At 63.0% G+C, this 57,465-nt stretch carries 50 protein-coding genes and 1 tRNA gene (2 of these 51 cut by a window edge); 27 read left to right on the top strand and 24 right to left on the bottom strand.

Going from position 1 to position 57,465, the window contains the following annotated elements; translation table 11 throughout:
* From CD932_RS28670 to CD932_RS03195, 5 genes are all read left to right on the top strand, one after another.
* Positions 1-1,499, top strand: part of the annotated coding region (locus CD932_RS28670) for an S-layer family protein (protein WP_254926440.1) (this coding region is incomplete at its 5' end). The annotated region extends 626 nt beyond the left edge of the window; 1,499 of its 2,125 annotated nt are in view.
* 4 nt (positions 1,500-1,503) lie between these two features.
* Positions 1,504-2,253, top strand: coding sequence for a FecR domain-containing protein (locus tag CD932_RS03210; protein WP_094441369.1), 750 nt, complete (start codon positions 1,504-1,506; stop codon positions 2,251-2,253).
* 85 nt (positions 2,254-2,338) lie between these two features.
* Complete coding sequence (locus CD932_RS03205) at positions 2,339-4,540, top strand: cation-translocating P-type ATPase (protein ID WP_254926439.1); 2,202 nt, start codon at positions 2,339-2,341, stop codon at positions 4,538-4,540.
* A complete protein-coding gene (gene cueR, locus CD932_RS03200) occupies positions 4,537-4,962 on the top strand; it encodes a Cu(I)-responsive transcriptional regulator (RefSeq protein ID WP_094441368.1) in 426 nt (141 codons plus the stop codon). The genes CD932_RS03205 and cueR overlap by 4 nt, the downstream gene beginning before the upstream one ends.
* Positions 4,963-5,198: 236 nt before the next feature.
* Entirely contained in the window at positions 5,199-5,939 is a 741-nt protein-coding gene (locus CD932_RS03195) for a glutathione S-transferase (protein WP_094443424.1), read from the top strand.
* A gap of 6 nt (positions 5,940-5,945) precedes the next feature.
* On the opposite strand, the gene CD932_RS03190 is transcribed toward CD932_RS03195, so the two are convergent.
* Complete coding sequence (locus tag CD932_RS03190) at positions 5,946-6,146, bottom strand: heavy-metal-associated domain-containing protein (protein ID WP_094443423.1); 201 nt, start codon at positions 6,144-6,146, stop codon at positions 5,946-5,948.
* An 87-nt stretch (positions 6,147-6,233) separates the two neighbouring features.
* On the bottom strand, positions 6,234-7,175 hold the full coding sequence (locus tag CD932_RS03185; protein ID WP_094441367.1) for a bestrophin family protein: 942 nt from the start codon (positions 7,173-7,175) through the stop codon (positions 6,234-6,236).
* Positions 7,176-7,535: 360 nt separating this feature from the next.
* Between CD932_RS03185 and CD932_RS03180 the strand changes: the two genes are divergently transcribed.
* Complete coding sequence (locus CD932_RS03180) at positions 7,536-8,903, top strand: NAD-dependent succinate-semialdehyde dehydrogenase (RefSeq protein ID WP_094441366.1); 1,368 nt, start codon at positions 7,536-7,538, stop codon at positions 8,901-8,903.
* 58 nt (positions 8,904-8,961) lie between these two features.
* On the opposite strand, the gene CD932_RS03175 is transcribed toward CD932_RS03180, so the two are convergent.
* The 10 genes from CD932_RS03175 to CD932_RS03130 form a co-directional block, all read right to left on the bottom strand.
* A complete protein-coding gene (locus tag CD932_RS03175) occupies positions 8,962-9,636 on the bottom strand; it encodes a site-2 protease family protein (protein WP_094441365.1) in 675 nt (224 codons plus the stop codon).
* A gap of 221 nt (positions 9,637-9,857) precedes the next feature.
* The gene (locus tag CD932_RS03170) at positions 9,858-11,720 is read right to left on the bottom strand and encodes a PhoH family protein (protein WP_094441364.1); all 1,863 of its coding nucleotides are present in this window, start codon (positions 11,718-11,720) and stop codon (positions 9,858-9,860) included.
* Positions 11,721-11,989: 269 nt separating this feature from the next.
* Positions 11,990-12,460 carry a peroxiredoxin gene (locus tag CD932_RS03165; RefSeq protein ID WP_094441363.1) on the bottom strand — a complete coding sequence of 157 codons (471 nt, stop codon included), beginning with the start codon at positions 12,458-12,460 and terminating at the stop codon, positions 11,990-11,992.
* A 74-nt stretch (positions 12,461-12,534) separates the two neighbouring features.
* Positions 12,535-13,494 carry a polysaccharide deacetylase family protein gene (locus tag CD932_RS03160; protein ID WP_094441362.1) on the bottom strand — a complete coding sequence of 320 codons (960 nt, stop codon included), beginning with the start codon at positions 13,492-13,494 and terminating at the stop codon, positions 12,535-12,537.
* Positions 13,494-14,546: a bifunctional UDP-4-keto-pentose/UDP-xylose synthase gene (locus tag CD932_RS03155; protein ID WP_094441361.1), complete on the bottom strand. Its 1,053-nt coding sequence runs from the start codon at positions 14,544-14,546 to the stop codon at positions 13,494-13,496. Before CD932_RS03155 ends, CD932_RS03160 begins: the two co-directional genes overlap by 1 nt.
* Entirely contained in the window at positions 14,543-15,475 is a 933-nt protein-coding gene (locus tag CD932_RS03150; RefSeq protein ID WP_094441360.1) for a formyltransferase, read from the bottom strand. Before CD932_RS03150 ends, CD932_RS03155 begins: the two co-directional genes overlap by 4 nt.
* On the bottom strand, positions 15,475-16,470 hold the full coding sequence (locus CD932_RS03145; RefSeq protein ID WP_094441359.1) for a glycosyltransferase: 996 nt from the start codon (positions 16,468-16,470) through the stop codon (positions 15,475-15,477). Before CD932_RS03145 ends, CD932_RS03150 begins: the two co-directional genes overlap by 1 nt.
* 11 nt (positions 16,471-16,481) lie before the next feature.
* On the bottom strand, positions 16,482-17,630 hold the full coding sequence (locus CD932_RS03140; RefSeq protein ID WP_094441358.1) for a DegT/DnrJ/EryC1/StrS aminotransferase family protein: 1,149 nt from the start codon (positions 17,628-17,630) through the stop codon (positions 16,482-16,484).
* A 233-nt stretch (positions 17,631-17,863) separates the two neighbouring features.
* Positions 17,864-19,540 carry a glycosyltransferase family 39 protein gene (locus CD932_RS03135; RefSeq protein WP_094441357.1) on the bottom strand — a complete coding sequence of 559 codons (1,677 nt, stop codon included), beginning with the start codon at positions 19,538-19,540 and terminating at the stop codon, positions 17,864-17,866.
* A complete protein-coding gene (locus CD932_RS03130) occupies positions 19,537-19,941 on the bottom strand; it encodes an Mth938-like domain-containing protein (RefSeq protein ID WP_094441356.1) in 405 nt (134 codons plus the stop codon). Before CD932_RS03130 ends, CD932_RS03135 begins: the two co-directional genes overlap by 4 nt.
* Before the next feature lie 376 nt (positions 19,942-20,317).
* Here CD932_RS03130 and CD932_RS03125 point away from each other — a divergent pair, with 376 nt between their 5' ends.
* Together CD932_RS03125 and CD932_RS03120 are read left to right on the top strand one after the other, a co-directional pair.
* Positions 20,318-21,547 carry a pyridoxal phosphate-dependent aminotransferase gene (locus CD932_RS03125; RefSeq protein ID WP_094441355.1) on the top strand — a complete coding sequence of 410 codons (1,230 nt, stop codon included), beginning with the start codon at positions 20,318-20,320 and terminating at the stop codon, positions 21,545-21,547.
* A gap of 72 nt (positions 21,548-21,619) precedes the next feature.
* Positions 21,620-22,942 (top strand): homoserine dehydrogenase, encoded by a 1,323-nt coding sequence (locus CD932_RS03120; protein ID WP_094441354.1) that lies wholly within the window; start codon positions 21,620-21,622, stop codon positions 22,940-22,942.
* Positions 22,943-22,995: 53 nt separating this feature from the next.
* Here the strand turns inward: CD932_RS03120 and CD932_RS03115 are convergent, their stop codons facing one another.
* The 3 genes from CD932_RS03115 to CD932_RS03105 all read right to left on the bottom strand — a co-directional run bounded on the left by CD932_RS03115 (position 22,996) and on the right by CD932_RS03105 (position 25,635).
* Complete coding sequence (locus CD932_RS03115; protein ID WP_094441353.1) at positions 22,996-23,352, bottom strand: ribonuclease E inhibitor RraB; 357 nt, start codon at positions 23,350-23,352, stop codon at positions 22,996-22,998.
* A 64-nt stretch (positions 23,353-23,416) separates the two neighbouring features.
* Positions 23,417-24,880 (bottom strand): sensor histidine kinase, encoded by a 1,464-nt coding sequence (locus CD932_RS03110; protein ID WP_254926597.1) that lies wholly within the window; start codon positions 24,878-24,880, stop codon positions 23,417-23,419.
* A gap of 41 nt (positions 24,881-24,921) precedes the next feature.
* Positions 24,922-25,635, bottom strand: coding sequence for a response regulator (locus CD932_RS03105; protein ID WP_094443421.1), 714 nt, complete (start codon positions 25,633-25,635; stop codon positions 24,922-24,924).
* A 187-nt stretch (positions 25,636-25,822) separates the two neighbouring features.
* Here CD932_RS03105 and CD932_RS03100 point away from each other — a divergent pair, with 187 nt between their 5' ends.
* From CD932_RS03100 to CD932_RS03080, 5 genes are all read left to right on the top strand, one after another.
* Positions 25,823-26,884 (top strand): porin, encoded by a 1,062-nt coding sequence (locus CD932_RS03100; RefSeq protein ID WP_094441352.1) that lies wholly within the window; start codon positions 25,823-25,825, stop codon positions 26,882-26,884.
* Positions 26,885-26,887: 3 nt separating this feature from the next.
* Positions 26,888-27,889, top strand: a complete 1,002-nt coding sequence (locus tag CD932_RS03095) for a tripartite tricarboxylate transporter substrate binding protein (protein ID WP_176460861.1) — start codon at positions 26,888-26,890, stop codon at positions 27,887-27,889.
* Positions 27,890-27,931: 42 nt separating this feature from the next.
* Complete coding sequence (locus tag CD932_RS03090; protein ID WP_094441351.1) at positions 27,932-29,029, top strand: ABC transporter substrate-binding protein; 1,098 nt, start codon at positions 27,932-27,934, stop codon at positions 29,027-29,029.
* A gap of 72 nt (positions 29,030-29,101) precedes the next feature.
* Positions 29,102-30,892, top strand: coding sequence for an iron ABC transporter permease (locus CD932_RS03085; protein WP_094441350.1), 1,791 nt, complete (start codon positions 29,102-29,104; stop codon positions 30,890-30,892).
* A gap of 33 nt (positions 30,893-30,925) precedes the next feature.
* Positions 30,926-32,002 carry an ABC transporter ATP-binding protein gene (locus tag CD932_RS03080; protein ID WP_094441349.1) on the top strand — a complete coding sequence of 359 codons (1,077 nt, stop codon included), beginning with the start codon at positions 30,926-30,928 and terminating at the stop codon, positions 32,000-32,002.
* 18 nt (positions 32,003-32,020) lie between these two features.
* Here CD932_RS03080 and CD932_RS03075 read toward each other — a convergent pair whose 3' ends face one another.
* Positions 32,021-32,806 (bottom strand): DUF2145 domain-containing protein, encoded by a 786-nt coding sequence (locus CD932_RS03075; protein WP_094441348.1) that lies wholly within the window; start codon positions 32,804-32,806, stop codon positions 32,021-32,023.
* A 3-nt stretch (positions 32,807-32,809) separates the two neighbouring features.
* Positions 32,810-33,232 (bottom strand): hypothetical protein, encoded by a 423-nt coding sequence (locus tag CD932_RS03070; RefSeq protein ID WP_094441347.1) that lies wholly within the window; start codon positions 33,230-33,232, stop codon positions 32,810-32,812.
* A 148-nt stretch (positions 33,233-33,380) separates the two neighbouring features.
* Here CD932_RS03070 and CD932_RS03065 point away from each other — a divergent pair, with 148 nt between their 5' ends.
* Positions 33,381-34,124: a helix-turn-helix domain-containing protein gene (locus CD932_RS03065; protein ID WP_094443419.1), complete on the top strand. Its 744-nt coding sequence runs from the start codon at positions 33,381-33,383 to the stop codon at positions 34,122-34,124.
* Positions 34,125-34,128: 4 nt separating this feature from the next.
* Here the strand turns inward: CD932_RS03065 and CD932_RS03060 are convergent, their stop codons facing one another.
* Positions 34,129-35,568 carry a DUF3999 family protein gene (locus CD932_RS03060; protein WP_094441346.1) on the bottom strand — a complete coding sequence of 480 codons (1,440 nt, stop codon included), beginning with the start codon at positions 35,566-35,568 and terminating at the stop codon, positions 34,129-34,131.
* A complete protein-coding gene (locus tag CD932_RS03055) occupies positions 35,565-38,807 on the bottom strand; it encodes a DUF2339 domain-containing protein (protein ID WP_094441345.1) in 3,243 nt (1,080 codons plus the stop codon). The genes CD932_RS03060 and CD932_RS03055 overlap by 4 nt, the downstream gene beginning before the upstream one ends.
* 243 nt (positions 38,808-39,050) lie before the next feature.
* On the opposite strand from CD932_RS03055, the gene CD932_RS03050 reads away from it, so the two are divergent.
* The 6 genes from CD932_RS03050 (at position 39,051) to CD932_RS03025 (ending at position 48,160) form a co-directional block, all read left to right on the top strand.
* The gene (locus CD932_RS03050; RefSeq protein ID WP_094443418.1) at positions 39,051-40,937 is read left to right on the top strand and encodes an MFS transporter; all 1,887 of its coding nucleotides are present in this window, start codon (positions 39,051-39,053) and stop codon (positions 40,935-40,937) included.
* 530 nt (positions 40,938-41,467) lie between these two features.
* Complete coding sequence (locus CD932_RS03045; RefSeq protein WP_094441344.1) at positions 41,468-42,691, top strand: efflux RND transporter periplasmic adaptor subunit; 1,224 nt, start codon at positions 41,468-41,470, stop codon at positions 42,689-42,691.
* 15 nt (positions 42,692-42,706) lie between these two features.
* Entirely contained in the window at positions 42,707-45,871 is a 3,165-nt protein-coding gene (locus CD932_RS03040) for an efflux RND transporter permease subunit (protein ID WP_094441343.1), read from the top strand.
* Between the two features lies 1 nt (position 45,872).
* Positions 45,873-47,318, top strand: coding sequence for an AdeC/AdeK/OprM family multidrug efflux complex outer membrane factor (adeC, locus tag CD932_RS03035; protein ID WP_094441342.1), 1,446 nt, complete (start codon positions 45,873-45,875; stop codon positions 47,316-47,318).
* Positions 47,319-47,381: 63 nt separating this feature from the next.
* Entirely contained in the window at positions 47,382-47,993 is a 612-nt protein-coding gene (locus tag CD932_RS03030) for a TetR/AcrR family transcriptional regulator (protein ID WP_094441341.1), read from the top strand.
* A 90-nt stretch (positions 47,994-48,083) separates the two neighbouring features.
* A tRNA-Pro gene (locus CD932_RS03025) sits at positions 48,084-48,160 on the top strand.
* 110 nt (positions 48,161-48,270) lie between these two features.
* On the opposite strand, the gene CD932_RS03020 is transcribed toward CD932_RS03025, so the two are convergent.
* The gene (locus CD932_RS03020; protein ID WP_094443417.1) at positions 48,271-48,471 is read right to left on the bottom strand and encodes an AlpA family transcriptional regulator; all 201 of its coding nucleotides are present in this window, start codon (positions 48,469-48,471) and stop codon (positions 48,271-48,273) included.
* 500 nt (positions 48,472-48,971) lie between these two features.
* On the opposite strand from CD932_RS03020, the gene CD932_RS03015 reads away from it, so the two are divergent.
* On the top strand, positions 48,972-49,790 hold the full coding sequence (locus CD932_RS03015) for a DnaB-like helicase C-terminal domain-containing protein (protein ID WP_094441340.1): 819 nt from the start codon (positions 48,972-48,974) through the stop codon (positions 49,788-49,790).
* Here the strand turns inward: CD932_RS03015 and CD932_RS03010 are convergent.
* Together CD932_RS03010 and CD932_RS03005 are read right to left on the bottom strand one after the other, a co-directional pair.
* Positions 49,756-50,106, bottom strand: coding sequence for a BrnA antitoxin family protein (locus tag CD932_RS03010; protein ID WP_094441339.1), 351 nt, complete (start codon positions 50,104-50,106; stop codon positions 49,756-49,758). The two genes, CD932_RS03015 and CD932_RS03010, sit on opposite strands and share 35 nt — an antisense overlap.
* The gene (locus tag CD932_RS03005) at positions 50,090-50,359 is read right to left on the bottom strand and encodes a BrnT family toxin (RefSeq protein WP_094441338.1); all 270 of its coding nucleotides are present in this window, start codon (positions 50,357-50,359) and stop codon (positions 50,090-50,092) included. Before CD932_RS03005 ends, CD932_RS03010 begins: the two co-directional genes overlap by 17 nt.
* A gap of 170 nt (positions 50,360-50,529) precedes the next feature.
* Here CD932_RS03005 and CD932_RS03000 point away from each other — a divergent pair, with 170 nt between their 5' ends.
* The 5 genes from CD932_RS03000 (at position 50,530) to CD932_RS02975 (ending at position 52,585) form a co-directional block, all read left to right on the top strand.
* Positions 50,530-50,733: a hypothetical protein gene (locus CD932_RS03000; RefSeq protein WP_094441337.1), complete on the top strand. Its 204-nt coding sequence runs from the start codon at positions 50,530-50,532 to the stop codon at positions 50,731-50,733.
* Positions 50,730-50,942, top strand: a complete 213-nt coding sequence (locus CD932_RS02995; RefSeq protein ID WP_094441336.1) for a hypothetical protein — start codon at positions 50,730-50,732, stop codon at positions 50,940-50,942. The genes CD932_RS03000 and CD932_RS02995 overlap by 4 nt, the downstream gene beginning before the upstream one ends.
* 495 nt (positions 50,943-51,437) lie before the next feature.
* Complete coding sequence (locus tag CD932_RS02985) at positions 51,438-51,710, top strand: hypothetical protein (protein ID WP_094441335.1); 273 nt, start codon at positions 51,438-51,440, stop codon at positions 51,708-51,710.
* Positions 51,711-52,038: 328 nt separating this feature from the next.
* Positions 52,039-52,311, top strand: coding sequence for a type II toxin-antitoxin system Phd/YefM family antitoxin (locus CD932_RS02980; RefSeq protein WP_094441334.1), 273 nt, complete (start codon positions 52,039-52,041; stop codon positions 52,309-52,311).
* Positions 52,289-52,585: a Txe/YoeB family addiction module toxin gene (locus CD932_RS02975; RefSeq protein WP_094441333.1), complete on the top strand. Its 297-nt coding sequence runs from the start codon at positions 52,289-52,291 to the stop codon at positions 52,583-52,585. Before CD932_RS02980 ends, CD932_RS02975 begins: the two co-directional genes overlap by 23 nt.
* 272 nt (positions 52,586-52,857) lie before the next feature.
* Here the strand turns inward: CD932_RS02975 and CD932_RS02970 are convergent, their stop codons facing one another.
* The gene (locus CD932_RS02970; RefSeq protein ID WP_094440899.1) at positions 52,858-54,192 is read right to left on the bottom strand and encodes an IS4 family transposase; all 1,335 of its coding nucleotides are present in this window, start codon (positions 54,190-54,192) and stop codon (positions 52,858-52,860) included.
* Positions 54,193-54,238: 46 nt separating this feature from the next.
* Positions 54,239-55,162, bottom strand: a complete 924-nt coding sequence (locus CD932_RS02965) for a site-specific integrase (protein ID WP_176460859.1) — start codon at positions 55,160-55,162, stop codon at positions 54,239-54,241.
* A gap of 204 nt (positions 55,163-55,366) precedes the next feature.
* Between CD932_RS02965 and CD932_RS02960 the strand changes: the two genes are divergently transcribed.
* Positions 55,367-57,465: the 5' portion of an ATP-binding protein gene (locus CD932_RS02960; protein ID WP_254926438.1), read on the top strand. The gene runs 1,726 nt beyond the window's last position; only the first 2,099 of its 3,825 coding nucleotides appear in the window; the start codon lies at positions 55,367-55,369; the stop codon falls past the right edge of the window.

Raw genomic sequence — 57,465 nt, 5'->3', positions numbered from 1 at the left:
CATTGACGCTGGGCAGCGTCAGCGCCAGCGACAAGGTGTATGACGGCACGCAGGCGGCCAGTGTCAGTGGCACGGTGGCAGGCGTGATTGGGCAAGATACGGTCAGCCTGGCGGGCGGCAGCGGCACCTTTGCCGACCGCAACTTTGGCACGGGCAAGACAGTGACGGTCGGCGGCTTCCAGCTGGCAGGTAGCGATGCCGGTAACTACACCCTGACGTCGAGCAGCGGCGTGGCGCAGGCGAGCATTGCGCAACGCGCCTTGTCGACCTGGACAGGTGCCAGCGGCGGCTTGTGGAGCGATGCCGCCAACTGGGAAGGCGGCGTGGCGCCGAGCGGCAGCAATGTGCTGGCGGCCGATTTCGCGGCCAGCACCGGCAACGTGGTGTACACGGCGGCGGCCGGCGACACGGTATTGAACAGCTTTACTTCGCGCGGCGGCCTGAACCTGACCGGCGGCAGCCTGCTGGTCAATGGCGCCTTGAGCACCGCCAACTACGCGCAAAGCGGCGGCTTGCTCGGCGGCTCGGGCAATGTGACTGTCAGCAACAGCTTCAGCCAGAGCGGCGGCGCCATCAACGTGGGCGGCAACCTGGCCATCAGCCAGGCCCGCGGCGATCTGCGTTTTGCCGCCCTGACGGCCAACGCCATCAGCCTGAGCGCCAGCGCGGGGGCCATCAGCCAGAGCGGCGCCGTAGTGGCCCGCAGCCTGAGCACGCAATCGCAAAGCGGTACGGTACTGAACGACGCCGGCAATCGTCTGAAGAACTTTAGCGCCAGCAACAGCGGCGCCGGCGGCATTGCCTTGACCACCACCAGCGCGCCGGACGTGCTGGTGCTGGGCAGCCTGGCGACCGGCGCCGGCGACGTGCGCATCGAAAGCACGGGCGGCATCGAAAGCCACGCCATCGCCACTACCGGCGGCAACGTGACCCTGATCGCGCACAGCCCCGTCAACGTGCAGGGCGTCGTCCAAGGCAATGACGTCAGCGTCGACGCCAGCACGAGCGTGAGCTTCGGCGACGGCGCGCGCGTCAATGCAGCGCGCGCCATTGCCGTCACGGCCGGCACCGGCATCACGCTCGCCGGCGCCGCCACCCTCGACGTGCCGGCCACGGGCAGCATCAATCTGCTGGCAAAAAACGGCGACCTGATCATCGCCGACACCGTGCGCATCAACAGCCGCGGTGCTGCCGTCTCCTTGCTGGCGCCCAATGGCAAGATGACGGTGCCGGCCTCGGTGCTGGTCCCCGCGCCGGTGCCCACCCCGGTGCCCACCCCGGTGACTCCGCCGGTGACCACGCCGGTTGTACCGCCATCGACGGTCAGCAGCGCTACCAATACCGTGCTGGCCATCAATGCGCAATACAGCCCGGTCGTCCAGCTCAGTAGGCCCAACGACATGACCAGCCCGCTGGTGGGGATCACCACATCACAAGAATCGACGACGAAAGCAACAGATGAATCCAAAAAAGGTATCCAGAAGACCTTCTGCAACTAGGTCGATGCTGGCGGGCGCCATGCTGTGGCTGGTGCTGATGAGCATCAGCCTGCACGCGTTCGCCCAGGTGGCCGGCACGGTGACACAGTTGAGCGGGCCGATGATGGCGAAAAAGGCCGATGGCAAGGTCAAGATCTTGTCGCTGAAGTCCGAAGTGGAATCGGGCGATACGCTGATCACCGAGAAGGCCACTTACGCCCTGGTGAAATTTATCGACAACAGCGAGATCACCCTGAAGCCAGGCACCACCTTTGTCGTGGAACAGTTTGCCTACCAGGCCGAACAGCCCGACGGCGACCAGGCCAGTTTCAACCTGGTCAAGGGCGGCCTGCGTTCGCTGTCGGGCTTGCTGGGCAAGCGCAACAAGGAAAAGTTTTCCCTGAAAACGCCGGTCGCCACCATCGGCATCCGCGGCACGTATTTCACTGCCGAGTATATCGGCGCCGGTGGCTATGTGTCGCCGCTGTCGTCGCTGGCCAAAACGGGGGCGCCGGCAGCGCCGACCCTGGCGCCCGGGCTGTACACGTCGGTGACTACCGGACAAATCGTGGTCAGCAATCCAGGCGGCACACTCAATATTGTCGCCGGCCAGTTCGGCTTTACGCCGACTGGCAACAGTCCGACGATGCTGGTGCCGGAGAGTTCCGGGTTGCAATTCACGCTGCCGGTCAAGTTGGGCAGCAACGCGCCTGGTGCCCCCAACCAGCCTCACACTGCCCCCAAGTCGGGAGGTGTCGATTGCGAGGTGCGTTAAATAGCAAGTTTCCGATTTCGCTTGACCTTCCCATCGTTGGATAGCCGATCCTGTCTGCATTGTTCATGCATACAGGATCTGCGCCATGCCACAGCCCGTTCATTCCACCTTCTCGTTCGGCGTCGAGGGCATGACCTGCGCCTCGTGCGTGGGACGGGTCGAAAAAGCCCTGCTGAAAGTGCCGGGCGTGCTGGCCGCCAGCGTCAACCTGGCCACTGAAAGCGCCAGAGTCCAGGTCAGCGGCGTCGATGCCGCCACCCTGATCGCCGCCATTGATGCGGCCGGCTACCAGGCCAGCGTGGCCAGCGACGACAGCACTGTCACGGCGACAGCCGCCGCCGCGCCGGCGCGCGACGGCCTGAAGGTCGTGCTGGCCGCCGCCTTGTCGCTGCCCTTGATGCTGCCGATGCTGCTCGAATGGCTTGGGCTGGACTGGACACTGCACGGTTCGCTGCAATGGGCGCTGGCGACGCCGGTGCAATTCGTGCTCGGCTGGCGCTTTTACCGTGCCGGCTGGAAGGCCGCCAGGGCCGGCGCCGGCAATATGGACTTGCTGGTCGCACTCGGCACCAGCGCCGCCTATGGCCTGAGCGTCTACCTGCTGCTGGCCGGCCACGGCGGCATGGCGCATCTGTATTTCGAAGCGTCGTCGGTCGTCATCACCCTGGTCTTGCTGGGCAAGTGGCTCGAATCGCGCGCCAAGCGGCAGACCGCCTCGGCCATCCGCGCGCTGCAAGTGCTGCGCCCCGTGTCCGCCCGCGTGCGCCGCGACGGCCAGGAGCGCGATGTGCCGGTGGCCCAGGTGCGGCTCGGCGACCTGGTGGTGATACGTCCCGGTGAACGCGTGCCGGTCGACGGCGTCGTGGTGGAAGGCGCCAGCGACGTCAACGAATCGCTGATCACCGGCGAGAGCCTGCCCGTCCTCAAGCATGCGGGCGAGCAGGTGACGGGCGGCGCCATCAATGGCGACGGCCGGCTGGTAGTACGCACCACCGCCGTGGGCCTTGAGACGACGTTGTCGCGCATTATCCGGCTGGTCGAAGACGCGCAGGCCGCCAAGGCGCCGATCCAGCACCTGGTCGACAAGGTCAGCGCCATCTTTGTGCCGGTGGTGCTGGGACTGGCGCTGTTGACCCTGCTGGGCTGGTGGTTGGCCAATGGCGACCTGGAAGCGGCGATCATCAACGCCGTCGCCGTGCTGGTGATCGCCTGCCCATGCGCGCTGGGCCTGGCCACGCCGACGGCCATCATGGCCGGCACCGGCGTGGCGGCCCGCTACGGCATTCTGATCAAGGACGCCGAAGCGCTGGAAGTGGCGCATGCGGTGACCACGGTGGTGTTCGACAAGACCGGCACCCTGACGGTGGGCAAGCCTTCGCTGGCGGCCATCCATGCGCACGGCATTGCCGAAGACCGATTGCTGCAACTGGCGGCCGCCATCCAGTCGGGCAGCGAACACAGCCTGGCCAAGGCGGTGCTGGAAGCGGCCGGTGCGCGCCGGCTGGCGCCCTTGACGGCGGGCGGCGTGTCGGCCTTGCCGGGCCGGGGTCTGGCGGCCCAGGTCGATGGAGTGAATTTGAAACTGGGCAGCACGCGCCTGATGCGCGAAGAGAGCGTGGACCTGGCGCCGCTGCAAGAGCAGGCGCAGGCGCTGGAAGCGGGCGGCAATACAATCTCCTGGCTGTCTTGCGGACCGCAGTTGCTGGGCCTGTTCGCCTTCAGCGACCCGGTCAAGCCCGGCGCGCGCGCGGCGATTGCCGAGCTGCATGCATTGGGCATCGCCACCGTCATGCTGACCGGTGACAACGAGGGCAGCGCGCAGGCCGCCGGCAAACTGCTGGGCATCGCCACGGTGGCGGCCAATATGCTGCCGGCCGATAAAACCGCTAAAATCATGGAGCTGAAGGCGGCGGGCGCAAGAATCGCAATGGTGGGCGACGGCATCAACGACGCGCCCGCGCTGGCGGCGGCCGATGTCGGCATCGCCATGTCGACCGGCACCGACGTGGCCATGCAGGCGGCAGGCATCACCCTGATGCGCGGCGACCCGGCGCTGGTGGCGGACGCCATCGATATCTCGCGCCGCAGCTACAGCAAGATACGGCAGAACCTGTTCTGGGCGTTTATCTACAACCTGGTCGGCATTCCGCTGGCCGCGTTCGGCCTGCTCAACCCGATGGTGGCGGGTGCGGCGATGGCGTTCAGTTCGGTCAGCGTGATCAGCAACGCGCTGTTGCTGCGGCGCTGGAAGGCGCGCGCTGCACATGCAAAGGATGAAGAAAAATGAATATCGGCCAGGCGGCAAGCGAGACCGGGGTCTCGGCAAAAATGATACGGTATTACGAAAGCATCGCTCTGTTGAAGCCGAGCGCGCGCAGCGACGCCGGCTACCGCATCTACACGCCGCAGGACCTGCACGCGCTGCACTTTATCAAGCGCTCGCGCAATCTCGGTTTTTCGCTCGGGCAGATCCGCGAACTGCTGTCGCTGTGGCAAAACGACCAGCGCGCCAGTGCCGACGTGAAAAGCATCGCCCTGGCCCATGTGGCCGAGCTGGACCAGCGCATCGCGGAACTGACGGACATGCGCAATACCCTGAACCAGCTGGCCAGTTCCTGCCATGGCGATGACAAGCCCGATTGCCCGATCCTGCAGAACCTGGGGCTGGCGATGGGGGAGGGCAGTGCAAACAAGGCATGTTGTGGTTAATGTCATGGCCTCGCGCTACAAACCCGTGCTGTCATGGGTGTGAAAAGATACCTCTGAGTCCTCAAGCCGCATACGGCCACGCCCACCTGGGCGTTGACGATGCGCGCGACATGGCGGCTTATCTGCTGAGCTTCGATTCGCGTTGAGGACCAGGCGTTCGCGGTCATGGCGTGCTGATCGCCATCCTTTTGCCGATCATGCTATACCTGCAGCATGTCATTGTTGAAAGGGACGCGATGGACGCAGCCTATCTGCTGTATTACTGGCCCACCCTCCAGGGCCGCGGTGAATTCATCCGCCTGGCGCTGGAAGAAGCGGGCGCCAACTACCAGGACGTGGCGCGCTTGCCCGAACGCAAGGGCAAGCAGCAGGGCATGCCGGCCATGCTGGCCTGTCTCGATGGCGCTACGACGCCCTATCCGGCCTATGCGCCGCCGGTGCTCGGCCATGGCGACTTGCTGATCGGCCAGACGCCAAATATTCTGTTGTATCTGGGCAAGCAGCTGGGCCTGGCGCCGCGCGCCGAGGGCGGGCGCCTGTGGCTGAACCAGCTGCAGCTGACCATGGCCGACTGGCTGACGGAAGTACACGACACACATCATCCGCTGGCCATGGGCCAGTACTACGAAGACCAGGCTGGCGCCGCTGCCTTGCGCGCACAGGACTTTCGCACAACGCGCTTGCCGAAGTTTCTCGATTATTTTACGCAGGTGCTGGCAAACAACCCTGGCCGGGGCGGCTTCCTGGTGGGCAGCAAGCTGACCTATGGTGACCTGTCGCTGTTCCAGATGATCGCCGGCCTGCGCTACGCGTTTCCGCAGGCCATGGAACGGCTGGCGCCGCGCTACCAGGCACTGTCAGACCTTCACGACAGCGTGGCGGTGCGGCCCAATATTGCCCGCTACCTCGACTCAAAAAGGCGCTTGCCGTTCAGCGACGAGGGTATCTTCCGGCATTACCCGGAACTGGACGGCTGATGCGGATTACGCCGCGCTGGTGACCGGATAGCCGGCCTCGACGATGGCAGCACTGATGGCTTCCAGGGACTTGTCGGTGCCGACCTTGACGCTTTTTTGTTCCAGCTCGATCTGCACCTGCGCCTGCGGATCGACCGACTGCACGGCCTTGGTGACGGCGTTTACGCAGTGGCCGCAGCTCATGTTTTCAACTTGTAACTGGTACATGTCCATGCTCCTGTAGGTAAGTGTGAAACCACTATAAGCCTTCCTGCGGTGGGAAGGTCAAGCCGCGCCGCAACCGTGCGTCAGGCGTCAGGTGAGCATGAAATTTTCGGCCTGCATCGGTGGCGGCAACTGCTCGTCCTGCAAGGACTCGCGCAGATTGATTTCGATGGCGCGGCAGATGGCCGACAGCGGCAGGTCGTTGGCGTCTTCGCCGAACGGTTCTTCGATTTCATCGCCGAGCGCATCGAGGCCAAAGAAAGTGTAGGCGACGACGGCGACCACGAACGGCGTCATGAAACCGAGGGAGTCGACCAGGCCGAACGGCAGCAGGAAGCAATACAGATAGGCCGTACGGTGCAACAGCAGCGAATACGAAAACGGGATCGGCGTGCTGCGGATGCGCTCGCACGAGGCGCCGGCGCCCACCATGGCCGAGATCGAATTGTCGAGCTGTGCCGCCAGGATGCTGTCGATGCGCTTGTCTCGCAGGCAGCTGGCCAGGTCATGGCCCATCTGCAGCATCAGGTAGTCGGACGGATTCGACGACTTGCAGGCCAGCGCCCATTCGCCGGGCCGCAGCAGCGGCTGCAGGTCAACGGCTGCTTGGCTGTCGCGCAACTGGTGGCGCAGCGCATGGCAAAAAGCGATGGTGCGGCACACCATGCGCACGCGCACGTCATCGAGCCCCAGTTTCACGTGCGCGACCGTATCGCTGGCGATCATGCTCTGGCACTGGCGCGAAAAGTTTCGGCTGCGCAGTACCAATTCTCCCCACAGCTTGCGCCCTTCCCAGTAGCGGTCGTAGGCGGCGGTATTGCGAAAGCCGAGGAAAATCGCCAGCGGCAGGCCGATCAGCGTAAACGGAATCGTGGTAAGGATCACCTTGTGGTCGAACAGGGTACCGTGGTACCAGGTGACGAGGGTGGCGAACAGGGTGTTGACGATCAGGGTGGTGCGGATGCGCGGCAGGATGGAGCCGCGCACGACCAGGAACAGCTTGAGCGCAGAAGGGCGGTCGCGCACGATCATGGCGTGCTCCCGAAGGTGGTGGACAGGGGTGGAACATGGTGCGAACGACTAACCCGCAAAGAATGCCAGGACGGCGGCGGGCCGGGAAGGGTGTGCATGGGCGGCAGTGGTGAGGAGACGCCTGCAGTATAGGTCGCAGCCTTGTTTTAGGCCAATTCACGCTGACGATGGGGGATATTCATTTTATGAATGTATATTCCACAAATTAATAAACGTCATGGCTGTGGTGTTCCGTGCTGCCTTGTTTTTATATAGTTGATGCCGCCACTATGTACGTCCCCGAACGGTCGCGTTTGCTTTGCCGTCGCATACTGCCACGCTACCCATGCAATCGCGGGGCGTCATGACAAAGGAAAACAGATGAGCTATCAGACCACGAATCCGTACAGCGAACAGATCGAACAAACCTTCACGCCGCACAGCGACGCGCAAATGGAAACCATCCTGGCCCAGGCCGCCACCACCTTCGAGAGCGACTGGCGCCAGCGCAGCTTCGCCGAGCGCAAGGCCGTGGTCAAGCAAGCAGCCAGGCTGTTGAAAGAGCAGCGCGACGATTTCGCCAAATTGATTACGCTGGAAATGGGCAAGCTGTTCAAGGAAGCGCAGCAGGAAGTGTCGCTGTGCGTCAACATTCTCGACTACTATGCCGACAACGCCGAGCAGTTCCTGGCGCCGAAGAAACTCGACGTCAGGCGCGGCGAAGCGAGTGTTGAAATCGCCCCGCTGGGCGTGATCTTCTGCGTCGAGCCGTGGAATTTCCCGTATTACCAGCTGGCCCGCGTGGCCGGCCCGAACCTGATGGCCGGCAATACCCTGGTCGTCAAGCATGCGTCGAACGTACCGCAATGCGCGCTGGCGTTTGAAAAGCTGTTTATCGACGCCGGTGCCCCGACCGGGGCCTATACCAACGCCTTCTTCTCCAGCGACCAGGTGGCCACCGCCATTGCCGATGCGCGCGTGCAAGGCGTGGCGCTGACCGGCAGCGAGCGCGCCGGTGCGTCGGTTGCCGCCACGGCCGGCAAGGCCCTGAAGAAAACCACCATGGAACTGGGCGGCAGCGACGCCTTTATCGTGCTGGACGACGCCGACATGGAGCTGGCCGTGAAACTGGCAGTGATTGGCCGCATGCAGAATTCAGGCCAGGTCTGCGACGGCTCCAAGCGTTTTATTCTGGTCGACAGCGTCGCCGACACCTTTGTCGAGCGCTTCCAGGCTGAACTGGCCAAATTGGCCGCAGGCGACCCGCTGCAGGACGCGACCACCCTGGCGCCGCTGTCGAGCAAGTCGGCGCTGGAGCTGGCCCTCAAGCAAGTGGGCCAGGCCGTCGAAGGCGGCGCGAAAGTACTGCTGGGCGGCAAACGCATCGAGCGTACCGGTTACTTCATGGAGCCGACCATCCTGACCGATGTCAAGCCCGACAATCCTGTCTACTACCAGGAGTTCTTTGCGCCCGTCGCCATGATCTTTCGCGTCAAGGACGAGCACGAGGCGATCACCCTGGCCAACGACTCGCCGTTCGGCCTGGGCGGCACCATCATCACGGCCGATATCGCGCGCGGCAAGAAACTGGCCAGCCAGGTCGAGACCGGCATGGTCTTCATCAATTCGCCAGCCGTGACGGCGCCCGATTTACCATTTGGCGGCGTCAAGCATTCCGGCTATGGCCGCGAGTTGTCGGACCTGGGCATCATGGAGTTTGTCAACCGCAAGCTGGTGCTGGTGGCGTAAGCGTGCATGGGGTCCGACCCTGCGGGTCGTGCCCCAGCCCTTGCTTGTGGGTTCGCTGTTACCCCGTAAAATGACGCCAGCAATACCAGCCGGATGCCAGCAGCCACGACAGCAATACCGCCAGTCCCGGCAGCAGCAGCCATTTTGCCACCGTCTCTTCCCACGCCACATGGGGCTTGCCAGCGCGCGCAATGGCCAGCAGTATCTGGCCGCCGTTCAGGCCGCCAAACGGCAACAGGTTGAAGGCGCACAGTTTCAGGCTGGCCAGGGCAAACACCAGCACAAAGGCGTTGTCACGGGCAAAGGCCTCGCCGTCTGCAAGCAACTGCTGCGCCGTGCTCAGCGGCGCCAGCGCACCGCTGATCATCTGCGCAAACGCCGCCGTAAAACCGTGCCAGCCGTTGGCCCCCAACAATCCCAGCGCCAGTGCCAGCGGCACCGCCACGCCGCACAGCAGCACGGCGATCTGCTGCCACAGCGGTCGCTCGTTATAGGTATCGTTGCCGGGATCGTCGTCGTGGATCGCTTCTTCACGCGTATCTTTCAGCACCAGGCTGCCGGCAAACGGCAGCAATCTGATCTGCGCCTTGCCGATATTGAACAAGGCCGGCCCCACGCCATAGCCGATGCGGCGGATGGTGATGCCGAGCGCGCGTGCACACAGGGCCATTGCCGAAACATGGATCACCATGAACAGGACAATGGAAAGCAGGAACTGGAGGATGGGATGCATTGCGGCAGAGAAAAAGTTGACGAGCCGTATTAAAGCATGGGACACCAAAAAGTTGCGCTCCACCTGCTACGGGCAGTCAGCCATATGGCTGCCGCACATGACGGTCGCGGCGATCATGTCCACGTTCGCTTGCAATGAGATAGATGAAAAAAAGCCCCGCCCGCATTGCTGCGGCCAGGGCTTTTCAATTGAGCAGGCAGCTGGCGCTGCCCGGTTAAAACTTACAGCACTTCGCTGGCGTGATCGGCCAGGCGCGAACGTTCGCCGCGCGCCAGGGTCACGTGGCCGCTGTGCGACCAGCCCTTGAAGCGGTCGACCACATAGGTCAGGCCGCTCGAACCTTCGGTCAGGTACGGCGTGTCGATCTGCGCGATATTGCCCAGGCACAGGATCTTGGTGCCGGGACCGGCGCGCGTGACCAGGGTCTTGACCTGTTTCGGCGTCAGGTTCTGCGCTTCATCGATGATCAGGAACTTGTTCACAAAAGTGCGGCCGCGCATGAAGTTGAGCGACTTGATCTTGATGCGCGAGCGGATCAGGTCTTGCGTTGCCGCACGGCCCCATTCGCCGCCATCCGAGTCGGACTTGTTCAGCACTTCCAGGTTGTCGTCGAAGGCGCCCATCCATGGCGACATCTTTTCTTCTTCCGTACCGGGCAGGAAACCGATGTCTTCGCCGACCGGCACCGTCACGCGGGTGACGATGATTTCGTTGTAGAGCTTGGTTTCCAGCACTTGCGCCAGACCCGCAGCCAGGGCCAGCAGGGTCTTGCCGGTACCGGCCTGGCCCAGCAGGGTGACGAAGTCGCATTCCGGGTTCATCAACAGGTTCAGCGCGAAGTTCTGCTCGCGGTTGCGTGCCGTCACGCCCCACACATTGTTCTTGGTGTGGCTGAAGTCGCGCAGGGTCTGCAGCACGGCCGTCTTGCCGTTGATCTGCTTGACCTGGCCGTAGAACGGGGTTTCGCCGTTTTTCGGTTCCAGGTAGATGAACTGGTTCACCAGCAAGGACGGAATGAACGGGCCGGTGACGCGGTAGAACGTCGAGCTGTAGCCGTTCTTGCTTTCCTGCCAGGATTCCATATCCTTGCCGTGCTTGTTCCAGAAGTCGTCCGGCAGCTGCACGATGCCCGAGTACAGCAGGTCCGTGTCTTCCAGCACATGGTCGTTGAAGTAGTCTTCGGCGGGCAGGCCCAGCGCGCGCGCCTTGATGCGCATGTTGATATCTTTCGACACCAGCACCACCGGGCGGCCTTCCTGTTCCGATTCGAGCGAACGCACGACGGCCAGGATCTGATTGTCGGCCTTGCCGACCGGCAGGCCAGCGGGCAGGTCGGCGCTTTGCAAACGCGTCTGGAAGAACAGGCGGCCCTTGGCGTCCTTGTTGCCCAGCTTGGACAGCGGAATGCCGTGCTCGATCGCGTCGTCGTCGGTATTGCTGATCAAAGCGTCGAGCGTGCGCGACACCTGGCGGGCGTTGCGCGCCACTTCCGTCATGCCCTTCTTGTGGTTGTCCAGTTCTTCCAATGTCATCATCGGCAGGTAGACATCGTGCTCTTCGAAGCGGAACAGCGACGAAGGATCGTGCATCAGCACATTGGTGTCGAGCACGAACAGTTTCGACACGCCACGCTGGTCGGCGGCGCGGCTGGCCGACGATTTGAGTTGCACTTCGACCGGCTTGTGCTTGGCCGGATGGGCTTGCTCGATCTGCTTGACGGATTTGATCGGCGTAACTTTTGCAACCGGCGCTTCAGCCTTGACCTCGGCCTCGGCCTTGGCCTTGGCCGGCGCTTTCGCCTTCGTGGCGGGCTTGGCCTTGGCTACCGGTGCGGCCAGGGCTGGCGCGGCAACGGGTTCTGGTGCAGGCGCTGGCTTGGCGACCATCAGTGCCGCCACTTGCTTGATTCTGGTGGCCGCATTGCGGACCGGTTTGGCAACTTCGGCGATCGCCGCTTCAATGATGGGTGCAGCCACTTTCTTGGCTGCCGGGGTTTTGGTGGCCGGGCGCGCTGCGCCAGCGGTTGGGTAATCTGCTGTGGCCAGGATGGTGGCTGGCTTGCTCGGTAATTTTGGCAGTGGCATCAGGATCTCAATCAAAAAATTTCTGGAATGAATCGCCCACGGGCAGCCGGTTTTCAGCGGCGCGGCATGGGGTGGATGCGGGAATAACAATGGAACAGGACGATATGACTGCCGGCTGGCCGGCCACAGGGCCGGTAAGGATGTCCATCAGCGGGCGCGCGGCCCGGCTGGCGGAGTGGAGTGAGGCGCTTCGTTGACTCAAAATGGCGATGGCTGCTGTGAACTGAACGATAGGTTGAACGACGCTTGCTGGAAACCCGACACGCGCATCAGTTCAGACGCGCCACCAATTCCAGCACTTCTTCGACGTGAGTTGCGACCTTCACGCCTCGCCATTCTTTCACTATTCGGCCCTCAGCGTCAATCACAAACGTGCTGCGCTCGACGCCGCGCACGGTCTTGCCGTACATCTGCTTCATCTTCATGACGTTGAACAGCAGGCACATCGCTTCGTCGGGGTCGGAAATCAGTTCGAACGGCAGCTCCAGTTTGGCCTTGAAGCTTTCGTGCGAGCGCAGGGAATCGCGGCTGACGCCGTAGATTTCCACGCCGGCGGCGATAAATTTGCCGTAGGCGTCACGGAAGGCGATGTTTTCCGTGGTGCAGCCAGGGGTGTTGTCTTTCGGATAAAAGAACAGCACGGTGGCCTTGGCTGGCCGGCCCAGCAATTGAAAGGTCTTGTCGCTGGTCATGGCGGCAGTGAAATCGGGTAGGGCGACGAGGGATAGTCTCTCAGTCACAGGTTCTCTCCTGAACGGTGATCATCAGCGCTGTTTTTAACCTGGCAACGCATCCAGGTGGAACAATACAGCATTCAGGCGGCTTTACCCTGCACGATCAGGCGTCCCGAACGGCCTGGCAATTCGCCCCAGGTAATCGGACAGACGGGCAAGTCGGTGTGGCGCACTTTGTCGTGATACTCGGCCATCGAGGCAAATTGATAGCCCTGGGTTTTCCAGCCTGTCAGCAGTTGTTCGAAAATGGGGGCGAGTTTCTGCCCTTCAAGCTCTGCGTGCAAAGTATAGACATGATCGCGGCGATTGTCCGCCGTCAGCGACAGGATATGGTCGGCAATATTGCTAACGGTGAGCATTTTTCCATCGATCTCACAACCGAGCAATTCGTCGAGGGTGGGCAAGGTGGTGGGCAGTTGCACGCATTGCAGCACCGTATTGCCGTTGCGCAACCGGTGCGGTCCGTCGCTGGCGCGCACCATGGCGCCCCGTTCGTCGAGCATGGCGCGGCCATCGGAGGCGTAGTCGTAGCCGGCCGTATCGTGCTCGACAAAGGCGCTGACATTCATTTGCCAGCCGGCTGCGCCGTGGGTGCGGGACGGTACGCCAAACACCTGCGCAAAACGGGCGGCGGCCTTGCGCATCATGGCGCTGGTCCAGCCGGCGTCACGGCGCGCCACGTTGTCCTGCCATAAGGTGTGGTCCCAGGTGTGGATGCCGCATTCGAAGCCGGCGTCGCGCACCGCGCGCAGTTCTTCCGCGCACTGCCTGCCGATGTCCGGACCGGGCAGCAGGGTGCCGTACATCAGCGTTTTCAGGCCATAGTGCTCGACCACCGAAGTGCGCGAGACTTTGCTGAAAAAACCGGGCCGCAACGCCCGGCGCAGCGCCCAGCCCGTATGGTCGGGGCCCAGCGAAAACAAAAACGTCGCCTGGGCCTGGTGCGCGGCCAGCATGCGCACCAGATTGCCCATGCCTTCGCGGGTGCCGCGAAAGGTGTCGACGTCGATCTTCAGTGTCAGTAAGGGTTTGCTCAACATTAATCCATCAGCGCTTGCGCCTGCGTGACCTGGCCGCGGTAGGCGTCGAAAATATGGCGCAGCGCGTCGCTCATGGTGGTGCTCGGCGCCCAGCCCAGTTCCTCGCAGGTATTGGTAATCTTCGGCACGCGGTTCTGCACGTCCTGGTAGCCGGCGCCATAGTAGGCGCCCGAGGTGGTTTCCACGATCTTGACGTGCTGCGCGCCGTCGGCGTACTCCGGATATTCGGCGGCCAGGGTCAGCATCATGCCGGCCAGGTCGCGGATCGAATAGTTATTGCTCGGATTGCCGATATTATAGATCTTGCCGCTGGCAATGCCGTTCCGGTTGGCGATAATGTGCATCAGCGCATCGATGCCGTCGTCGATATAGGTGAATGCGCGTTTTTGCGCGCCGCCGTCGACCAGCGAAATGTTTTCACCGCGCACGATATGGCCGAAGAACTGCGTCACCACGCGCGACGAGCCTTCTTTCGGCGTGTGGATGGAATCGAGGCCGGCGCCGATCCAGTTGAACGGACGGAACAGCGTGAAGTTCAGGCCTTCCATGCCGTAGCCCCAGATCACGCGGTCCATCAGCTGCTTGGCGTTCGAGTAGATCCAGCGTGGTTTGTTGATCGGGCCGCAGATCAGTTCCGAGTTTTCCGGGTCGAACTCTTCATCATGGCACATGCCATACACTTCCGAGGTCGACGGAAATACCAGGTGCTTGCCATACTTGGCGGCCGAGCGCACGATCGGCAGATTGGCTTCGAAGTCCAGTTCGAACACGCGCAATGGCTGCTTGACGTAGGTCGATGGCGTGGCGATTGCCACCAGCGGCAGGATCACGTCGCATTTCTTGACGTGGTATTCGACCCATTCCTTGTTGATGGTGATGTCGCCTTCAAAGAAGTGCATGCGCGACTTGTATTCCGGATTGTCCAGCACATCGCTGATGCGGTCGCTGTTCATGTCCATGCCGTACACATGCCAGTCGGTGGTTTCCAGGATGCGTTTGGACAGGTGGTGGCCGATAAAACCGTTGACGCCGAGGATAAGGACTTTTTTCATATGAATTTCTCTTCGATGGTATTGGGGGTGCTGACATGGGCGGTCAGCCGGTCTTGCAATTGTGCGGCAGAAATCGGTTGATCGTTGGCATACAAGGACGCAATGGCCAGCAAGCGGCCGTCGCCGCAGACGCCGACGATAGCGCCATCGAGCACGGCCAGGCCAGGCGCCAGGGCGACCGGCGCGAGTTTGCTCAGCCTGGCTTGCCTGACGACATAGCTAATACCGTTGAGCTCGGTAAAAGCGCCCGGATACGGCGGCGCGACGGCGCGGTGCAGGTTATACACCTGCTGCGCCGGCTGTGTCCAGTCGATGCGGCCATCGGCCGGTTTGCGTCCGCCAAAATAGCCGCCCTGGGTGAGGTCGTTCGGCAACTGTGGCGCGCTGCCATCGACCAGGGCCGGCAGCACGCGCCACAGGGTTTGCTCAGCGGCCACGGTGACCTTGCCGAACACTTCAAAGGCGGTGTCGTCAGGCAAAATCGGCACGGCGGTCTGCGCGACGATGGCGCCGGCGTCGGGTTTTACCGTCATTGCGTGCAGGGTGGCGCCGGTTTCGGTGGCACCGTGCAGCACGGCCCAGTTGACGGGCGCGCGGCCGCGGAACTGCGGCAGCAGCGAGCCGTGCAGATTATACGCGGGCGCCACCTCCAGGATGCTGGCCGGCAGCATGTGGCGGTAGTAAAAGCTGAACAGCGTGTCGGGCCTGGCGGCGCGCACCTGTGCCAGCAGAACGGGGTTCGTGGCGTCAGCCGGCGTGATATGCGCGATGCCCTCCATCAGGCACAGTTCCGCCACCGACTCGAACCACAGGTTTTCCTGCGGATTGTCTTCATGGGTGACGACCAGCGCGATATCGACGCCGCCGGCCAGCAGCACCTTGATGCAGCGCACGCCCACATTATGGTAGGCAAACACGACGGCGCGCATCAGCGGGCCACCTGACGTTTTTCCAGTCGCACATACGGCGCCGCCTCGGCTTCGGCTTGCGCCATGCCGTCCTGCAAAATGGTCTGCACCACGTAACGCGGGCGGGCGCGCACCTGCTGGAAGATGCGGCCCACGTATTCGCCCACCAGGCCGATGCCGAACAGGATCACGCCCATCAGGAAGAAGGCGATGGCGAACAGGGTGAACACGCCTTGCGCCTCGGCGCCGAACAGGAAGCGGCGCGCCAGCAGATAGGTCACCAGCACGGCCGAACTGGCCGACAGCAGCATGCCCAGCATGGAAAAGATCTGCAGCGGGATCAGCGAAAAGCCCGTCACCAGGTCGAAGTTCAGGCGGATCAGGCTGTACAGCGAATACTTCGACTCGCCGGCCGCGCGCTCTTCGTGCTCGACCGTGACCTCGGTCGGCTTGCGGGCAAAGGTGTAGGCCAGCGCCGGCACGAAGGTATTCACCTCGGCGCACTGGTTGACCAGGTCGATCACATTGCGGCCATAGGCGCGCAGCATATTGCCCTGGTCGGTGATCTTGATATTGGTGATGCGCTCGCGCAGGCGGTTCATTATTTTCGAGGCCACCGTGCGCCAGGCCGAATCTTGCCGCTTGCGCCGGATCGAGCCCACGTAATCGTAGCCTTCGCGCATCTTGGCCACCAGGTTGCCGATTTCCTCGGGCGGGTTTTGCAGGTCGGCGTCGAGCGTGACCATGATCTGGCCACGCGACGCTTCGAAGCCGGCCAGGATGGCCATGTGCTGGCCGTAGTTGCCATTGAACAGCACCACGCGCGTCACTTCCGGGCGCTGGCGGAATTGCTCGGCCAAAATGGAAACGGAGTTGTCGCGGCTGCCGTCGTTGACGAAAATGATTTCGTAGCTGGTCTGCAAGGCGTCGAGCGCCGGGTACAGGCGGGCGAACAGGCTGGCCAGGCCTTCCTGTTCGTTGTAGATCGGAATGATGACCGACAGTTCAGGTTTCATGATGGGGTTGCTTACTTGATCAGGATAGATTTAACGGCGGCAACGGCGCGTTCCACGTCGGCCAGCGTCATGGCGTAAAACATCGGCAAGGTGACGGTCAGGCGGCCGATTTTTTCCGCGTGCGGGAACATGCCTTCGGTAAAGCCGCGGGCGCGATACAGACTGAACAGGTGGATGGGCGCGTAATGAAAGCCGGTGCCGACATTCAGTTCGGCCATCTGGCGCATGAAGGTGGCGCGGGTGTCGGGGCCGTGATCTGGCAGGATGATCTGGAACAAATGCCAGTTGCTGTTGTCAAAGTCGGCCACCGGCAGTTGCGCGCCGCTGGCGCCCTCGAAATCGCTGCCGAAGCGGGCAAAGTAATGGCGCGCCAGCGCCCGGCGGTGGGCGGTGATGGCCTCGATATTGGCGAACTGGCCGAGGCCGATGGCAGCCATGATGTCGCTCATGTTGTACTTGCCGCCCAATACATCGACATCGATGCCGTCGACGCCGCTGCGGGTCACGCCCTGCAGGCGATATTTTTCCGCCATTTTCGCTTCTTCCAGATTGTTCAGCACCAGCGCGCCGCCTTCGCCGGTGGTGATGTTCTTGTTGGCCTGGAAACTGAACGAGACGAAGTCGCCGAAGGCGCCAATGCGCTGGCCTTTCCAGGTGGAACCGAATGCCTGGGCGGCGTCTTCCACCACGCGCAAGTTGTATTGCCTGGCGATCGCGTACAGGCGGTCCATGTCGACGGGCAGGCCCGACAGATAGACGGGAATGATGGCTTTCGTCCTGGGCGTGATCGCCGCTTCCAGCTTGTCGAGGTCGATATTGCGCGTGACCGGGTCGATATCGGCAAACACCGGCGTGGCGCCCACTTCGATGATGACGTTGGCCGTCGCCACCCACGACACGGGCGTGGTGATGACTTCATCGCCAGGGCCTATGCCGGCGATGCGCAGCGCGATTTCCATGGTGCAGGTGCCGGAATTGAAGGTGCGCACGGGGCGCCCGCCGAAGTACTCGGACAATTGCGCCTCGAACGCCTGCACTTTCGGGCCACTGGTGATCCAGCCCGAGCGCAGCACTTCACCGACGGCGGCGATGGTCGCCTCGTCGATGGTGGGCTTGGAAAAAGGCAAAAATGGCAGGGGCGGGGTCGTAATGTTTGTCATGCTGCACTCACTTGTTCATCATTCGGGCTGGTCTGTCGCCATGCGGCGTGCTCGCGGGAGCTGCCTGCGCAGACATGGCCGCAGGCCCTTCCATTTTAAGCTACTCAAGGGTGCAGCCGGACCTATTTCAGCGGGGGCAGGGCCGCGGTCCGTGCTGCGCAAGTGGGGGCAAGGGCGGCAAACCGTGATGGCTGGCCGGTCTTGCCGCCGTGTTGCTTGTTGGCACCACAATTTTATTGCAAATTGGCAATTATAATGCGGCGCGTATCTTTGGCGACAACACGCATGGGGACACCGCGGTGTTTCAGGTCTTCATACCGGTCCAGGCTGATGATGGCCACGTCGTGGACGCCGGCGGCGGCGTCCCTGGTCCATTGCGTGACGAAGGTCTCCAGCAAAGGGATCGACAATTCGGGCTGTTGCTCCAGGCCAAAAGCGAATTCATCCGTGTAGCTCACCAGGATTACCGGCCGCCGCAGATAAAACGTCAGCGATTGTTCGTAGATGCCGACCGAGTACAGTTTCGTATCGGCTTTGAGCTCGGCCTGGATCTGCGGCAGCAGGTCGGTGCCGGCGCGGTTCCGGCCGTACAGTTCCGAGCCTGCCAGGATGCTGTGGGTGGCCAGGAAGCCGGCCACGGCGACGGTCAGCACCGCCAGGTCGCGCCGCGACCGGCGTTCGTGCAGCAGTGCCAGCAAGCCACCCACCATGATCAGGCCGCCTGCGGCCATGAACCAGGGCTGGTAGCCGCGCAGGGCGACCAGGTGAGCCTCGTCGCGCGCCGTGATCACGGCCAGCGTCACGGGCACGGCGACCAGGATGCTCAAGCCCAGCACGGCCAGCACGCCGGCAAAGATCATGCGCTGGCGGCGCGAGGCGCCATCGAGGAACAGCGCCGTCAGCAGCGCCAGTGCCGGGAAGATGGGCACGATGTAGCCGGGCAGTTTCGAGGTCGAATAGCTGAAGAACAGGAAAATGAACACCGCCCAGACCAGGATCATCAGGCGCGGCTGGAAGGCGCCGGCCTGGCGCTGGACGCTGGCGGCCAGGCTTTGCGGCAACAAGGCGATCCACGGCAGCAGGCCGGGAACCAGCAGCACCAGGAAGTAATACCAGCCGCCTTCGCGCTTGTGGCCTTTCAGCAGGAAGCGCTGGAAGTGTTCGTGGACAAAGAAGAAATACGGCTGTTCGGGATTGCGCAGGGCCACCAGCACAAACCATGGTGCGGCAATGGCGAAAAACACCAGCATGCCCTTGACCAGGTGCAGGCGGGTCCAGATGCGCCAGTCGCGGGCAAACAGGCTGTACAGGATCAGCACGGCGCCCGGCAGCACCAGGCCGATCAGGCCCTTGGCCAGCACCGCCAGCGCCATGCCGGCCCAGCACACCAGCATCCAGTTGCGCCGCTCGCGCTCGCTCGCTTCATCGCGCTGGGCGATCAACAGGCTGGTCAGGGTCAGCGTCATCATGCCCGACAAGCCCATGTCGAGCGAATTGATCTGGCCCGAGGCCAGCCAGAACAGGCTCGACGCCAGCACCAGGCCCGCATACAGGCCGACGCGCGGGCCGAACAACTTGTGGCCGGCCCAGGCCGTCATGCCCACGCCGAGGATGCCGCACAGGCCTGTCCACAGCCGGGCTTGCCATTCACCGAGGCCGAAAGCGGCGAAGGTGAGCGCATTCATCCAGGTTTGCAGCGGCGGTTTTTCGAAATACTTGATGTCGTTCAGGCGCGTGGTGATCCAGTCGCCACTGGCGAACATTTCACGCGCCATTTCGGCGTAGCGGCCCTCGTCGGGCGGCACCAGGGTGCGGATGCCCAGCGCATAAAGGGTGAGCACGACGAACAGCCCGAACAGGGTCCACATCGCCGCTTTCGATGCGTGCAGCTCGCGAACAGGCAGGCTCATGCCGGGGTGCCTGTGGTGACTGGCAGAGCGGCGGGCAAAATCAGGGCCAAAGTGACCTTGCGGCCTTCGCCCATCAGGATATTGTAGGTGCGGCAGGCGGCCTGGCTGTCCATGCATTCGACGCCGATGCGGCGCATGGTCAGCGATGCCGTCAGTTTCGGATGCACGAAGCGCTGGCGCTCGCCCGTGCCGAGGATCACCACGTCTGGCGCGTCGGCCAGGATCTGCTCGAAATGGGCTTCGGTCAGGTCGTCGAAGCGCGTCACGTCCCAGGCACGCGGCGCCGTTTCCGGCATCACGATCAGGCTGTAGCCGAAGTGTTCGGCGTTGATCTCCACGCCGGTGGCGTCATAGCCGGTCACGGTCTGGTATTGCTGGGTGCTGGAGGCGTGCAGTTTCATGGTGGTTCGGGTAATCAGTTCGGTGGATCAGTGTGCGTGCTTGCAAAAAAAACATGCGGCCATGGCCGTCAGGATGCCATAAACGAAGGGAAAGAGCGACTGAAAAATCGCAATCTTTCCAAACTGCAATCTAAACCTTGACATGCAGGCGCATGTTAACCAGCGAAGATTAAGGGAACATGAAGAAGGGGGGCAAGGCCTGGCTGCCCGATATGCAGGCAGGCGTGGCAGGATGGGTGCGAAATGCTGGGGTTGACCATGTTTAATTTGATAAAATGGCCTGCTTTCGGCGAGAATGCTTGTTTTCGCCTTGCAGTGCATAGGCAACAGTTCAGGCGCGCGATGGCTCGGCGCCGCATCACGACAGGGATTTATTTTGCGACCGATTCAGAAATCGAATAAATTGGCGGACGTCTGCTATGACATCCGCGGCCCGGTCCTGGAAAAATCCAGGCAAATGGAAGAAGAAGGCCACAAGATCACCAAGCTCAACATCGGTAACCTTGCCGTGTTCGGTTTCGATCCGCCGGACGAGATCGTGCGCGACATGATGCTCAACCTGCAAAATGCCGCCGGCTATACCGATTCAAAAGGCATGTTCGCGCCGCGCAAGGCCGTCATGCACTATACGCAGGGCAAGAATATCGCCGGCGTCACCATCGACGACATTTACCTGGGCAATGGCGCGTCCGAACTGATCGTCATGTCGATGAACGCCCTGCTCAACAGCGGCGACGAGGTGCTGGTGCCGGCGCCCGACTACCCGCTGTGGACCGCCGCCGTCAGCCTGTCGGGCGGCAAGCCGGTACATTATGTGTGCGACGAGCAGAACGAATGGTATCCCGACATCGAGGACATGCGCCGGAAAATCACGCCGCAGACGAAAGCCATCGTCGTCATCAATCCGAACAATCCGACCGGCGCGCTGTACCCGGTCGAGGTGCTGTTGCAGATCGTCGAACTGGCGCGCCAGCATCAATTGATCGTCTTCGCCGACGAGATCTACGACAAGGTGCTGTACGACGAAGCCGAGCACGTGTCGATCGCCTCGCTGGCCGACGACGTGCTGTTCATTACCATGAACGGGCTGTCGAAGAATTACCGCTCCTGCGGCTACCGTTCCGGCTGGATGGTGGTGTCGGGCGAAAAGCGCCACGCCAAGGATTATATCGAGGGTCTCAACATGCTGGCCTCGATGCGCCTGTGCGCCAATGCGCCGGGGCAGTTTGCGATCCAGACGGCGCTGGGCGGCTACCAGAGCATACAGGACCTGGTCGGGCCGGGCGGGCGCCTGTTGAAACAGCGCGACCTGGCGCACAAGCTGCTGACCGAAATCCCTGGCGTGAGCTGCGTCAAGCCGAAGGCTGCGCTGTACATGTTCCCGAAACTCGATCCGGCCGTCTACCCGATCGCCGACGACCAGCAGTTTGCCTATGAACTGCTGGCCGAAGCCAAGGTACTGATCGTGCAGGGCACCGGCTTCAACTGGATCGCGCCGGACCATTTCCGCATCGTCTTTCTGCCGAACTCGGATGACCTGACCGAGGCCATGGGGCGCATTGCGCGCTTCCTCGAAGGTTACCGCAAGCGTCACAGCCGGGCTTGACCCGGACGACAGCAGCATCGATCAACCTGGCGCGGGCAGTGTGCGCGCGCCACTCATGAGCACAAGACCATTATGAAATCCATCAAGATTGGCCTGTTGGGCCTGGGCAATGTAGGCTACGGCACGTTCAGCGTTTTGCAGCGCAACCAGCAAGAAATCAAGCGCCGCGCCGGACGCGGTATTGAGATCGTGGCCGTCGCCGTGCGCGACGTGGCGCGCGCCGAAGCGCTGGTCAAAGGCGCCTGCAAGGTCGTCAATGATCCGGCCCTCGTCGTCAACGATCCCGAGATCGATATCGTCGTCGAACTGATCGGCGGCTACGACCTGTCGAAAACCCTGGTGCTGCAGGCGATTGCCAACGGCAAGCACGTGGTCACCGCCAATAAGGCGCTGTTGGCCGTGCATGGCAACGAGATCTTTGCCGCAGCCCAGGAAAAAGGCGTGATGGTGGCGTTCGAAGCGGCCGTGGCCGGCGGCATTCCGATCATCAAGGCGCTGCGCGAAGGCCTGACGGCCAACCGCATCGAATGGATCGCCGGCATCATTAACGGCACCACCAATTTCATCCTGTCGGAAATGCGCGACAAGGGCCTCGATTTTGCCACCGTGCTGAAACAGGCGCAGGAGCTGGGCTATGCGGAAGCCGACCCGACCTTCGATATCGAAGGCGTGGACGCGGCCCACAAGGCCACCATCATGTCGGCGATCGCCTTCGGCATCCCGGTGCAGTTCGACAAGGCCTACGTGGAGGGCATCAGCAATCTCAACGCCGTCGATATCCGCTATGCCGAGCAACTGGGCTACCGCATCAAGCTGCTCGGCATCACCAAGCGCGCCACCGTCAACGGCGTCGAAGGCATCGAGCTGCGCGTGCACCCGACCCTGATCCCGGCCAAGCGCCTGATCGCCAACGTCGAAGGTGCGATGAACGCGGTGCTGGTGCATGGCGACGCGGTCGGCGCCAGCCTGTATTCGGGCCGCGGCGCCGGCGCCGAGCCGACCGCCTCGTCGGTGATCGCCGACCTGGTCGACATCACCCGCCTGGCCACGGCCGACCCGGAACACCGCGTGCCGCACCTGGCCTTCCAGCCTAATGCGATGACCGATATCGCGATTTTGCCGATGTCGGAAATCACCACCAGCTATTACCTGCGCATGCACGTGGCAGACCAGCCGGGCGTGCTGGCCGACCTGACGCGCATCCTGGCCGAGCGCGGCATTTCGATCGACGCCATGCTGCAAAAGGAACCGGCCGAAGGCGAGACGCATACCGACATCATCATGCTGACCCACCAGACGCAGGAGAAAAACGTCACGGCCGCCATCGAACAGATGGAGGCATTGGACAGCGTGGTCGGCACGGTGATCAAGATCCGCCTGGAAAACCTCAGCTGATCGTTGGACCGGCAATCAGAACGGCGCCTGCGGGCGCCGTTTTTTGAACCGGATTACAGCGTTGGTGCGCCCACCGGCCCGACATCCATGCCGTCATAGCTGGCCAGCTTCTGCTCCAGCGCGAACTGCTGCAGTTCGCCATTGCGCGCGTACAGGCTGTCGACGTTGTGCACTTCCGCTTTTTCCACATGCAGCACCCACACCGGCGGCGCGGCCGCGTCTTCCAGTTCGGGCTGGTACAGCTCGACCGGGCGATAGCCGTCGATCGCCAGCAGGCCGGCCGCCTGTTCCAGCGCTTCCGGCGTCGGGTTGGTGAAGTAATAACCCCACAGCAGCGGCGCTGTCAGGTCCCAGGGCGCGTTTTCGGCGATATTGTCAAACAGTTCGGTCACTTCTTCTCTGGTCATCATGGCGGGAGTCCTTGGTGGATAGGCAGGGCGCGATGGTAACATCGGCCGCGCCCGCGCACCAGTTTCAGGCGTCGTCGCCGGGCGCGCTGAAATGCACGCGCACCAGCAAGCCCTGGCCATTGTCGGCCGTTGCCAGTTCCAGGCGCGCGCCATGCAGGGCGGCGATATCGCGCACGATGGACAGGCCCAGGCCGGCGCCGCCCGGATTGCGTTCCAGCGCCGACGACACGCGGTAGAAGGGCGTGAAGACGCGCTCGCGTTCGGCCTCGGGGATGCCGGCGCCGCTGTCCCGCACTTCCAGCACTGCGCCGTCGCCTGGCCCCCGGGGCGGATGCACGCGCAGCGCCACGCTGCCGCCGGGCGGCGTGTAGCGCAGCGCGTTGTCGACCAGGTTGACCAGCAGCTCGTGCAGCAGCAGCGCCTGGCCCTGCACCGTCGCGTCCGTGTCGGCGTCGAGCGACAGGTCGATCTCGCTGTTGACAGCCGCCATCGCCATCTCCAGTCCGACCTGCTGCGCCAGTTCGCGCAGCGACACGGTGTTCATCCGCAGGTGTTCGCCGCCATGCTCGACGCGCGCCAGGGTCAGCAGGCGATTGGCCAGCAGCACGGTCGAATCGGTGGTGGTGGCCATGCTGGCGACAATGTCGCGCAGGGCCGCCACCGCCTGCGCATTGTCGGGCAGGCGGTCGCAGGCGCGCAGCGCCAGTTCGGCCTGGGTTTTCAGCACCGTCAGCGGCGTGCGCAGCTGGTGCGAGGCGTCGGCGATAAAGCGGCGCTGGCTGGCGATCAGTTGCTGCAGCCTGGCCATCGAGCCGTTCATGGCCGATACCAGCGGGCGCATTTCACGGTGCACCAGCGCCGGATCGACGTCGGACAAATCGGACAGGGTGCGCGTTTCGACTTCGGTCTTCAGCCGCATCAGCGGGCGCAGCACCAGGCGCACGGCAAACCACACCAGCGCCGCCATCACCAGCACCATCGCTGCCTGCCATGTCAAGGTGTCAAACAGGATCTGATTCGACAGGCCGCGCCGCGCGTCGAGCGTTTCGCCGACCTGGATCAGGGCGATGCCGCGCATGGAATCGTCATACACGGGCTGCAGCAGGGCGGCGATGCGGATCGGTTTGCCGTGGTAGTCGGCGTGATAGAAGCGCACCAGCGCCGGGTAATTCTGCGAGCGCGGCACGTTGGCCGGCACCGCCGGCAAGTCGCCATAGCCCGACACCAGTTCGCCGTGGATGCCGGTCACCTTGTAGTAGATGCGGCCCAGGGTGTCGGTCTCGAAGCTGTCGAGCGCCACATAGGGCACGTCGGCCACCACCTTGCCGCCTTCGATCGAGACGCGCTCGGCCAGCGCGCGCGTCGACGCCAGCAAGGAACGGTCATAGGCCATGTCGGCCGCGTCGAGCGCATTGCGGTACACAAAAACGGCGTCGAGCAGCACCAGCATCACCAGCGGGATCAAGAGCCAGCGCAGCAACTGGTTGCGCAGGCTGCCCAGGCGCCGCGCCTGCAGGTGGCGCCGCAGCCGTTCGAGCCAGCTGAGGCGGCGTTGGTTGAGGCGTGGGTTCACTTGGCGGCGGCGGCCGGCATGGCGTTGCGCGGTTGCAACAGGTAGCCGATGCCGCGCAAGGTGGTGATGGCGGCGGGCTCGGCGATGCCGCCCTGTTCGAGTTTTTTGCGCACGCGGTGGATCAGCAGTTCGATGGCGTCCAGGTTGACGTCGTCGGCCAGCGCGAATACTTCATCGAACAGCTTTTCCTTCGACACGGCCCGCCCCAGGCGCGTGATCAGCGCTTCAAGCACCGCGTGTTCGCGCGGCGTCAGGGCCAGTGCCGCGCCGCCGTAGCTGAACATGCGCGTGATGGTGTCGAAACTGAGCGCGCCGCAGTGATGCACCAGCGCCTCGTTGCCCTGGCTGCGGCGCAGCAGCGCTTTCACGCGCGCTTCGAGTTCGGCCAGTTCGAACGGCTTGGCCAGGTAGTCGTCGGCGCCCAGGTTCAGGCCCTGCACTTTTTCATCGATGCCACCGCGCGCCGTCAGTATCATGACCGGTGTTTTGGCGCGCGTGCCGCCGCGCGCGCGCAGCCGGCGCAGCACGTCCAGGCCGTCCATTTTCGGCAGCGACAGGTCGAGCAGCACCAATGAATAGTCCTGCGTATGCAACAGGGCGTCGGCGTCGGCGCCGTTATGGGCTGTCTCCACCGTCAGGTGTGCGTCGCGCAAGGCTTTTGCCAGCCAGTGCGACAGCTCCAGATGGTCTTCCACTAATAGTATGCGCATGGTCTCCGCCATTCGTTGGTATGCGTGCAGTGTAAGCGAGGCGCCGCAGTTTGGGGCCGCTTGTGGCTGGCCGGCGACAGCGGTCGGCCTGAAAGCCAATTGAAAGGATGCAGCTCTTATAGTGTGAACCTGATTCAGAAAACGAATCAGACATATCACCAAAAAATATAACTATTGGGAGACCCCTGTGAAGAAAACCGCATTGCCCCTGGCCGCCCTGGCCTTGTTTGTTACCGCCGGCGCCGCCCAGGCCCAGTCCAACGTCACGCTGTACGGCCGTCTCGACGCCGGCATCAGCAACACCAGCAACGCCGGCCCGTCGAAAGGCTCGGCCACGCAAGTGAGCTCCGGCGGCATGAATACCTCGCGCTGGGGCATCCTTGGCAGCGAAGACCTCGGCGGTGGCCTGAAAGCCGTGTTCAACCTCGAAGGCGGCATTCTGGTCGATACCGGCGCGGCCGACGGCGCGCTGTTCAAGCGCCAGGCCAACGTTGGCCTGGAAGGCGCCTTCGGCCGCGTGGTGATGGGCCGTTCCTTCACCACCGTGTATGACTTCGTGCTGCCCTATGATCCGATGGCCTATGCGCCGTTCTATTCCTGGGCCACCTCGGCCAATGCGACCGGCCCCAGCAAATACGGCATGACCACCGCGTTCGACAACCTGGTCAAGTATTCGGGCAAGACCGGCGGCTTTACTTACGGCGCCTCCTACGGTTTCGGCGAACAGAGCACCGGCACTTCGGACAGCGCCAAGCTGTCGACCGCCGTCAACTACAAGACGGGTCCGCTCAGCGTGCTGGCCACCTACGAGCGCATCAACGGCAACACGATCGCCGGCGGCGCGCGCGACAAGAACACCGTGGTGCATCTGGCGGCCATGTATGAAGAGGGCCCGTGGAAGCTGCAGGCCGCCGCGCGCGACTACAAGCTCGATCTGGCTGCCGCCAACCGCCCCGACGTGCGCGGCACCATGTACTGGGGCGGCGCCAGCTACAAGGTCAGCCCGGTGATCACCGTGACCGGCGTGGTGTACTACCAGGACGTGAAAAACGTCGCCGCCAACCTGGACGCCGACCCGATCATGTACGTGGCGCGCCTGCGCTACGCCCTGTCCAAGCGCACCGACCTGTATCTGGCGGGCGCCTACGCCAAGGCCAAGCACGGCCAGCTGGTCAGCCTGTCGCGCGACGACGCCGGTTTCGGCGACACGCAGCGCGGCCTGATCGCCGGCGTGCAGCACCGCTTCTAAGGCATGACCATACTGCGCACCGTCGTCCCGTCGTTGCTGCTTGCGCTGCTGATGCCGCCCGCATTGGCAGCGCAAGCAGCGCCCGATGTCGACTGCGTGGTGCCGTCCAAGCCGGGCGGCGCCATGGACCTGACGTGCAAGCTGGCGCGCAAAGGCCTGCTGCAGCCGGATCCGGCCGCCAGCGCGGCGGCGCCGTTCGCGTCCTCGGTGCGCATCAGCTATCTGCCGGGCGGCATCGGCGCGGTGGCGTGGCGCTCGATGGTGTCGCAGCGCCGGCGCGCCGAAGCCGACACGCTGGTGGTGTTTTCGGGCGGTTCGCTGTTGAACCTGGCGCAAGGCAAGTTCGGCAACGCCAAGGCGGGCGACGTGCGCTGGGTGGCGGCGCTGGGCGCCGACTACGGCATGATCGCCGTGCGCCGCGATTCGCCTTACAAAAACCTGGGCGAACTGCTCGCCGCGCTCAAGCGCCACCCCGACAAGGTGCTGATCGGCGTGTCCGGCACCATCGGCAGCCAGGACTGGCTGAAGATGGCGCTGGTGGCGCGTCAGGCCGGCATCGACCCGAAAGTGCTGCGCTTCGTCGCGCTCGAAGGCGGCGGCGAAGTGTTTACGGCGATGCAGGCCGGTTACGTGCAGGTGATGTCGGGCGACACCTCGGAAGCGACCGTGAGCGCCGGCGCGAACCAGGAGCGCGTGCTGGCGGTGCTGTCGGAAAAACGCCTGCCCGGTGTGCTGGCCGGCATACCGACGGCGCGCGAGCAGGGCATCGACGTGGTGTGGCCCATCATTCGCGGTTTGTGGATGGGGCCGCAAGTGCCGCAGGCGGACTACCGGCGCTGGGTGGCCACGTTCGACCGCGCCATGGCCACGCCGCAGTTTGCCCAGTGGCGCATGCAGACGGGCATGTATCCGTTCGCGCTGACGGGCGACAAATTGACGCAGTACGTGAACCAGGCGGTCGAGCGCTATTCCAGGCAGGCAGCCGAACTGGGCCTGATGCGCTGAAGCCAATAGCAAACCATACAACAATCACAGAAGGAGACCACCATGAAAACCAGAACCATACTCGCCATTGCCATCGCCGCCGCTTTCGCCGGTGCCAACGGCGCCGCTTTCGCACAACTGCCGGCAGGCTATCCGGCCGACTACCAGAAGATCGTCGACGCCGCCAAGAAAGAGGGCAAGGTGGTGATCTACGGCGCCACCGACAGCAAGGCCGCCGCGCCGCTGATCAAGGATTTCAGCGCCCTGTATCCCGGTATTTCGGTCGAATACAACGACATGAATTCGACCGAAGTGTACAACCGCTTCATTTCCGAAGTTGCCGCCGGCGGCAACACCGCCGACGTGATGTGGTCGTCGGCGATGGACCTGCAGATGCGCCTGGCCTCGGACGGCTACGCGCTGAAATACAAGTCGGTCGAAGCGGCCAAGATCCCCGGCTGGGCCATGTGGGACGACCAGGCCTACGGCACCACGTTCGAGCCGGCCGCCATCGTCTACAACAAGCGATTGCTCGATCCGAAGGAAGTGCCGAAGAACCACGACGACTTCGTGAAACTGATCGCCACGCCGAAATTCAAGGACAAGGTCACCACCTACGATATCGAAAAGTCGGGCGTGGGCTTCATGTTCATGGCGCAGGACGCCAAGGAATATCCGCAGTTCCTGGCGCTGCAAAACGCGTTTGGCGCGGCCAAAGTGCGCGTGCAGTCGTCGACCGGCACCATGATGGAACGCATCTCGTCGGGCGAAAACCTGATCGGCTATAACGTGCTGGGCTCTTACGCCCTGGTGCGCGCCAAGAGCGATCCGTCGATCGGCGTGGTGCTGCCGAAGGATTACACGTTGATCCTGTCGCGCGTGCAGTTCATTAACAAGAACGCGAAGAACGTCAACGCCGCCAAGCTGTGGCTCGACTACATCCTGTCGCACCGTGGCCAGACCGTCATCTCGAACGGCGCCAAGCTGTACGCGATCCGTGCCGACGTCACCGGCGAGACCACCTCGGCCGACTTGATCAAGGAAATCGGCGCGGCCAACATCAAGCCGGTGCCGGTGCACCCGATCATCCTGCAATTTTTGGGACCGGCCAAGCGCATGGCCTTCTTAAAACAATGGAAAGAAACAGCCGGCAAAAAGTAATGCCGTTCTGGCCAGCCGCCAGCGCCCCTGCGCCTGCGGCTGGATGCCGTAACCTTATTCATTGGATTCCTCATGCAAACTGCTATCTTGCCGCTGCCTGCACGGTCGCGCTCTCCCTTGTCGCGCCTGAACTGGCCGCGTGGTGTGGTCGTGGCGATCACCGTGGTCGCCATTTTCCTGCCGCTGTTCCTGATTTTTTATCAAAGCTTTTTGTCCGCGCCGTTTTTCATGCCGGTGCGCGAATTCGGCTTTGATTCCTACCGTTTCATCTTCGACGATCCCGATTTCTCGATGGCCTTCAAGAATGGCCTGATGCTCGCCTGCGGCCTGACCGTGATCGCCGTGCCGCTGGGCGGCATGCTGGCGTTCCTGATGGTGCGCACCGATCTGCCGGGCCGCGGCTGGGTCGCGCCGATGCTGCTGGTGCCGATCTTTGTCTCGCCGATGGTGATGGGCTTTGGCTATGTGGTGTCGATGGGGCCGGTGGGCTTTTACTCGGTATGGGCCAAGGAGCTGCTCGGCTTCGTGCCCTGGAATATCTATTCCTTCACCAGCATCGTCATCATCGCCGGCCTGACTCACGTGCCGCATGTGTACCTGTACGCCTCGTCGGCGCTGAAAAGCCTCGGTTCCGACGTCGAAGAAGCGGCCCGCGTGGCCGGCGCTTCGCCGGTACAGGTGATGCTGAACGTGTCGCTGCCAATGATCATGCCGGCGCTGGCCTATGCCGGCGTGCTGGTGTTCTTCCTCGGCTTCGAAGTGTTCGGCCTGGTGCTGGTGCTGGGCGACCCGGAAGGCCACCTGGTGCTGCCGACCTATCTGTACAAGCTGACCAACAAACTGGGCACGCCGTCGTATCACCTGATGGCCGCCGTCGCCGTCTGTCTGGTGATGGTCACCATGCCGCTGGTGATGATACAGCGCTGGCTGCTCAAGTCGGCCAACAAATACGTGTCGATCAAGGGCAAGGGCGCGCGCAGCAAGGCCATGCCGCTGGGCCGCTGGAAGTGGCTGGCGTTCGCACTGCTGGCCGGCTGGCTGATCTTCACCATCATCCTGCCATTGACCGGCATCGTGCTGCGCTCGTTCGTGCAGTACTGGGGTGAAGGCGTGCACCTGGCTGACGTGTTGACCCTGCAGCATTTCCGCGACATTTTCGAACAGCCTTCGCTGGTGCGCGGCATCGTCAACACCATCCTGATCGGCGTGGTCGGCGGCGCGCTGGCCGTCGGCTGCTACAGCTTCATCGCGCTGGCCATGCACCGCAAGCAGGACGGCATTACCCGCCTGCTCGACTACAGCGTGCTGGTGCCGCGCGCCGTGCCGGGCTTGCTGGCCGGCCTGTCGTTCCTGTGGGTGTTCCTGTTCGTGCCGGCCTGGCTCGACGGCATATTGAAGGGCATGGACAACGGCGTGGCCCTTTGGCTGAGCGGCCATGTGATACCGGTGCTGCGCGAAGTGCGCTCGACCATCTTCGCCCTGTGGCTGGCCTATTCGGTGGTGTGGATGGCTTACGGCATGCGCCTGATTTCCACCGCGCTGCTGCAGGTAGGCCCGGAACTGGAAGAGGCGGCGCGCGCCGTGGGCGCCAACCGCGGCCAGGTCACGCGCGACGTCACGCTGCCCCTGATCAAATACGGCCTGCTGGGCGCCTGGCTGATGGTGTTCCTGATTTTCGAGCGCGAATACTCGACCGGCGTGTACCTGCTCTCGCCCGGCACCGAAGTGATCGGCGCCATGCTGGTGTCGCTGTGGGCTGGCGGCTCGACCGACCTGGTGGCGGCGCTGTCGTTCATCAACATCACGCTGGTGGCCATCGGCCTCGGTATCGCGCTGCGCTTTGGCGTGAAGTTACATAACTAAAGTTACACACTAAAAATACACTGAGACCATATCATGAATGAACTGACCGTCAATGAGCTGTACCTGGACTACGGCACGGGCGCATCCGCCAACCAGATCCTCAAGGGTGTCTCGATGCACCTGAAAAAAGGCGAAGTGGTCGCCTTGCTGGGGCCTTCGGGCAGCGGCAAGACCACCTTGCTGCGCGCCGTCGCCGGGCTGGAAAGCCCGAAGGCGGGCACCATCGAAATCGGTCCGCGCAATGTGTTCGACGGCGCCAAACACTTCGAGATGCCGGCCGAACAGCGCAACCTGGGCCTGGTGTTCCAGTCCTACGCGCTGTGGCCGCACAAGACCGTGTTCGACAACGTCGCCTACGGGCTGAAACTGCGCAAGATGGGCAGCAGCGACATCGCCGGGCGCGTCAAGGAAGTGCTGACGCAGCTGGGCCTGGGTCACCTGGGCGAGCGCTACCCGCATCAGTTGTCCGGCGGCCAGCAGCAGCGCGTGGCGATCGCCAGGGCGCTGGTCTATAACCCGCCAGTGATCCTGCTCGACGAACCGCTGTCGAACCTGGATGCGAAGCTGCGCGAGGAAGCGCGCGCCTTTCTGCGCGAACTGATCGTGCGCCTGGGCCTGTCGGCCCTGATGGTGACGCACGACCAGGGCGAGGCGATGGCCATTTCCGACCGTATCTTGCTGCTCAATAACGGCAAGATCGAACAGCAGGGCACGCCGCAAAGCATGTATGAAACGCCGGACACCCTGTTTACGGCCGAGTTCATGGGCAGCAACAACCGGCTGCCGGGCAAGGTGGTGCGCCGCGAAGGCAACCGGGTCAGCCTGCTGATCGACGGCGCGCCGCTGCAGGGCGTGGCGCGCGGCGCCAATACGGCGTCGGAAGTGACGACCATGATCCGCGTGGAAGAAGTGAAGATCAGCGCGACCCAGGTGGAGAACGCGATCGAGCTGCCGCTGTTGACCTGCATGTACCTGGGCGACCGCTGGGAGTGCCTGTTCGAGCGTGGCGGCGGCGCCGACAATCTCAGCCTGCGCGCTTATTCACGCCACAAACTGGACGCCGGCAAATACTGGCTGCATATGCCGGCCGATAAGCTCTGGGTGTTTTAACAGCGTGGTGCGTGGCGATCAGTCGCCGCGCACCACGATTTCCTGCGCCTGCGGCTCGCGCTGGCGCAGGAAGCGCACGATGGAGTCGACGGTGACGACGTCGATCTGGCGTGTCATGCGGCGCGCGAACGGGTGGTCGTCAAAGGCGATATTGGCGCGGAACAGGCGCCCGCCCAGGCGCGTGGCGGCGGGAATGCTGAGCGTTTGCGGCACGTAGCTGGCGCCTTGCAGCCAGCCTTGCGCTTCGGCCCGCGTTTCGATCTTGCCCGGCTCATTGCTGGCCGCGGCCAGCGTTTCGAGCACCCACTGGTTTGAATTCTGGTACTTGGTCGAAAACGGATAGGCCAGCATATTGTAGTGGGCTTCATGCAGGCGCTTCGGCGTGTTCGAGGCCAAGAGGCGCGCCAGCTGCTGCTGCAGTTCAGGCGACGGGATCAGGATCAGGCCCTCGTACAAAAACACATCGCTCATGAAAAAATTGCCCAGGCCCTCGTTGTACAGCGACGACTGTGCCGTGCCGCATTCATTGAGTTCATGCACCACCAGCCAGCGGCCGTTCGGATGGTCGCGCCAGGCCAGCGCCATGTGCGAGTAGCGCAGCTGGTACTTCGACAGGTCCTGCCCGGCGCGCGCCAGCAGCGCCACCTGGGCGCCGGAAGCGTCCAGCGCCTGCAAGGTCTTTTGCGCCAGCGCCATCGACTTGACGACATCGTTGGCCTCGGCCGGTTTGTCTTCGCACGGACGCCCCGCATGGGCGGCGCCGGCCAGCAGCAGGCTCAATACCAGGGCGCTTAGCTGTTTCACGGCTTATACCTTCGCGTGATACAGCAGCGACTTGCCCAGTTCGTTCGGAATAAAGGCGATGGCCTTGCCCGACGCCACCAGCACATGGCCGGTGGAGACTGCTACCACGCTCACCACCGTGCCGACCGCCAGCGACAGGCCTTGCGCCGCCTGGCCGCTCAGTTGTATCGAGGCGCTGCCAGCTTCGGACGCGCCTTTGAGGACGATGACGACGCCTTCGCCGACCGCCTCCAGGCTGGCGACCATCACCTGGCCCGAGGCGACCAGCATCGACATGGAGCCGGCCACCACCACGGCCGAACCCTGGCTCAGGTTTTGCGAACCGCGCGACAGGTTTTCGGAGGCGGCTGCCTGTGCCATCGCCGGCAGCGCGGCGGACAAGCTCAGCATCAGGAAGAGCGGCAGCAAACGGGTGGTCAACTTCATGGTGTTTCTCCTTCAGGGTGGCCGAATTGGCATGACCATCATTGTCGATGGGGGCGGTTTGGTCAACGTAAATGCTACTCGTAGCGAGCACCCATACTGCGGGTATCACTTTTTGATACTATAGTGCTCTTTCAAGCCAAGGATGATCATGCAGCAAACCCACGCCCTGATCGAAGCCCTCAAGCGCCTGCTCAAGGCGCGCAGTGTGACCTATGCCGAACTGGCGCGGCGCATCGAGGTGTCCGAGGCCAGCGTCAAGCGCATGTTTTCGCTGAAACAATTTACCTTGCAGCGCGTGGAGCAGATCCTGGTGGCCGTCGACAGCGATTTCCAGCAGCTGGCGCTGGCCGTGCAGGCGGCGCAGGCGGCGCCGACCCTGATCACGGGACTGACGTACGCGCAGGAAAAAGAAATCATCGAAGACACGAAACTGTTCGTCGTCGCCGTCTCGGCCTTGAACTTGCTGCCGCTGGAACAGATCATCGCCATTTACGACATCAGCGAAGCGCAGGCCGTCAGCTGTTTGCTGCGCCTGGACAAGATCGGTTTCCTGGAGTTGCTGCCGAACAACCGGGTCAAGCTGCTGGTGGCGCGCACCTTTGCCTGGATACCGAACGGCCCCATCCACACCTACTTCAAGCAGGAAGCCTATGGCGACTACCTCAATTCGCAATTCGATGGCGAGAGCGAGCTGCTGCGCCTGGTCAACGTGATGCTGTCGAAAAAATCCACCGCAGCCCTGCTCGAGCGCTTGAAGCAGGTGGCGGTGGAGTTCTCGCGCCAGCACCAGGAAGACGCGCGCCTGCCCGGCGAGGAACGGCTGGCGATCAGCTTCCTGCTGGCGGCGCGGCCGTGGATGCCGCAGACGTTCAAGGCGCTGCTGCGCCAGTAGCGCCTTATGGCGGAGTCTGCTCTTGCTTCATCTGCGACAGCAAACGCCAGGCAAAAAATCCCAGTACGGCCACGCCCAGCAGCAGCGCGGCCCACAAGGCAAGCAAGCGCCATGGCGGGCCCTGGTCCGCCGCGGCAGTGTGAGCGCCCGCCACGCCGGCGCGCGCCGTGAGCAGCCCCACGCTGGCCAGCGGCAGCGACTGCAATTCGGCCGCGCTGTAGCCCGGTGCAACCTGCGCCAGCGGCAGCGCCGCCTGGGCCGCATCGGCCTTGCCGAACACCAGCTGATACGGGCCCTTGCCGCTGGCCAGGAACACCAGGGTTTCCGGCGTCCAGCCCAGGCGCAGGGTGGGCGCGGTGGCCGGCAGCGTGGTTTGCTCGTTTTGTGGCCGCAGCACCCATTGCGTGGTCTGTACCACCGGCATCGCCAGCTCGCCTGACACGCGCTCCTTGCCGCCGTCGCTGATGCGGTAAAAACTGGTGCTCAGCAGCGGCTCGAAATATGCTCCTTGCGCGGGCCGCGTCTGCTGGTGCAAGCTCAAACGGCGCAGCGCCACATAGGCACTCTGGCGATACACACCCAGCGTCACGGGCAGCACCATGTTTGGTTGTGGCAATTGCAGTGCGATGCGGTCGGCGGGAATCGCCAGCGGCGTGGCATAGACCCACTCGCCGGCCACTTTGCCGGGCGCGGCCTGCAGGGCGATGGTGGCGCGCGGCACTGCCTGCTCGGTCTGGCTGACGGCTTGCGCGGCGATGGCAGCGAACACCACCGGCGCGCCCTCCTGCCAGCTCAACCGCGCATAGCGCAAGGCGCGCGGCGCAAAGTCGATGCTGTCGTTGGCCAGCGTCTGCGTGTCGCTGTTGCGCAGCCAGTTCAGGGTGGTGGTGCCGATCGCATCCCAGTGCTTCAGGTCGTCGCTCGCTTCGAGCAGCACCTGGGCGCTGTAGTCGCCAAGCCCGGGCGGCGGCGTGAAGCGCAGCGCGGCGATGCGCTGGTCGCCGGCCCGCTGGCCCAGGTCGAGGATCAGCGCCTGCAAGCTCAAGGTGCTGTGCGCCGCCGCGCTGCTGGCATTTACGGACAGCAGCCTGCCATCGGGGCTGGTGCGCACTTCCACGTTCTGCAGGCCGCCGCTGGTGGATGCTCCCTTGACGGGAAAGATGCGCGCGGCAATGCTGCTGCGCTCGGTGTTCGACTGCGCCGCCGGCGTGCTGACGGCGAACGGCAGGCGCTGGCCCGTGCGGTCGAACAGGCGCACATCGGCCAGGTTGCCGGTGCGCGCGTGCAGATAGACTTCTTTCGGCAGCGGCAGCCGCGCCACGCCGGCGCCGGCCGGCACGGTTACCGGCATGCTCCAGCCGTAGCTGGCCGGCTGGTCAGGGGCATGCTGTGCCAGCGCCACGCCGCACGCCAGCACCATGGTGAGCGAAAAAGCAGTTTTCATGCGTTCTCCGGTGTCGGTTCGGTAACAGGTTCTGTCTTGGGAAACGGCGCCAGGTAGCCAATCAATACCATCAGCAGGCCCACGCCCACGAACGACACGATGCGGGCGATGCCGCCCACGTTCGACAGGTCGACCAGGAACAGTTTCAATACCACCAGCACCAGCAGTACCGCGCCCAGGCTCCATTGCCCGCGCCGTTGATGCTGCGCCGCATGGCGCATCAGCAGCAGGGCGGTGATGCTCCAGACCAGCGACAGCATCGCCTGCACGAATTGCGAGGCCATCAGGTCGTCGAATGCATAGGGGATCGCCATGTAGTTCGATACCGTGCGCAGGAGCATCAGGTTGAACCAGCCGTAGACAAAACAGGCGGCCACCAGCGGCACGCGCGATGACCATTGTTCCAGCCATGGCGGCTGGCCGGCGCGCAGCAGGCGCCAGGCGGCGACGCCCAGCAGGATCGCAAAGCCCGTGGACAGGTCCAGGGGATTGAGCAGCGGCAAATAGGGCAGGGGCGCCATGGCGCCGTTGTCGAGCAGGTTCCAGACGGCGATCAGCCCCAGCGACCACAGCGCTGCCAACGGAATCAGGCCGTGCTGGTACCAGCTGGCGATCGGCGCCACCGGCCAGCCGCCTGCACGACAGCGGCGGATCAGCCTGGCCAGCACCAGCATCATGGCCCAGGCCGGCAGATAGCGCGACCAGGCCGGGCTGACGGCGTCGCCCTGGCCGGCCAGCCACGCATCGAGGTAAATTGCGCCGACCGGCCACAGCATCAGCCAGGGCGCGGCGGTACGCACCGTATGCAGCAAGCGCATCATGCGCAGCTCGATATGCCAGCCGGCGCGCGACCAGGTGCGCAGCATGTATTCGCCGGCGGCCAGGGCGCAGGCCAGCGCCAGCCAGGACAGAGCGCTCGGCACATATTCACGCAGGTACAGGGCGATCAGCATGTTGGCGCTCCACAGGCCCAGGCCGATCCAGGCGGCGAGCGTGAACCAGCGCAACTGCGGCCAGGCCAGGTGGCGCGCCAGCAGCGCGAACAGTGGCGTGGTGATACTCGCCAGTATCAGATAGAGCGCCAGCCAGTGTTCGCCGGCGTGCGGGTGTGCGCTCACATCGGTATCAATGGTGCGCAGCAGCCAGCTGGCCAGCGGGAACAGGATGCCGACAAACCACAGCAAGCCGCTCCATTGCAGCAGCGGCAGCGCGGCCAGCGACAGCCTGGCGTTGATTTCCACGCGCGCCTGGCGCTGCGTGAACCAGCTGCTCGCCAGCGCTGCGGCGCCCAGCAGCAGTGCGCTGAGGAAGGTGCCGTGGAACAGGTTGCTGGAATGGTCATTCCATTCCAGGCCCATGCGCAGCAACAACACGATGCCGGCCAGCACCTGCACCACCAGCAGCAGCAAGCGCGGCGCCGTCCATTGCAGCCGCTGCGCCAGCCAGAACAGGCCGCCGGCGACCGCCAGCGCGCTGACGGTCAGCAGGTTCAGCTGCGTGATGGCGTCGGTGCGCAGCAAAATTTCGGTCCACAGGCCGGCGAGCAGCCAGGCGGTGGCGCCGGTCAAAAACACCACCGACAGGCCCTGCATCAGCTCGGGTGCCAGCTTGGGATGCACGACGCCGTGCTGGCGGCGAAAATTGATCGCCATCAGCAGCGCGGCGGCGGCCAGCAGCAAAAAGCCCAGCCACAGATTCGATTGCAGCGCGATGTCGGTATGCATGTCGGCCAATATGCCCAGGAAGGACAGCCAGGCGCCGGCCTGCACCAGCAAGCCGAAGGCCCAGGCCAGAGGCTGGCGCTGGCGCAAGCCGACCCAGACGATGCCGGCGCCTTCCAGTGCCCAGGCGGCCGAGGTCCAGCGGCCGTCGAGTGCAAATGGAATGGCCAAGGTACCGAACACGATACCCAGCGCCAGAAAGGCTTCGGCCAGCAATCTGAAGTGGCCGCCGTGACGGCGCCACAGCACTACCGCCAGGCCGGTATAGAACAGGCCGGCGGCCAGGGCCGAAAACGCCAGGCTGAAATGCATATGCTTGACCAGGCCGTACTGCAAGGCCATGGCGGCCAGCGGCGTGCCGAACACCAGCGTGCCGTCCACATAGTGCTTGAGGCGCGGCGCCTGACGCGCGCAATAGGCGACGGCGATGCCGACATAGAACAGCACGAACAGGATCAGGAACAGCTGGCTCGACAGATAGTTGTCCGGCGTATAGCGCAGCAGGCCCCAGGCGGTGGCGACGACAAAGGTAAAGCCGAAGCTGAGCACGTTCAACACGCGCCAAGCGCGTTTCAGGGCGATGGCGAACACGCCGGCGTTGAGCAGCGCGTAATAGCTGAACAGGCCGATATGGCTGCCGCCGCCGGTCGACACCAGGATCGGCACGGCAAAGCCGCCGATAATGCCGAACACGGCCAGCCAGACGGCGTTTTGCAGCACCGCCAGCAGGCAGGTAAAGGCGGTCAGCACGAACAGCAAACCGAAAGCCAGGCCGGCCGGCATCAGTTCATACAGGCGGAAAGCGCCAAAGGTGACCAGCATCAGTATCGCCAGGGCCGTGCCCTGCAGCGGCAGGCTGATGCCGGGACGCGCCACGCGGATGCGCCAGGCCCAGGCCAGCAGGGCAATGTCCGCCAGCGCGATGCCGGCCAGGCGCAGTTCGATCGGCAAGGTCACTTGCGCCGCCACGTATTTGAGCAGGAAGCTCACGCCCAGGAACAGGATCAGCAAGCCCAGCTTGGCCACCAGGTTGCCCGTCAACAGCCAGCTTTTTGCCTTGGCAAACAGCGCGTTGCCAGGGGTGGCCCAGGCCGGGGTGTTGGGTGGCGTGGGCGCTGGCGGGACGGGTTGGAACGGTGGTGGCACAGGTGCCGGTACTGGCGGCAGCACCTCGGGCATGAACTCGGGAACCGGCCGCAGTGTGGGCTTGTCGAGCGAAATGGTGATGGCCGGCGGCACAAATTCAGGCACCAACTCCGGCATGGGTGGCGCCGCCTCGGCTGGCGGCGCAGGCGCCGCCCGGACTGCGACCTCGACATTCTGCCCGGCGTCGGCGTTTGCGCGCCGCCTGGCGGGGTCCAGTTCGAGCGCCTGCAGGCGCTCCTGCATGCTGTCGACTTCGCGGCGCAAGCGGGCGGTGGCGGCTTCGAGATCGGCCACTTTGCGGCCGCTTTTCAGCGCGACGACCAAGGCGGTAATCAATAAACCCAGCAATACCAGCGGTATCAATACAAACATAGGTCGGCTTTCCTGGCAGGACAGGGCGCAACAGGAAGTGGCGCCCGCAGTTATGCGCACCTTACCTTATTATCAAGAAACGAGGTTTTCTTATAGCCATGTGGAAACTTCGAAGCAGAAGTTGTCAGCATGCAATGTCCTGTCCGCGCCGGTATTGATTGCGAGCAAGCCCACGACATTCAGATTGTCGTGCGCAAGATAGTGCTGTATTTTAGCAATTCGTTCACTTCCCATTTCCACGCCATGAGTCAGAGCAGCCAGTTTTCCTTGTTGTCGCAGCGCCGCTTCGGGCCGTTTTTCTGGACCCAGTTCTTTGGCGCCTTCAACGACAATCTGTTCAAGACGGCGCTGATGGTGATCCTGGCCTACGATGCGCTGAGCTGGACCACGCTCGATCCGTCCACCATCACCAACCTGATTCCCGGTCTGTTCATCCTGCCTTACGTGGTGTTTTCGGCCACCGCCGGCCAGCTGGCCGACAAGTTTGAAAAGGCGGGGCTGGCCCGTTTCGTGAAATGGATGGAGCTGGTCATCATGGCCATCGCCGCCGCCGGCTGGATGACGCATACCCTGTGGCTGCTGGTGGCGGCCGTGGTCGGCATGGGCATCCATTCCACCCTGTTCGGCCCCGTCAAGTACGCGTATTTGCCGCAGCAATTGAAACCCGAGGAACTGGTCGGCGGCAATGGCCTGATCGAAATGGGCACTTTTGTCGGTATCTTGCTCGGTGAAATCCTCGGCGCCGTGCTGATCGTGCACAAGCCGCTGGGCGTGGAACTGGTGGCCGGCGCGACCATCGTCGTGTCCATCTTCGGCCTGATCGCCAGCTACCGCGTGCCGCGCACGCCGGCGCCCGAGCCGGACCTGAAGATCAGCATCAATTTCGTCGCCGAATCGTTGCGCAACCTCAATTTTTCGCGCAAGAACCGTCCCGTGTTCCTGGCCATGCTGGGCAACTCCTGGTTCTGGTTCTATGGCGCGCTGATCCTGGCGCAGTTCCCCGTCTATTCCAAGGATTTCTTGCATGGCGACCACAGCGTGTTCGTGCTGCTGCTGACGGTGTTTTCGGTCGGCATCGGTACCGGCTCGCTGCTGTGCGAAAAATTGTCGGGCCACAAGGTCGAGATCGGCCTGGTGCCGTTCGGCTCGATCGGCCTGTCGCTGTTCGGCATCGACCTGTTTTTTGCCAGCAATGCCTACGCGAATACGCAACTGGTCGATGCGCTGGCGTTTGCCAGCCAGGCCGGCGTGCCGCGCATTCTGTTCGATATCGTGATGATCGGCGTGTTCGGCGGCTTCTTTATCGTGCCGCTGTTCGCGCTGATCCAGACGCGCTGCGACCCGAAGCATATTTCGCGCACGATTGCCGGCATGAATATCCTCAACGCCCTGTTCATGGTGGCGGCGGCCGGCGTGGCCATCGTGCTGCTGGGAAAAGGCTTCACGATACCGCAGCTGTTCCTCGTCACCGCCATCCTCAATGCACTGGTAGCGGCGTATATCTTCTCGCTGGTGCCGGAGTTCCTGATGCGCTTCCTGGCCTGGATATTGATCCAGACCGTGCACCGCGTGAACGTGGTCGATGGCGAACGGATTCCCGCCGAAGGCGCGGCCGTGCTGGTATGCAACCACGTCAGCTATGTGGACGCCATCGTCATCGTGGCGGCCAGTCCGCGCCCGATCCGCTTCGTGATGGACCACAAGATCTTCAGGCTGCCGCTGATGGGCTGGCTATTTCGCACTGCCAAGGCGATCCCGATCGCCTCGGCCAAGGACGATCCGTTCCTGATGGAGCGTGCCTTTGTCGATATTGCCCAGGCCCTGCATGAAGGTGACCTGGTGTGCATCTTCCCTGAGGGCAAACTCACGCGCACGGGCCAGATCAGCGAATTCAAGGGCGGCATCGCCAAGATCGTCGCGCGCAGCAAGGTGCCGGTGATTCCGCTGGCGCTGCGCGGCCTGTGGGGTCATCTGCTCAGCCACCGCAACGGCCATCTGTTCGAACGCGCCTTCAAGGCCGGCCTGCGCTCGCGATTGTCGCTGGCCGTCGGCCTGCCGGTGGCGCCCGAGGACGCCACGCCGGAACTGTTGCAGCAAAAGGTGCAGGATTTACGGGGCAAGTGGAAATAATCGTCACTGCTGCGTGGCGGCAGCCAGGTGCCGCTCCAGCAGGGCGGTAATCGACAGAGAGTCGGCCGGCTTGGTCAGGTGAAAGTCGAAGCCTGCGTCCACGGTGCGCTGGCGGGTGGCGTCGCTGCCCGCGCCTGCATGGGTGGTATCGTCATCGACGCTCGCTTCCCTTGTCAGTGTAATTTTACCATCATTTACAAATAAGCATGCTGATAAGGCAGACTGTTGGCGCTGGCGCCGTGCTTGCCATGCTGGCAAGCAAAGAAAGCGCGACCCTGCTACAGTAGCTGTGCAAATCCTTCCCCGCCGTACCGTTTTGTATCGTCGCCTGCCAGCCCTGTTTCACGCAAGGCAAGCCACTGCACTGACCGCGTCGTTGCTGTACTGATTGTCAAAGAAAGAAAAAGTTTCCATAAGCCAATTGTAAATCTGCTTGACGATTTTAGAATGATCGTTCATTCTTTGATCTGCGTTAATAAATTCTCCCATTTCTAACGACACTAGCCCGCTTCTTTTTCAGAAAGTCCAAGATGCAACCAACATTTTCCCTGACGTCGCCGCGTACGAGCGGCGCTATTGCCGTGCTGTGCGCCTCTGTAATCCTGGCCGGCTGCGGTAAAAAACAGGCAGCGCCTCCGCCGCAGCAAGCGCCGCAGGTTGTCGTGTTTACTGTGAATCCGGCAGCGTTGCCGATGGTGGCCGACCTGTCCGGCCGGACCAATGCGTATCAAGTGGCTGACGTGCGTCCGCAAGTAGGCGGCCTGATCAAGCAGCGCCTGTTCGTCGAAGGCGCCGATGTGAAAGCTGGCACGCCGCTGTACCAGATCGATTCGGCCAGCTATCAGGCATCCTACAATTCGGCCAGGGCCGCCTTGACCCGCGCCAAGGCCAACCTGCTCACTTCCGGTCCGAAAGTCGCGCGCTACAAGGAACTGGTGGCCATCGAAGGCGTCAGCCGCCAGGAATATGACGATGCCGTCGCCACTTACGAGCAAGCCAAGGCCGACGTGGAAGCGGCCACCGCGGCGCTGGAATCGGCCAATATCAACCTGCGCTACACCACCGTGACGGCGCCGATCAGCGGCCGCACCAGCCGCTCGACCGTGACGGCCGGCGCGCTGGTCACCGCTGGCCAGGCCGACGCCCTGACCACGGTGCAGCAACTCGATCCGATCTATGTCGACGTGACCCAGTCGAGCACAGACCTGCTGCGCCTGAAGCGCCAGCTGGCCGACGGCAGCCTGAAGAAAGCCGGCGACGGCCAGGCCAAGGTCAATCTGATTTTGCCCGATGGCAGCAAGTACAGCGAACCGGGCAAGCTGCAGTTCTCGGGCGTGAGCGTCGAGCCGACCACCGGCAACGTGGTGCTGCGCGCGCTGTTCCCGAACCCGAAAGGCGATTTGTTGCCAGGCATGTTCGTGCGCGCCCAGCTGGAAACCGGTATCGATGACAAGGCCATCACCGTGCCGCAAGTGGGCGTGTCGCGCAACCAGAAGGGTGAAGCTACCGCCATGATCCTGAACAAGGAAAACAAGGTCGAGCAACGCGTCATCACCACCAACGGCACTTCCGGCACCAATTGGATCGTGACGTCCGGCCTGGCCGCCGGCGACCGCGTGATCGTGGAAGGCTTGCAAAAAATCAAGCCGGGCGCGCCTGCCGTCGCCGTGCCTGCCGCCGCTCCCGCCGCCGGTGGCGCGCCAGCTGGCGCAAAAGCCCCGGCCGCCGCTGCGCCAGCGGCCAGCGCCCAATAATTCAGGAGAATATTAATGGCCCGTTTTTTCATTGACCGCCCGATTTTTGCCTGGGTGGTCGCGATCGTCATCATGCTTGCCGGCGTGATCTCGATCCTCAGTTTGCCTATTGCGCAGTACCCGAGCATCGCACCGCCGTCGATTTCGATCAGCGGTTCCTACCCGGGCGCTTCGGCCAAGACGGTGGAAGACGCCGTGACCCAGGTCATCGAACAGAAGATGAAGGGTATCGATGGCTTGCGCTACATGTCCTCGTCGAGCGATTCGACCGGCGGCATCAGCATCACCCTGACGTTCACCAACGGCACCAATCCCGACATCGCCCAGGTGCAGGTACAGAACAAGCTGCAGCTGGCCACGCCGCTGCTGCCGGCAGCTGTGACCCAGCAGGGCCTGGTGGTGGCCAAGGCCACCAAGAACTTCATGATCGTGTTCGGCTTCATCTCCGAAGACGGCAGCATGAACCAGACCGACTTGAGCGACTATGTGGCCGCCACCGTGGTCGATCCGCTGAGCCGCGTGCCCGGCGTCGGCGACGTGACCCTGTTCGGTTCGCAATATGCGATGCGCATCTGGCTCGATCCGGCCAAGCTGCAAAGCTTCCAGCTGACCCCCGCCGATGTCATTACCTCGATCCAGGCGCAGAACGCCGAAGTGTCGGCCGGTGAACTGGGCGGCGCGCCAGCCGTCGCTGGCCAGCAGCTCAACGCCACCGTCTCGGCGCAAAGCCGCCTGCAGACCGTCGAGCAGTTCGGCGCCATCCTGCTGAAAACCACCACCAGCGGCGCGCAAGTGCTGTTGAAAGACGTGGCGCGCATGGAGCTGGGCCGCGAGAACTACAACACGGTGGCCCGCTACAACGGCAACGCCGCTACCGGTATCGCCATCAAGCTCGCTACCGGCGCCAACGCGCTCGATACCGCCACCGCCGTCAAGGCGATGGTGGATACTTTGGGCAAGCAGTTCCCGGCCGGCATGAAAGCCGTGGTCGCGTTCGACACCACGCCATTCGTCAAGCTGTCGATCGAAGAAGTGGTGAAAACCCTGGTCGAAGCGATCGTGCTGGTGTTCCTGGTGATGTATCTGTTCCTGCAGAACTTCCGCGCCACCCTGATCCCGACCATGGCCGTGCCGGTGGTGCTGCTCGGTACCTTCGGCATCCTCAACGCCTTCGGTTATTCGATCAATACCCTGACCATGTTCGCCATGGTGCTGGCGATCGGCTTGCTGGTCGATGACGCCATCGTGGTGGTGGAGAACGTCGAGCGGGTGATGAGCGAAGAGGGCTTGTCGCCGCTGGAAGCGACGCGCAAGTCGATGACGCAGATTACCGGCGCGCTGGTCGGTATCGCCATGGTGCTGTCGGCCGTGTTCGTGCCGATGGCTTTCTTTGCCGGTTCGACCGGCGTGATTTACCGCCAGTTTTCCATTACGATCGTCTCGTCGATGGTGCTGTCGGTGATCGTGGCGATGGTGTTTACGCCAGCGCTGTGCGCCACCATCCTGAAGCCGGTCGAGAAGGGCCATCACGCCACCAACAAGGGTTTCTTCGGCTGGTTCAACCGCAGTTTTGAGCGCAGCAGCGAAAAATACCAGGGTTTCGTGGGCAGCATGGTCACCCACCGCCTGCGTTCGATGCTGATGTACGTGGTGCTGCTGGTGGCGCTGGTGCTGGTGTTCATGCGCCTGCCAACGTCGTTCCTGCCGGAAGAAGACCAGGGCATCCTGTTTACCCAGATCCAGTTGCCGACGGGCGCCACGCAAGAGCGCACGCTGGGCGTCATCAAGCAGGTCGAGCAGCACTTCCTGACCAATGAAAAAGCCAACGTCGCTTCGGTGTTTGCGGTGGCCGGCTTCAGCTTCGGCGGCAATGGCCAGAACACCGGCATCGCCTTCGTGCGCCTGAAAGACTGGTCCGAACGCAAGGCCGGCGACGCCAAGGCGTCCGCCGTTGCCGGTCGCGCCATGGGCGCGCTGCTGCAGCTGAAAGACGCGATGGTGTTCACGTTTGCGCCCCCGGCCGTGCTGGAACTGGGTAACGCCACCGGTTTCGACATGCAACTGCAAGACACGGCCGGTCTGGGGCATGACGCCCTGATGGCGGCGCGTAACCAGTTGCTGGGCATGGCCTCGCAAAACCCGGTCATGGTCGGCGTGCGTCCGAACGGCCAGGAAGATACGCCGCAGTACAAGATCGACATCGACCAGCAGAAAGCGACCTCGCTGGGCCTGAAGATCGACGAGATCAACCGCGTGCTTTCCGTCGGCTGGGGTAGTGCCTACGTCAATGACTTCATCGACCGCGGCCGCGTCAAGAAGGTCTATATGCAGGGCGAAGCGAGTTCGCGGATGGTGCCGGAAGACCTGAGCAAATGGTATGTGCGCAATAGCGCCGGCGAAATGGTGCCGTTCTCGGCTTTTGCCACCGGCAAGTGGATCTACGCTTCGCCACGCCTGGAACGCTACAACGGCCTGCCATCGATGGAAATCCTCGGCACGCCGGCGCCTGGCCAGAGTACCGGTGCGGCAATGAATGCGATGGAAGAAATGGTCGCCAAACTGCCGCCTGGTATCGGCTTGAGCTGGACCGGCACCTCGCTCGAAGAGCGCCAGTCCGGTTCGCAAACGCCGCAGCTGTACGCCATTTCGCTGCTGATCGTGTTCCTGTGCCTGGCCGCGCTGTATGAAAGCTGGTCGATTCCGTTCTCGGTGCTGCTGGTCGTGCCGCTGGGCGTGATCGGTACCGTGCTCGGCACCTGGCTGTTCGGCCTGTCGAACGACGTGTACTTCCAGGTGGGCTTGCTGACGGTGGTGGGCTTGTCGGCGAAGAACGCGATTCTGATCGTCGAGTTTGCCAAGGAAATGCAGGAATCGGGCATGTCGCTGCTGGACGCGACCTTGCATGCGGTACGCCTGCGTCTGCGTCCTATCCTGATGACCTCGATCGCTTTCGGCCTGGGCGTGCTGCCGCTGGCCATTTCCAGCGGCGCCGGTTCGGGCAGCCAGAACGCCATCGGCATCGGCGTGCTGGGCGGGATGCTGTCGGCCACCTTCCTCGGTATCTTCTTCGTGCCGGTGTTCTTCGTGCTGGTGCGTGGCTTCTTCTCGAAGTCCGACCAGCAGACGACGCCCGCTTCGCCTGGTGCGCCAGCCGTCACGCTTTCCAAGGATGCACATTAATATGAAAAAATCGCTACTTTCCATGGCGGCGCTGGCCTTGCTGGCCGGCTGCAGCCTGGCTCCCACCTACGAGCGCCCGGCCGCGCCGTCCCCAAGCGCCTGGCCCTCCGGCCCGTCGTACACGGCCGATGCGCCTGCTGGCGCGACGGCGGTGTCCGACATCGCCTGGCGCGACTTCTTTGCCGACGCGCGCCTGCGCCAGGTGATCGAGCTGGCGCTGGCCAACAACCGTGACCTGCGCGTGTCGATCCTGAATATCGAAAAAGCCCGCGCCACCTACGGCATCGAACGCGCCGCCCTGATGCCGACCCTGTCGGCCGCCGGCGGCCAGACGGCAACGCGCGTGCCGAAAAACCAGAGCGCCAACGGCAACGCGTCGATCACGCGCCAGTACACGGCCAACCTGGGCGTGTCGGCCTACGAACTGGACTTTTTCGGCCGCGTGCGCAGCCTGTCCGACAGCGCGCTGGAACAATACCTGGGCACCGAAGAAGCCCGCCGCGCCCAGCAGATCACGCTGGTGTCCGAAGTGGCCGGCAGCTACCTGAACCTGGTGGCGGACCAGCAGCGCCTGCGCGTGGCGCAGGACACCCTGCGCAGCCAGCAGGCCAGCTACAACCTGGCCGAGCGCCGCTTCAGCGCCGGCGCCACCTCGGGCCTGGACAAGTACAACGCCCAGACCAGCGTGGAGCTGGCCCGTTCCGACGTGGCCGTCTACACCAGCCAGGTCGCGCTCGACCAGAACGCACTGACCTTGCTGGTCGGTAGCAGCGTGCCGGCCGAACTGCTGCCGCAAGCCGAATTCGGCGCCGTCACGTCGCTGGCTGACGTGCCGGCCGGCGTGCCGTCGGAGGTGCTGCAACGCCGTCCCGACGTGCTGGTGGCCGAGCGCACTTTGCGTTCCGCCAACGCCAATATCGGCGCGGCGCGCGCGGCCTTCTTCCCGCGCATTTCACTCACCGCCACGGCAGGTTCGGCCAGCAGCAATCTGTCCGGCCTGTTCAAGGCCGGCAGCGGCAGCTGGAGTTTCATTCCGCAGATCAGCCTGCCGATTTTCGATGGCGGCGTGAACCGCGCCAACCTCGATATCGCCAAGGTGCAGCGTGAAATCTCGGTGGCGCAATACGAAAAGGCGATCCAGGTCGCCTTCCGTGAAGTATCCGATGCGCTGGCCCAGCGCGGCACCATCGACGAGCGCCTGCAGTCGCAGCAAGCGCTGGTCGAAGCGTCGACGAAGAGCTACACCATCCAGGATGCGCGCTACAAGCAGGGCGCTGAAACCTACCTGAACGCCCTGATCGCCCAGCGCGCGCTGTACACCGCGCAGCAAAGCCTGATCACGGCGCGCCTGGCCAAATCGACCAACCTGGTGACCTTGTACAAGGTGCTCGGCGGCGGTTGGCAGCCCGAGCAGACAGCCGTCGCAGCGGCTGGCGGCGGCCAGTAAACCAGGGCACGCCGACGCCGGTCCTGCCCGCAAGGGCAGGGTCGGCGCGCAACGGGAAAAATCATGAATCAAGATAAAAAACATCCGAGCCTGGAGCGCGCCAACAGCCGCCGCAAACAGGTGCTGGATGCGGCCGCCTGCTGTTTCAGCCGGCATGGCTTTCACGGCGCCAGCATGGCGGAAATTTCGAAGACCGCCGGCATGAGCGCCGGCCATATCTATAACTACTTCGACAGCAAGGACGCCATCATTATGGCGTTCGTCGAACAGAACATGGAGCGCGTGTCGAACATCATGCACGACCTGGCGCAGAGCGACGATCCGCTGCAGGCGATGATCGACGATGTGGAAGAGCGCGTGCAGGAATGCCTCGACCCGTCAATCTGGGCCGTGCCGCTCGAGATTCACTCGGAAGCGTCGCGCAACCCGAAGATCGCTGCCACCATGCAGGCAGCCGACAAGCGCTCGCGCGGCCAGCTGTTCGCCATCGTCACGGCCGCCCGCGAAAAGCGCGGTCTGCCCGCCGGCGAATCGCTGGTGGAAGGGCGCATCAACGCCATGATCGCCATGTACCAGGGCCTGGCGGTACGCCATGTCCACAACCCCGGCGTGCTCAACGCAGGCCTCGTGGAGGGCTTGCGCACGGCGATGCGCGCGCTGATGCTGGGTGAATAAAGCGGCAACGGCGGGTTTTTGATCCCGGCAATGATTCGCATGGAAAGCATGGCAAAAACCCAAAAGCGTCTGCTATAATCTTTACCTCGTCGGGGCGTAGCGCAGCCTGGTAGCGTACGTGCATGGGGTGCACGGGGTCAGAGGTTCGAATCCTCTCGTCCCGACCAATAGAATCAAGGACTTAGGCCAATCTTCGGATTGGCCTTTTTCATATCCGGGTGCTTCGTGCCTTAGCGGTGCCTTAAATAATGTTGGCTGTGGCCGTACATTCCCGTACTTATTCGTCCTTGGCGCGCTCATCGCGCACCTTTTTTTGCCACGCTGCGATCTCGTCGGCATCCCACGCAATCGACCTTGGGCCGATCCTTACGGCCTTCGGAAACGTGCCCGCTTTCATGTTGTCGTAGATGGTCTGACGTGCCTTGCCGGTGGCCTCGATCACGGCCGGCATGCGCATGAATTTTGTCACTTCGCTCATATCGCTCATTTTTCGCTTTCAGTTGATTTCAATACTATGATCAGGTCGACCTGGCGCGGGTCGCCCTTGTACAGCACGTAGATATAGGCCTGGCCACCTGGTGCGTGCGCCTCGCAATCCGGCAGGCCCAGGGTCGCCGCAATCTCGCCGGCTTGGCGGCACGTCGCCGCGTTATTGCGCTCGAACAGGCAGCCTTTGCACTCGGCGCTGGCCGGCGCCGCGGTGAAGCGCTGGGTGCCAGGGTTGCCGGGCGGCCCGCTGCCGCGCCATCAACCGCCGGGCGGGGTCTTCGGCGTCATTTCGTCGGTGACGGCTGGACTTCCGTCTTTGGCGCGCAATCCTCCACGCAATTGCAGGTATGCCCATGCCTGGAGCAGATGCGCCGGGTAGGTGACGGCGCCTGCTTCGACTTGGCGGATGTGCTGGCACATGCGCAGCGCTTCGACGCGGCGGACAGTCCAACGGCGCCACCAGACAGTGCGCGGGCGGAGGTATAGGGCATGCGCGACTACGGAAAGCTCCATACGTCTTTTTGGACCAGTTCGACAATTCGGGGCATGTCAGAGGACGGGCGGGCGCTTGCCTTCTACTTGCTCAGCTGCCCGCACGGAACTATCGCTGGCGTCTTTCGCTTGCCAGATGGCTATGCCTGCGAGGACTTGCAATGGGATGCTGAACGGGTTCAGAAAGGGTGCGCGGAACTGTTCCTGAACGGTTTCAGTAACCGTTGCGAAACCACGAAATGGGTATGGCCGACAAGCGCGAGCTGGTGGCGATCCATGGCATCGTCGGCGCAGCCGGCGGCTATGTGCATCGACACCATGGCCGGGAGGCTTGACGCGCTGGCGCAGAAAAAGACCTCGTCCGATCCGGAATGGATATGCGACATGATGGGCGACTACATGCAGGTGCTGACGGATCGCCTGGAGGGGAAGATCAAGCCGATCAGCATTGGCCACGTCCACCTCGACGAGCAGCTCGACGGCGGCCTTGAGCGCGGCACCTTGACGATTGTGGCCGCGCGCCCAGCCATGGGCAAGACGGCCCTGGGCCTGGGCATCGCGCGCAACGTCTCGCAGGACGGCGCAGCGCTGTTCCTGTCGATTGAAATGGCGAGGACGCAGGTCAGCGACAGGAACGTCTCGGCGCTGGGGAAGATCCCGCTCAAGTGGCTGCGAAAGCCAGGCGAGGGCAGCGGCAGACCTGAAGCCGAGACCATTGATGTCCTGTTACGCCCGGAAATATTGAAGCCTGCCACCTCACGGTCGCGGGCTTTTTTGTTGGTCACGCGCTCAGTTCATCCGGCGAGTGCGCGCTGAGCCAGTCTGCCAGGGCCTCGTCAATCCTTGCCTGCCAACCTGGACCCGAGGCGCGGAAGCGGCTGACGATATCAGGCGACAGACGGATTGTGATCCGCTCTTTCACGGCAGACTTTTGCGGCCCGCGCTCACCCGGCTTGCGCTTCAATGAGACCATGCCTTCAAAGGTCGCGGCACCGAAGAACTCTTTCGCTGGCCGCGCTCGTTGAAAATCGGTAGCGGACCATTCCGGGTTGCCTGGATCGGCGGCGATGCCGGCGTTGATTTGGGCATCCTCTGCCTCGGTGGGCAGGATCAGTTTAGGCTTGGTTTTCATATTCTTTGACCTCTCTACGGTTAGCCTTGCGAAGGCTGATGATGCGCACGGTTGTTTCACGGAGACAGAAGACCATCGCATAGAGGCGGCTCCCGATCGGGGCGAGCGCGACAAAACGGGTTTCTGGATAGTCGTTACGGTCATCGACGCGGACGACTGCATTTTCCCAGTCAAAGCCTTCTGCGATATCGAACCACACGCCATGCTTGGCTACGTTCTGTGCGAGTTTTTTGGGGTCGTGTGTGTAGTTAATATGTTTATTGTATGCACAAATAGATATGGTGTCAATTTATTTGTGCATACAAATAAATGTAAGGTGGGCTGATTCGATTCTGCCGCCGCAACCAGAGTCTCCAGCCCGGCACGCCGGGTTTCGCCGCCGACTGCATCACTGCACTGGCGGCCTTTTATTTGAGGTCTCATATGCAAGCACTGCACTGGCGTGACGAGATCATCCGCGCCAGCCAAGCTGGTGACATGCGCCGCATCGACCAGCTGGCCGCGCAATTGGCCCAGGCTGAAGAGGCGCGCCGGCTGCTGCAGGCGCTGATCCATTGCCCAGCGTGTGTTGCCAGCGCCACCGCGCGCTTGGCGCTGCCAGCACCGCCGATTGGGAGTTGCTCATGATCGAAGTATCGCTGATGATGGACGTGATTGTCGATGGCCAGAGCCAGCGCCGCGCTGCCACCTGGGAAATCACGGACAAGGAGCATCGCCGGCTGATGGACGTTGGCATGCGAGTGCCAAGGGCTCTGCTGCGACCCGTGCTGTACTGCGGTGAAATCGAAATGCAACTGCTCAACGGCGAGACACATATCTTCCGCGCGCACAACTGATGCCACGCCGTCCCAGGTCGGTATGCCGACAAGCAGGCTGTGGCGCATTGGTGGACAAGCCAGGCCACTGCGACAAGCACAAGAAGGACAACCAGGCAGCGAGCGACGAGAAGCGCGGCACTGCTCACGAGCGCGGCTACACAGGTGCCTGGGCCAAGGCCAGGGCCGCTTACCTGCGCGCCCACCCCCTGTGCGCGCAATGCGCCAAGGAAGGGTGCCCAGCGGTACCGGCCAGCGTGGTCGATCACATCATCCCGCACAAGCTCAAGGCCGCGCAGGACAGCGGCGAGCTGCGCGCATCGATCGCCGAGCAGAGCCTGGCCTTCGACGGCATGGCCAGGCGACGTTGGCGGCCCAGCAGCGCGGCGAGGCAGCGCAGGCCGCTGCTGCTGCTGGCCGGAAGTACAGTGCAGCGCAGGCGCAGTTGGCCGGCATGCGCGCCACGACCTGCGACGAGGCGATGCCGGCCGTGCGGCGCATGCTGGAGGATGTGCGATGAAGCCCCAAATGGCGCGACATATTATTCCAAAAATTATTCTGACCGTGCTGCTGACCGGCTGCGCCAGCGCGCCACCGGCGGCGCAGCGCGTCGAAATTCCAGTCTTTACACCATGTGTAAAGGCGGTGCCGCAGCACCCGGACTACGAGTTCGACAAACTGCCGGCGACCGCTATTGATGGTGAGGTCATCCTGGCGCTGGCGCGGGACTGGCTGCGCGGGCGGAAATATGAGGGCGCGCTGGCGGCGCTGGTTGAAGGGTGTAGGTAGAGGCTTGGCCCCTCAAGCGTTTGTGTGCGAGAGAAGGCGGCGGAGTGGCCAGGGACAAGAGAGCCCAATAGCTACGATTGCTATCAACGACCACACGCTCAATCAAAGTACGTACAGTCATGTACAGAAGTTTGTACCATGTTGACACGTTGTACAAAAATACGTACAATGAATTTGTGGGTGGGATTTGCCATCGTTCCCATGGTTATATTGAAATCTACCTCTCAATAATCTAAATACTGTCAATAATCTAAACGCTATAAGAAACTACACACATGAAGTATAAACTCTTTGGCGCATGCGTCACGGAGACTGGAAAGGCTAGTAAATGAATATCTTAACTTTTAGCGAGGCACGTGCCGGACTGAAAGCTGTGATGGATGATGTTTGCACCGATCACAGCCCAACGGTCATCACCCGACAAAGCGGGGAGGCAGTTGTTATGTTGTCGCTGGCGGATTTCAATAGTATTGAGGAAACATTATATCTACTCAGTTCGCCGAATAACGCCAGTCGTTTGCTGACATCATTTGAACAGCTTAAAGCCGGCAAGGCCCGAATCAGGGAGCTAGACCGGAATGAAGAATCAAAAATCGAGTAATAAAGAGCAGGCTAAACAGTCCTCCGTCGTATTTACTGACGTCGGCTGGGAGGACTATCAGCACTGGCAGAAGGAAGACACAAAACAGCGCCTGAAGATTAACGATCTGATTGACGCTTGCGTAGTCGATCCTTTTAAGGGCATAGGTAAGCCGGAACCACTCAAGGGGAATTTGACCGGACTTTGGTCGCGCCGCATAGACAGGGAGCACCGCTTAGTATATTTGGTGGAATCCGGCGTGATTTACGTCGTCGGCTGCCGTTATCATTACTAACTAAAGCATTTTGGGCGCCGCGCAAGCAGCGCCCTTTTTTTGCCAATTACGGAGTATGCGCTAGTGTCATTAGAGGAGCGCTAGCGTTAATATATATATTCTTGTGAGTAAACCACAAGGAAGTGACTGCCCTGCATTTTGACGTTCGCCACCTGCCGCTCGCCCTTTCGCCTGTGGCATAGCCTGGATTACTTGGCACTCATACTGCGTGGCTAGCGAGGATATTCATAAAACCGAGCTGGCATCCCTAAGACCATAGGTTTATACACAAATCACCCAGCTTCGTCGCGTAGCGCTTTGATGGTGAGTGCAGCCACGCGCACATCCTGAATGCCCTGCCAGATTGTCTTGACGCCCGGATCGCCGTCGCCTTTTCGTCCAAGGAAGCCGCCGATGCGCGCGATCAAGCGCACCACATCGTTAAGTGTCGGAGGCTGATCCGGCCGTCGCTCCTTCGTGAGCAGGTAAGCGCCACGGATTTCATCTGGGTCGAAGAACAGGCTGGCGTCGAGATCCGGGCAGATGCGCCCGATGCGCATCAGATAGGAGACGCGCCACGCCACGATCATGAACAGCGCCAGCGCGCGTTCAAGATTGTCGATGTGGGAGAGCTGCATCGCCTCGACCTTGCAGGCGTTCTTCAACACATGGAAGAACATCTCAATTTCCCAACGCGCGCGGTACCAGTCGATCAACTCGATCACCTCATCGACGGTGGTGGCGGTTCGATTGGTGAGCAAGCGCCATTCGATCGGCTCGATGCCGGCGGGCGCATCGATTTCGCGCGCGATGACGCAGGTCGCAGCGATCTTGACGCCGCGCCGCGCCGGCAGTTCCACACGCCTGGCCCAGAGTTGCTGGCGCACCTTGCGGCCCTTCTGTTTGTCGCGCGCGCCGATGACGAAACTGATTTCCCCCACCGGCGCACCATCGAGCGTGTGCGCCCACAATCGCTCGCCCTCTGGCAGTGCCCGGTCGGTCTTCGCGCGCACCAGCCAGTCGGCCGGCGTGCCGCAGTCCTGTGCGTAGGTCATCAGCTCGATCATATCGGCCTCGCGGTCGGCCACGTACACCAGTCGCGTCGCCGGCATCTCGGCGGCCATCTCGGCGATCCGCCCGTAGCCTTCGATCCAGCGGCCACTTTCCTTGATTCCCGGTCGAACGCCGGCAGCGTTGATCTTCTCGCGCGCCCACATCCAGGCGTCGAGCACGCCTAGCGGCAACCGTTCCGGCGTGACGGCGTACGTTGGATGGACATACATGCCGCGCTGGACTTCATAGCTGAGCGGCCCGAGACCTTCGATCTGCTGCCCGTTGAAATTGAGTTCGGTCGTGTCCTGCAAGCACAGAATGACGGGGTGTTCGCCCATGCGCTGCTGCGTCTTGGCCCAGTGCGGTGCCATGATGTCGCGCCACTCGACGGCGTCGTTCTCGAGAAATCGGTATGTGGCGATCGTCTCGGCCCAGCCATTGCACGACTTAGGAATGCTGGACGAGGGCTTGTCGGCAAATCGCGCCACGATCTTCCTGGCGCGACTGTCAAGGCGGGAGTCCCCAAGGTCAAGTTCAGCAAATTCCAGGCCCGTCCAGTGCGTCGATTTAGTCATTATTTCGCGAGCCAAAAGACGAGAGTAAACCTGAAAAATCAATAGTTTACAACTGCTCCCGCAAGTGCTTGAATGTAAACGGATTTTTCCGCCCCACTGTTATCGCCAAGCAAACTTGGCGGGCTGACGCGGAGATGTGTATAAACCTATGCCCTAAGACTGCGACCAAGCGCTCACCCAGCGCCGCCCAAGCCGCCCGCTTCTCGTCCGCATAGTCATGCAGCATGTAATGCCGGCGCACCTTGCTGCCCGGCAGCACGTGGTTCTGGCAGCGGTCGATCAGTTCCAGCGAAATCCCCAGTGCCTGCATCATCGTCGCGCCCGTGCGGCGCAGGTCGTGCGGCGTCCAGGCGCCATTCTTGCCGCCGGCGAGCACCAGGGTGTCGTCGCTGCGCCGATTCTTCAGCGGCGCGCGCGGCGTGCCGTCCCTGTTCTTCTTGAACATCGACTGGCGGTCGCCGACCTGCTTGCTGATCGACTTCCCCTTGATGTTGCCGGCGTTGTTCCTGGCCGGGAAGCACCAGGCGCTGTGGCCGGTGTGCGTGTGCAGCTGCTGGAACTGGTCCAGCGCGAACGCCGACAGGTACACGGTCAGGTCGGCGATGTTGTCCTTGACGTTTTCCTTCGGGATGAACCAGGTGGCGGCCGCCAGGTCGACATGCTCCCAGCGCGCCATGGCTGTCTCGCCGACGCGGCAAAGCGTCGACAGCATGATCCAGATCGCGCGCTCGGTGGTGGCCTCCAGCGGCTGCCGTCCGATGCGCTTGTTCGGCGCCGCCTCGTACTCCGTGTGCATGCTGGTGATAGTGGCGTGCAGCTCGCGGATCTCGTCGGCCGACAGGATGCGGTCCCGCCTATTGTCGAGGTCGTATTCGGGGCTGACGATCTTCTCGATCTCGATCAGCTCCATCGGATCGCCGTCGACCATCAGCTTGCGCCACGGCTGCCGCTTGCGGGCCCAGGCAAACATTTGCGTCACCATGGCTGAACCTTAAGCCCCGATTGTCCGGGCAGATGGTCCGCTTCATGTTCAGATAGCGATAGCTTTCAGGTGAGTTGCGCCCCCCTGGGAGCCACCTCCCCGATCCGCGTCCAAGCCATCCCTCGTCCCGGCATATAATATGTTACCCACGTCATCCGATCACCATCATCCTCTCTGCCCGGTACAACCTTCGTGACTCAGCCCCTTGCCCCGCCTTCTATTCCCGCGCTCAACCACGACCTCGACTGGCTGTCCGGCGGTGGCGAAATGGGCGCATTGATCCGTACCATGGACTGGTCAGCCACCTCGCTGGGGCCGCTGGAAGGCTGGCCGCAAAGCCTGCGCACGTCCGTCAGCCTGTGCCTGTCGTCGACTTTTCCGATCCTGGTGGCGTGGGGGGCCGAGGATGTGCAGATTTATAACGATGCGTATCGCCCGATCTGCGGCGCCAAGCATCCGCAATCGATGGGCGAGCCGTTCAAGGTGTGCTGGGCCACCGCCTTGCCGGTGGTGGGCGGCGCGTTCGACCGCGCGCACGAAGGCGAGGGCGCGTATATCCGCGACCAGCGCATGTTCCTCGACCGCGATGGCTACCTGGAAGAAGCCTTCATGACGTTCTCGTTTTCGTCGATCCGCGACGAGTCGGGCAAGGTCGGTGGCGTGTTTCATCCGATTACGGAGTCGACCGGGCAGGTGCTCAATGCGCGGCGCACGCAGGGCTTGCGCGACCTGAGCGCGGCCATCGGCACGGCGCGCACGATAGCGCAGGTCGGCGCGCAGATGGCCAGCCAGTACGACAGCCTGGCGCTGGACGTGCCATTCTTGCTGTTCTACCAGATCGACGCGGACAGTGGTCAGATGGTGCTGCGCGGTAGCGCCGGCATCGCGGCAGGCGGTGCGCTGGCGCCGTCCACGGCTGCGTTCGACGACGTCCTCTGGCCGTTTGCCGCCACCGCGCAGGCGGGCGTGATGCAGCAGGTCGACGCTCTTGAAGCGCGCTTGGGTCTGGACGCTTGCGGCCCCTACGACGAGTTGCCGCGCAGCGCCATGGTGCTGCCGCTGGCCTTGCCGGGACAGGTGGCGCTGTTCGGTTTCCTGGTCGCCGGCGCCAGCGCCCGCCGCGCGCTCGACGCTGATTACTGCAATTTTTATGCGCTGCTCGGCGGCGCCGTCAACACGGCGGTAGGCAATGTGCTGGCGTATGAACGCGAACAGCGCCGCGCCGAGGAACTGGCCGAGATCGACCGTTCCAAGACGGCCTTTTTTTCCAATGTGTCGCACGAATTTCGCACGCCGCTGACCCTGATCCTCGGTCCGCTGGCCGAGTCGCTGGCCGACACGCGCCACCTGCTCGACCCGGTGCAGCGCCAGCGCATCGAAGTGACGCACCGCAATTCGTTGCGGCTTCTGAAACTGGTCAATTCCCTGCTCGACTTTTCGCGCATCGAGGCCGGCCGGGTGATGGCGACCTATGTGGCGTCCGACTTGCGCCAGGTCACCCTGGAGCTGGCCGGCGTGTTCGAGTCGGCCATGGAAAAGGGTGGCCTGGCCTATACGGTGGACTTGCAGGACCTGGGCGAACCGGTGCATGTCGACCGCGACATGTGGGAAAAGATCGTCTTCAACCTGCTGTCGAACGCCTTCAAGTTCACCTTGCACGGCGAAGTGGCGCTCACCTTGCGCCGCCACCAGGGCATGGCGCGCCTGTCGGTGCGCGACACCGGCAGCGGCATCCCGGCGCACGAATTGCCGCGCATGTTCGAGCGCTTCCACCGCATCGAGGGCGCAGCCGGGCGCACCTATGAGGGCACCGGCATCGGTCTGGCGCTGATCCAGGAACTGGTGCGCCTGCATGGCGGCATGATCGCCGTGCACAGCGTGGAAGGCGAGGGCACGCGCTTCGATGTCGACCTGCCGTTCGGCAACGAGCACCTGCCGGCCGAGCGCCTGGCGCGCCATTTCGATGCGGCGCAGTCGCAGCAGGGCGCCTCGTTTGTCGAGGAAGCCTTGCGCTGGCTGCCCGACGCCGCCGATCCCGCATCTGAATCTGCCTCTGCAGTCGCCGCGCCGCAAGCAGTCGAGACTGCGCGCGCGCGTCCGCGCATCGTCGTCGCCGACGACAACAACGACATGCGCGCCTATATCAAGTCGCTGCTGGGCGCGTATGCCGATGTGACGGCCTGCGCCGATGGCGAGGCGGCGTTCGAGCTGCTGCTGGCCGACCCGCCGGACCTGCTGGTGAGCGACGTGATGATGCCCAGACTCGATGGCTTCGGCCTGATTGCCAGGCT

It is taken from the genome of Janthinobacterium sp. PC23-8, from assembly GCF_002250505.1.
Lineage (GTDB): Bacteria > Pseudomonadota > Gammaproteobacteria > Burkholderiales > Burkholderiaceae_D > Janthinobacterium.
The sequence above is the reverse complement of the archived record's forward strand: the minus strand, read 5'-3'. Positions and strand labels throughout refer to the sequence as shown.

What these genes read in the sequence shown, in the direction of transcription:
- CD932_RS03210 (WP_094441369.1), top strand. Translation starts at nt 1,504, where the DNA reads ATGCTGGCGGGCGCCATGCTGTGGCTGGTGCTGATGAGCATCAGCCTG.
- CD932_RS03205 (WP_254926439.1), top strand. Translation starts at nt 2,339, where the DNA reads ATGCCACAGCCCGTTCATTCCACCTTCTCGTTCGGCGTCGAGGGCATG.
- cueR (WP_094441368.1), top strand. Translation starts at nt 4,537, where the DNA reads ATGAATATCGGCCAGGCGGCAAGCGAGACCGGGGTCTCGGCAAAAATG.
- CD932_RS03195 (WP_094443424.1), top strand. Translation starts at nt 5,199, where the DNA reads ATGGACGCAGCCTATCTGCTGTATTACTGGCCCACCCTCCAGGGCCGC.
- CD932_RS03190 (WP_094443423.1), bottom strand. Translation starts at nt 6,146, where the DNA reads ATGTACCAGTTACAAGTTGAAAACATGAGCTGCGGCCACTGCGTAAAC.
- CD932_RS03185 (WP_094441367.1), bottom strand. Translation starts at nt 7,175, where the DNA reads ATGATCGTGCGCGACCGCCCTTCTGCGCTCAAGCTGTTCCTGGTCGTG.
- CD932_RS03180 (WP_094441366.1), top strand. Translation starts at nt 7,536, where the DNA reads ATGAGCTATCAGACCACGAATCCGTACAGCGAACAGATCGAACAAACC.
- CD932_RS03175 (WP_094441365.1), bottom strand. Translation starts at nt 9,636, where the DNA reads ATGCATCCCATCCTCCAGTTCCTGCTTTCCATTGTCCTGTTCATGGTG.
- CD932_RS03170 (WP_094441364.1), bottom strand. Translation starts at nt 11,720, where the DNA reads ATGCCACTGCCAAAATTACCGAGCAAGCCAGCCACCATCCTGGCCACA.
- CD932_RS03160 (WP_094441362.1), bottom strand. Translation starts at nt 13,494, where the DNA reads ATGTTGAGCAAACCCTTACTGACACTGAAGATCGACGTCGACACCTTT.
- CD932_RS03155 (WP_094441361.1), bottom strand. Translation starts at nt 14,546, where the DNA reads ATGAAAAAAGTCCTTATCCTCGGCGTCAACGGTTTTATCGGCCACCAC.
- CD932_RS03150 (WP_094441360.1), bottom strand. Translation starts at nt 15,475, where the DNA reads ATGCGCGCCGTCGTGTTTGCCTACCATAATGTGGGCGTGCGCTGCATC.
- CD932_RS03145 (WP_094441359.1), bottom strand. Translation starts at nt 16,470, where the DNA reads ATGAAACCTGAACTGTCGGTCATCATTCCGATCTACAACGAACAGGAA.
- CD932_RS03140 (WP_094441358.1), bottom strand. Translation starts at nt 17,630, where the DNA reads ATGACAAACATTACGACCCCGCCCCTGCCATTTTTGCCTTTTTCCAAG.
- CD932_RS03135 (WP_094441357.1), bottom strand. Translation starts at nt 19,540, where the DNA reads ATGAGCCTGCCTGTTCGCGAGCTGCACGCATCGAAAGCGGCGATGTGG.
- CD932_RS03130 (WP_094441356.1), bottom strand. Translation starts at nt 19,941, where the DNA reads ATGAAACTGCACGCCTCCAGCACCCAGCAATACCAGACCGTGACCGGC.
- CD932_RS03120 (WP_094441354.1), top strand. Translation starts at nt 21,620, where the DNA reads ATGAAATCCATCAAGATTGGCCTGTTGGGCCTGGGCAATGTAGGCTAC.
- CD932_RS03115 (WP_094441353.1), bottom strand. Translation starts at nt 23,352, where the DNA reads ATGATGACCAGAGAAGAAGTGACCGAACTGTTTGACAATATCGCCGAA.
- CD932_RS03105 (WP_094443421.1), bottom strand. Translation starts at nt 25,635, where the DNA reads ATGCGCATACTATTAGTGGAAGACCATCTGGAGCTGTCGCACTGGCTG.
- CD932_RS03095 (WP_176460861.1), top strand. Translation starts at nt 26,888, where the DNA reads ATGACCATACTGCGCACCGTCGTCCCGTCGTTGCTGCTTGCGCTGCTG.
- CD932_RS03090 (WP_094441351.1), top strand. Translation starts at nt 27,932, where the DNA reads ATGAAAACCAGAACCATACTCGCCATTGCCATCGCCGCCGCTTTCGCC.
- CD932_RS03085 (WP_094441350.1), top strand. Translation starts at nt 29,102, where the DNA reads ATGCAAACTGCTATCTTGCCGCTGCCTGCACGGTCGCGCTCTCCCTTG.
- CD932_RS03080 (WP_094441349.1), top strand. Translation starts at nt 30,926, where the DNA reads ATGAATGAACTGACCGTCAATGAGCTGTACCTGGACTACGGCACGGGC.
- CD932_RS03070 (WP_094441347.1), bottom strand. Translation starts at nt 33,232, where the DNA reads ATGAAGTTGACCACCCGTTTGCTGCCGCTCTTCCTGATGCTGAGCTTG.
- CD932_RS03065 (WP_094443419.1), top strand. Translation starts at nt 33,381, where the DNA reads ATGCAGCAAACCCACGCCCTGATCGAAGCCCTCAAGCGCCTGCTCAAG.
- CD932_RS03060 (WP_094441346.1), bottom strand. Translation starts at nt 35,568, where the DNA reads ATGAAAACTGCTTTTTCGCTCACCATGGTGCTGGCGTGCGGCGTGGCG.
- CD932_RS03055 (WP_094441345.1), bottom strand. Translation starts at nt 38,807, where the DNA reads ATGTTTGTATTGATACCGCTGGTATTGCTGGGTTTATTGATTACCGCC.
- CD932_RS03050 (WP_094443418.1), top strand. Translation starts at nt 39,051, where the DNA reads ATGAGTCAGAGCAGCCAGTTTTCCTTGTTGTCGCAGCGCCGCTTCGGG.
- CD932_RS03045 (WP_094441344.1), top strand. Translation starts at nt 41,468, where the DNA reads ATGCAACCAACATTTTCCCTGACGTCGCCGCGTACGAGCGGCGCTATT.
- CD932_RS03040 (WP_094441343.1), top strand. Translation starts at nt 42,707, where the DNA reads ATGGCCCGTTTTTTCATTGACCGCCCGATTTTTGCCTGGGTGGTCGCG.
- adeC (WP_094441342.1), top strand. Translation starts at nt 45,873, where the DNA reads ATGAAAAAATCGCTACTTTCCATGGCGGCGCTGGCCTTGCTGGCCGGC.
- CD932_RS03030 (WP_094441341.1), top strand. Translation starts at nt 47,382, where the DNA reads ATGAATCAAGATAAAAAACATCCGAGCCTGGAGCGCGCCAACAGCCGC.
- CD932_RS03020 (WP_094443417.1), bottom strand. Translation starts at nt 48,471, where the DNA reads ATGAGCGAAGTGACAAAATTCATGCGCATGCCGGCCGTGATCGAGGCC.
- CD932_RS03015 (WP_094441340.1), top strand. Translation starts at nt 48,972, where the DNA reads ATGCGCGACTACGGAAAGCTCCATACGTCTTTTTGGACCAGTTCGACA.
- CD932_RS03010 (WP_094441339.1), bottom strand. Translation starts at nt 50,106, where the DNA reads ATGAAAACCAAGCCTAAACTGATCCTGCCCACCGAGGCAGAGGATGCC.
- CD932_RS03000 (WP_094441337.1), top strand. Translation starts at nt 50,530, where the DNA reads ATGCAAGCACTGCACTGGCGTGACGAGATCATCCGCGCCAGCCAAGCT.
- CD932_RS02995 (WP_094441336.1), top strand. Translation starts at nt 50,730, where the DNA reads ATGATCGAAGTATCGCTGATGATGGACGTGATTGTCGATGGCCAGAGC.
- CD932_RS02985 (WP_094441335.1), top strand. Translation starts at nt 51,438, where the DNA reads ATGAAGCCCCAAATGGCGCGACATATTATTCCAAAAATTATTCTGACC.
- CD932_RS02980 (WP_094441334.1), top strand. Translation starts at nt 52,039, where the DNA reads ATGAATATCTTAACTTTTAGCGAGGCACGTGCCGGACTGAAAGCTGTG.
- CD932_RS02975 (WP_094441333.1), top strand. Translation starts at nt 52,289, where the DNA reads ATGAAGAATCAAAAATCGAGTAATAAAGAGCAGGCTAAACAGTCCTCC.
- CD932_RS02970 (WP_094440899.1), bottom strand. Translation starts at nt 54,192, where the DNA reads ATGACTAAATCGACGCACTGGACGGGCCTGGAATTTGCTGAACTTGAC.
- CD932_RS02965 (WP_176460859.1), bottom strand. Translation starts at nt 55,162, where the DNA reads ATGTTTGCCTGGGCCCGCAAGCGGCAGCCGTGGCGCAAGCTGATGGTC.